At 72.1% G+C, this 55,594-nt stretch carries 58 protein-coding genes and 3 pseudogenes (1 of these 61 only partly in view); 13 read left to right on the plus strand and 48 right to left on the minus strand.

The genetic code is table 11. From position 1 onward, the window contains the following. Positions 1–295, minus strand: a 295-nt coding sequence (locus MCBG_RS35065) for an ABC transporter substrate-binding protein (protein ID WP_198033337.1), incomplete at its 3' end; no start/stop codon positions are given. Between the two features lie 33 nt (positions 296–328). Beyond that, positions 329–1,048 carry a class II aldolase/adducin family protein gene (locus MCBG_RS06975; RefSeq protein ID WP_051610994.1) on the minus strand — a complete coding sequence of 240 codons (720 nt, stop codon included), beginning with the start codon at positions 1,046–1,048 and terminating at the stop codon, positions 329–331. 476 nt (positions 1,049–1,524) lie between these two features. Here MCBG_RS06975 and MCBG_RS06980 point away from each other — a divergent pair, with 476 nt between their 5' ends. The 3 genes from MCBG_RS06980 (at position 1,525) to MCBG_RS33800 (ending at position 3,623) form a co-directional block, all read left to right on the plus strand. Beyond that, complete coding sequence (locus MCBG_RS06980; RefSeq protein WP_043324781.1) at positions 1,525–1,989, plus strand: Clp protease N-terminal domain-containing protein; 465 nt, start codon at positions 1,525–1,527, stop codon at positions 1,987–1,989. 178 nt (positions 1,990–2,167) lie between these two features. Beyond that, entirely contained in the window at positions 2,168–3,400 is a 1,233-nt protein-coding gene (locus MCBG_RS06985) for a cellulose binding domain-containing protein (RefSeq protein ID WP_043324782.1), read from the plus strand. Positions 3,401–3,446: 46 nt separating this feature from the next. Beyond that, positions 3,447–3,623: a hypothetical protein gene (locus tag MCBG_RS33800; protein WP_223201123.1), complete on the plus strand. Its 177-nt coding sequence runs from the start codon at positions 3,447–3,449 to the stop codon at positions 3,621–3,623. 41 nt (positions 3,624–3,664) lie between these two features. Here MCBG_RS33800 and MCBG_RS06990 read toward each other — a convergent pair whose 3' ends face one another. The 3 genes from MCBG_RS06990 to MCBG_RS07000 all read right to left on the minus strand — a co-directional run bounded on the left by MCBG_RS06990 (position 3,665) and on the right by MCBG_RS07000 (position 5,845). Beyond that, positions 3,665–4,402, minus strand: coding sequence for an alpha/beta fold hydrolase (locus tag MCBG_RS06990; RefSeq protein WP_043324784.1), 738 nt, complete (start codon positions 4,400–4,402; stop codon positions 3,665–3,667). Positions 4,403–4,889: 487 nt separating this feature from the next. Continuing rightward, on the minus strand, positions 4,890–5,306 hold the full coding sequence (locus MCBG_RS31065; RefSeq protein WP_051610997.1) for a hypothetical protein: 417 nt from the start codon (positions 5,304–5,306) through the stop codon (positions 4,890–4,892). 74 nt (positions 5,307–5,380) lie between these two features. Then, positions 5,381–5,845 (minus strand): hypothetical protein, encoded by a 465-nt coding sequence (locus MCBG_RS07000; protein WP_043324785.1) that lies wholly within the window; start codon positions 5,843–5,845, stop codon positions 5,381–5,383. Between the two features lie 239 nt (positions 5,846–6,084). Between MCBG_RS07000 and MCBG_RS07005 the strand changes: the two genes are divergently transcribed. After that, positions 6,085–6,942 (plus strand): hypothetical protein, encoded by an 858-nt coding sequence (locus tag MCBG_RS07005; RefSeq protein ID WP_140946067.1) that lies wholly within the window; start codon positions 6,085–6,087, stop codon positions 6,940–6,942. A 33-nt stretch (positions 6,943–6,975) separates the two neighbouring features. Here MCBG_RS07005 and MCBG_RS07010 read toward each other — a convergent pair whose 3' ends face one another. From MCBG_RS07010 to MCBG_RS07025, 4 genes are read right to left on the minus strand one after another with little or no spacing between them, the layout of a single operon-like run. After that, positions 6,976–8,445, minus strand: coding sequence for a class I adenylate-forming enzyme family protein (locus MCBG_RS07010; RefSeq protein ID WP_051610998.1), 1,470 nt, complete (start codon positions 8,443–8,445; stop codon positions 6,976–6,978). Positions 8,446–8,455: 10 nt separating this feature from the next. Further along, a complete protein-coding gene (locus MCBG_RS07015; RefSeq protein ID WP_043324788.1) occupies positions 8,456–9,304 on the minus strand; it encodes an amidohydrolase family protein in 849 nt (282 codons plus the stop codon). Positions 9,305–9,322: 18 nt separating this feature from the next. Beyond that, on the minus strand, positions 9,323–10,153 hold the full coding sequence (locus tag MCBG_RS07020) for an SDR family NAD(P)-dependent oxidoreductase (RefSeq protein WP_051610999.1): 831 nt from the start codon (positions 10,151–10,153) through the stop codon (positions 9,323–9,325). Further along, complete coding sequence (locus tag MCBG_RS07025) at positions 10,150–11,313, minus strand: acyl-CoA dehydrogenase family protein (RefSeq protein WP_198033276.1); 1,164 nt, start codon at positions 11,311–11,313, stop codon at positions 10,150–10,152. The genes MCBG_RS07020 and MCBG_RS07025 overlap by 4 nt, the downstream gene beginning before the upstream one ends. A gap of 133 nt (positions 11,314–11,446) precedes the next feature. Between MCBG_RS07025 and MCBG_RS07030 the strand changes: the two genes are divergently transcribed. Then, positions 11,447–12,115: a GntR family transcriptional regulator gene (locus tag MCBG_RS07030; protein ID WP_051611001.1), complete on the plus strand. Its 669-nt coding sequence runs from the start codon at positions 11,447–11,449 to the stop codon at positions 12,113–12,115. Between the two features lie 11 nt (positions 12,116–12,126). Here MCBG_RS07030 and MCBG_RS31070 read toward each other — a convergent pair whose 3' ends face one another. The 3 genes from MCBG_RS31070 to MCBG_RS07045 are packed head-to-tail and all read right to left on the minus strand — an operon-like array spanning position 12,127 to position 14,375. Next, positions 12,127–12,774 (minus strand): carboxymuconolactone decarboxylase family protein, encoded by a 648-nt coding sequence (locus tag MCBG_RS31070; RefSeq protein ID WP_051611003.1) that lies wholly within the window; start codon positions 12,772–12,774, stop codon positions 12,127–12,129. After that, a complete protein-coding gene (locus MCBG_RS07040) occupies positions 12,764–13,210 on the minus strand; it encodes an acyl-CoA thioesterase (protein ID WP_043324789.1) in 447 nt (148 codons plus the stop codon). The genes MCBG_RS31070 and MCBG_RS07040 overlap by 11 nt, the downstream gene beginning before the upstream one ends. After that, positions 13,203–14,375 carry an acyl-CoA dehydrogenase family protein gene (locus MCBG_RS07045; protein ID WP_043324790.1) on the minus strand — a complete coding sequence of 391 codons (1,173 nt, stop codon included), beginning with the start codon at positions 14,373–14,375 and terminating at the stop codon, positions 13,203–13,205. The genes MCBG_RS07040 and MCBG_RS07045 overlap by 8 nt, the downstream gene beginning before the upstream one ends. Before the next feature lie 56 nt (positions 14,376–14,431). Here MCBG_RS07045 and MCBG_RS31075 point away from each other — a divergent pair, with 56 nt between their 5' ends. Continuing rightward, positions 14,432–15,367 (plus strand): LLM class flavin-dependent oxidoreductase, encoded by a 936-nt coding sequence (locus tag MCBG_RS31075; RefSeq protein WP_051611005.1) that lies wholly within the window; start codon positions 14,432–14,434, stop codon positions 15,365–15,367. Positions 15,368–15,371: 4 nt separating this feature from the next. Here MCBG_RS31075 and MCBG_RS07055 read toward each other — a convergent pair whose 3' ends face one another. From MCBG_RS07055 to MCBG_RS07135, 19 genes and pseudogenes are all read right to left on the minus strand, one after another. After that, entirely contained in the window at positions 15,372–15,992 is a 621-nt protein-coding gene (locus MCBG_RS07055; RefSeq protein ID WP_043324791.1) for a maleylpyruvate isomerase family mycothiol-dependent enzyme, read from the minus strand. 10 nt (positions 15,993–16,002) lie between these two features. Beyond that, entirely contained in the window at positions 16,003–17,343 is a 1,341-nt protein-coding gene (locus MCBG_RS07060) for a hypothetical protein (RefSeq protein ID WP_043324792.1), read from the minus strand. After that, positions 17,340–19,010: an AMP-binding protein gene (locus tag MCBG_RS07065; RefSeq protein ID WP_084789432.1), complete on the minus strand. Its 1,671-nt coding sequence runs from the start codon at positions 19,008–19,010 to the stop codon at positions 17,340–17,342. Before MCBG_RS07065 ends, MCBG_RS07060 begins: the two co-directional genes overlap by 4 nt. After that, a complete protein-coding gene (locus tag MCBG_RS07070; protein ID WP_043324794.1) occupies positions 19,001–19,735 on the minus strand; it encodes an SDR family NAD(P)-dependent oxidoreductase in 735 nt (244 codons plus the stop codon). Before MCBG_RS07070 ends, MCBG_RS07065 begins: the two co-directional genes overlap by 10 nt. Then, the gene (locus MCBG_RS31550) at positions 19,735–20,469 is read right to left on the minus strand and encodes an ABC transporter ATP-binding protein (protein WP_084789434.1); all 735 of its coding nucleotides are present in this window, start codon (positions 20,467–20,469) and stop codon (positions 19,735–19,737) included. Before MCBG_RS31550 ends, MCBG_RS07070 begins: the two co-directional genes overlap by 1 nt. Continuing rightward, on the minus strand, positions 20,466–20,765 hold the full coding sequence (locus MCBG_RS34755; RefSeq protein ID WP_255358657.1) for an ABC transporter ATP-binding protein C-terminal domain-containing protein: 300 nt from the start codon (positions 20,763–20,765) through the stop codon (positions 20,466–20,468). The genes MCBG_RS31550 and MCBG_RS34755 overlap by 4 nt, the downstream gene beginning before the upstream one ends. A gap of 157 nt (positions 20,766–20,922) precedes the next feature. Further along, positions 20,923–22,365, minus strand: a pseudogene (locus MCBG_RS33810) (ATP-binding cassette domain-containing protein); the annotation flags it as partial. 4 nt (positions 22,366–22,369) lie between these two features. Next, the gene (locus MCBG_RS07080; protein ID WP_051611011.1) at positions 22,370–23,236 is read right to left on the minus strand and encodes a branched-chain amino acid ABC transporter permease; all 867 of its coding nucleotides are present in this window, start codon (positions 23,234–23,236) and stop codon (positions 22,370–22,372) included. 60 nt (positions 23,237–23,296) lie between these two features. Further along, the gene (locus MCBG_RS07085) at positions 23,297–24,496 is read right to left on the minus strand and encodes an ABC transporter substrate-binding protein (RefSeq protein ID WP_223201124.1); all 1,200 of its coding nucleotides are present in this window, start codon (positions 24,494–24,496) and stop codon (positions 23,297–23,299) included. A 228-nt stretch (positions 24,497–24,724) separates the two neighbouring features. Continuing rightward, positions 24,725–25,867, minus strand: a complete 1,143-nt coding sequence (locus tag MCBG_RS07090; protein ID WP_043324797.1) for a CaiB/BaiF CoA transferase family protein — start codon at positions 25,865–25,867, stop codon at positions 24,725–24,727. Positions 25,868–25,880: 13 nt separating this feature from the next. Further along, the gene (locus MCBG_RS07095; RefSeq protein WP_043324798.1) at positions 25,881–26,633 is read right to left on the minus strand and encodes an SDR family NAD(P)-dependent oxidoreductase; all 753 of its coding nucleotides are present in this window, start codon (positions 26,631–26,633) and stop codon (positions 25,881–25,883) included. Then, positions 26,630–27,787 carry an acyl-CoA dehydrogenase family protein gene (locus tag MCBG_RS07100; protein ID WP_198033278.1) on the minus strand — a complete coding sequence of 386 codons (1,158 nt, stop codon included), beginning with the start codon at positions 27,785–27,787 and terminating at the stop codon, positions 26,630–26,632. Before MCBG_RS07100 ends, MCBG_RS07095 begins: the two co-directional genes overlap by 4 nt. A 5-nt stretch (positions 27,788–27,792) precedes the next feature. Further along, positions 27,793–28,542 carry an SDR family NAD(P)-dependent oxidoreductase gene (locus MCBG_RS07105; RefSeq protein ID WP_043324799.1) on the minus strand — a complete coding sequence of 250 codons (750 nt, stop codon included), beginning with the start codon at positions 28,540–28,542 and terminating at the stop codon, positions 27,793–27,795. A gap of 12 nt (positions 28,543–28,554) precedes the next feature. Continuing rightward, complete coding sequence (locus MCBG_RS07110; protein WP_043324800.1) at positions 28,555–29,343, minus strand: enoyl-CoA hydratase-related protein; 789 nt, start codon at positions 29,341–29,343, stop codon at positions 28,555–28,557. Beyond that, positions 29,340–30,137 (minus strand): annotated as a pseudogene (locus MCBG_RS31080) (enoyl-CoA hydratase/isomerase family protein). Before MCBG_RS31080 ends, MCBG_RS07110 begins: the two are co-directional and overlap by 4 nt. 20 nt (positions 30,138–30,157) lie before the next feature. Then, positions 30,158–30,484, minus strand: a complete 327-nt coding sequence (locus tag MCBG_RS32940) for a gamma carbonic anhydrase family protein (protein ID WP_198033279.1) — start codon at positions 30,482–30,484, stop codon at positions 30,158–30,160. A gap of 176 nt (positions 30,485–30,660) precedes the next feature. Further along, complete coding sequence (locus tag MCBG_RS07125; protein ID WP_051611017.1) at positions 30,661–32,445, minus strand: CoA-transferase; 1,785 nt, start codon at positions 32,443–32,445, stop codon at positions 30,661–30,663. After that, complete coding sequence (locus tag MCBG_RS07130) at positions 32,442–33,635, minus strand: thiolase family protein (RefSeq protein WP_043324802.1); 1,194 nt, start codon at positions 33,633–33,635, stop codon at positions 32,442–32,444. Before MCBG_RS07130 ends, MCBG_RS07125 begins: the two co-directional genes overlap by 4 nt. After that, the gene (locus MCBG_RS07135) at positions 33,628–34,944 is read right to left on the minus strand and encodes a Zn-ribbon domain-containing OB-fold protein (RefSeq protein WP_140946070.1); all 1,317 of its coding nucleotides are present in this window, start codon (positions 34,942–34,944) and stop codon (positions 33,628–33,630) included. Before MCBG_RS07135 ends, MCBG_RS07130 begins: the two co-directional genes overlap by 8 nt. A gap of 101 nt (positions 34,945–35,045) precedes the next feature. On the opposite strand from MCBG_RS07135, the gene MCBG_RS07140 reads away from it, so the two are divergent. Further along, positions 35,046–36,104 carry a Gfo/Idh/MocA family protein gene (locus MCBG_RS07140; RefSeq protein ID WP_043324805.1) on the plus strand — a complete coding sequence of 353 codons (1,059 nt, stop codon included), beginning with the start codon at positions 35,046–35,048 and terminating at the stop codon, positions 36,102–36,104. Positions 36,105–36,206: 102 nt separating this feature from the next. After that, positions 36,207–36,896: a GntR family transcriptional regulator gene (locus MCBG_RS07145; RefSeq protein WP_051611019.1), complete on the plus strand. Its 690-nt coding sequence runs from the start codon at positions 36,207–36,209 to the stop codon at positions 36,894–36,896. Positions 36,897–36,966: 70 nt separating this feature from the next. Here MCBG_RS07145 and MCBG_RS07150 read toward each other — a convergent pair whose 3' ends face one another. Beyond that, positions 36,967–37,722, minus strand: coding sequence for an SDR family oxidoreductase (locus MCBG_RS07150; protein WP_043324807.1), 756 nt, complete (start codon positions 37,720–37,722; stop codon positions 36,967–36,969). Between MCBG_RS07150 and MCBG_RS32350 the strand changes: the two genes are divergently transcribed. The 5 genes from MCBG_RS32350 (at position 37,706) to MCBG_RS07170 (ending at position 41,241) form a co-directional block, all read left to right on the plus strand. Continuing rightward, the gene (locus MCBG_RS32350; RefSeq protein ID WP_157560774.1) at positions 37,706–37,864 is read left to right on the plus strand and encodes a hypothetical protein; all 159 of its coding nucleotides are present in this window, start codon (positions 37,706–37,708) and stop codon (positions 37,862–37,864) included. The two genes, MCBG_RS07150 and MCBG_RS32350, sit on opposite strands and share 17 nt — an antisense overlap. A gap of 227 nt (positions 37,865–38,091) precedes the next feature. After that, the gene (locus MCBG_RS31090; protein ID WP_198033280.1) at positions 38,092–39,078 is read left to right on the plus strand and encodes an EcsC family protein; all 987 of its coding nucleotides are present in this window, start codon (positions 38,092–38,094) and stop codon (positions 39,076–39,078) included. A 200-nt stretch (positions 39,079–39,278) separates the two neighbouring features. Then, the gene (locus MCBG_RS31095; RefSeq protein WP_051611023.1) at positions 39,279–39,929 is read left to right on the plus strand and encodes a DUF6308 family protein; all 651 of its coding nucleotides are present in this window, start codon (positions 39,279–39,281) and stop codon (positions 39,927–39,929) included. A 32-nt stretch (positions 39,930–39,961) separates the two neighbouring features. After that, positions 39,962–40,933: a hypothetical protein gene (locus tag MCBG_RS32355; protein WP_140946072.1), complete on the plus strand. Its 972-nt coding sequence runs from the start codon at positions 39,962–39,964 to the stop codon at positions 40,931–40,933. Further along, positions 40,891–41,241: a hypothetical protein gene (locus MCBG_RS07170; protein WP_140946073.1), complete on the plus strand. Its 351-nt coding sequence runs from the start codon at positions 40,891–40,893 to the stop codon at positions 41,239–41,241. The genes MCBG_RS32355 and MCBG_RS07170 overlap by 43 nt, the downstream gene beginning before the upstream one ends. A gap of 75 nt (positions 41,242–41,316) precedes the next feature. Here MCBG_RS07170 and MCBG_RS07175 read toward each other — a convergent pair whose 3' ends face one another. The 16 genes and pseudogenes from MCBG_RS07175 to MCBG_RS07250 form a co-directional block, all read right to left on the minus strand. Beyond that, complete coding sequence (locus tag MCBG_RS07175) at positions 41,317–42,369, minus strand: MBL fold metallo-hydrolase (RefSeq protein WP_198033281.1); 1,053 nt, start codon at positions 42,367–42,369, stop codon at positions 41,317–41,319. A gap of 39 nt (positions 42,370–42,408) precedes the next feature. Then, a complete protein-coding gene (locus MCBG_RS07180) occupies positions 42,409–43,368 on the minus strand; it encodes an electron transfer flavoprotein subunit alpha/FixB family protein (RefSeq protein WP_043324811.1) in 960 nt (319 codons plus the stop codon). Positions 43,369–43,380: 12 nt separating this feature from the next. Continuing rightward, positions 43,381–44,160, minus strand: coding sequence for an electron transfer flavoprotein subunit beta/FixA family protein (locus MCBG_RS07185; protein WP_043330273.1), 780 nt, complete (start codon positions 44,158–44,160; stop codon positions 43,381–43,383). An 8-nt stretch (positions 44,161–44,168) separates the two neighbouring features. Further along, entirely contained in the window at positions 44,169–45,047 is an 879-nt protein-coding gene (locus MCBG_RS07190) for an enoyl-CoA hydratase (protein WP_051611025.1), read from the minus strand. A gap of 48 nt (positions 45,048–45,095) precedes the next feature. Beyond that, on the minus strand, positions 45,096–46,112 hold the full coding sequence (locus MCBG_RS07195; protein ID WP_051611026.1) for an acyl-CoA dehydrogenase: 1,017 nt from the start codon (positions 46,110–46,112) through the stop codon (positions 45,096–45,098). 6 nt (positions 46,113–46,118) lie between these two features. After that, on the minus strand, positions 46,119–47,258 hold the full coding sequence (locus tag MCBG_RS07200) for an acyl-CoA dehydrogenase family protein (RefSeq protein WP_043324813.1): 1,140 nt from the start codon (positions 47,256–47,258) through the stop codon (positions 46,119–46,121). A gap of 1 nt (position 47,259) precedes the next feature. Then, positions 47,260–48,510, minus strand: coding sequence for an acyl-CoA dehydrogenase family protein (locus MCBG_RS07205; RefSeq protein ID WP_051611501.1), 1,251 nt, complete (start codon positions 48,508–48,510; stop codon positions 47,260–47,262). Between the two features lie 29 nt (positions 48,511–48,539). Further along, entirely contained in the window at positions 48,540–49,514 is a 975-nt protein-coding gene (locus tag MCBG_RS07210; protein WP_140946074.1) for an NADPH:quinone oxidoreductase family protein, read from the minus strand. A 12-nt stretch (positions 49,515–49,526) separates the two neighbouring features. Beyond that, positions 49,527–50,315 (minus strand): enoyl-CoA hydratase family protein, encoded by a 789-nt coding sequence (locus MCBG_RS07215; protein WP_043324815.1) that lies wholly within the window; start codon positions 50,313–50,315, stop codon positions 49,527–49,529. Then, on the minus strand, positions 50,312–50,821 hold the full coding sequence (locus MCBG_RS07220; RefSeq protein WP_043324816.1) for a MaoC/PaaZ C-terminal domain-containing protein: 510 nt from the start codon (positions 50,819–50,821) through the stop codon (positions 50,312–50,314). The genes MCBG_RS07215 and MCBG_RS07220 overlap by 4 nt, the downstream gene beginning before the upstream one ends. After that, positions 50,818–51,279, minus strand: coding sequence for an FAS1-like dehydratase domain-containing protein (locus MCBG_RS07225; protein ID WP_043324817.1), 462 nt, complete (start codon positions 51,277–51,279; stop codon positions 50,818–50,820). The genes MCBG_RS07220 and MCBG_RS07225 overlap by 4 nt, the downstream gene beginning before the upstream one ends. A 60-nt stretch (positions 51,280–51,339) precedes the next feature. Continuing rightward, positions 51,340–52,134, minus strand: a pseudogene (locus MCBG_RS07230) (SDR family oxidoreductase). Continuing rightward, a complete protein-coding gene (locus tag MCBG_RS07235) occupies positions 52,131–53,006 on the minus strand; it encodes an SDR family NAD(P)-dependent oxidoreductase (RefSeq protein WP_043324818.1) in 876 nt (291 codons plus the stop codon). The pseudogene MCBG_RS07230 and the gene MCBG_RS07235 overlap by 4 nt, the downstream one beginning before the upstream one ends. 2 nt (positions 53,007–53,008) lie before the next feature. Then, positions 53,009–54,106, minus strand: coding sequence for an NAD(P)H-dependent flavin oxidoreductase (locus MCBG_RS07240; protein ID WP_051611028.1), 1,098 nt, complete (start codon positions 54,104–54,106; stop codon positions 53,009–53,011). A 14-nt stretch (positions 54,107–54,120) separates the two neighbouring features. After that, positions 54,121–54,948 (minus strand): CoA-transferase subunit beta, encoded by an 828-nt coding sequence (locus MCBG_RS07245; RefSeq protein WP_205797172.1) that lies wholly within the window; start codon positions 54,946–54,948, stop codon positions 54,121–54,123. Further along, a protein-coding gene (locus tag MCBG_RS07250; RefSeq protein ID WP_043324819.1) for a CoA transferase subunit A crosses the window boundary here: on the minus strand, positions 54,945–55,594 show its 3' portion. It continues 211 nt past the right edge of the window; only the last 650 of its 861 coding nucleotides appear in the window; the start codon falls outside the window, past its right edge; its stop codon occupies positions 54,945–54,947. The genes MCBG_RS07245 and MCBG_RS07250 overlap by 4 nt, the downstream gene beginning before the upstream one ends.

Here is a 55,594-nt window from a genome sequence, read left to right on the forward strand (position 1 = left end):
TGACGTCGAGGCCCTTGGACCGGGCCACGATCAGCGTGGTGAGGTCGCCGGTGGCGAAGTCGACCTTGCCGGCCAGCACGGCCGGCACGGAGGTCAGGTCGGAGGTCTCGGTGTCGACCTCGACCTTGAGGCCGTGCTTGGCGAAGATGCCCTGCTCCTGGGCCAGGTAGATGGGCGCGAGGTGGCCCAGCGGCGACGAGGCGAGCCGGACGGTGGTGAGGCCGTCGGCGCCTCGCCGCGGCGGGCTCGTCGTTCCCGCCGCAGGCCGCGAGCGACGTGGTGAGCAGGACGGCAGCGAGGGCGCCGGCGAGCAGGCGGCTACGGGTGGTCATGCGGTCGGCTCCTCAAAGCGCAGGCGCAGGTCGAGGTCGTGGACGTGGTCGGGGAACGGCGCCGGGCCGCCGAGCGGCTCGGCGCCGATGCTGGAGACGGCCGCCTCCTCGATCGCCACGACGAGGCTCGCGGCGTGCCGGGCGGAGTCGCCGGCGACGAGCAGGCCGTGGTTGCCGAGCAGGATCGCGTACGTGCGGGGGTGCGCCGCGAACGTCTCGGCGATCGACCGCACCGCCTCCTCGGTGCCGCGCGGCGCCCACGGCGCGACCGGGATGTCGACCGGCTGGCCGTGCACCAGCAGGGCCTCGTACCGGGCCGGCAGCGACACGCCGGCGAGGGCGTAGCTGGTGGCGTACGGCGAATGGGTGTGGATGACGGCGTTGACGTCCGGCCGGGCCTGGTAGACGCCGATGTGCATCTTCAGGATCGCGGCCACCGACGGGCTGGGCGTTCCCTCGTGGACGGTCCCGTCGAGGCCGACCACGACGACGTCGTCGTTGACGGTGCGCAGCGCGGGCGCCGCGACCCGCAGGTCGTCGGCGGGCCACGGGCGCAGCAGTTCCCCGGCGTTGACGAGGAGGCGGTCGTCGTGGCCGGGGATCCGGACGCTGATGTTGCCGTGTCCGCTGGCCGACATGGCCGAGGCGGCGAAGAGCTTGTTGATGCCGGCGGTCAGGTCGACGCGGGCTTTCTGGACAGGGTCGTGCTGAGTCATGGCGTGTCGGGCCTTAAGGAGTCGGCCGTGCCCAGGAGGGCACGACGAGGCGACGTGTGCGAAGCGAGCCGGTGGGGCTCAGCGGCGACAGAGCGCGCTGGAGGTACGGCCCTGGTCGAGGGCTCGTCGGGTGGTCAGCAGCGCGGGCATAACCCTACTATAACCCTAGGGAATGTAGGCGATCAAGGGGTGCCCGGCCCGGCCCCCGCGTGACAGGATCGGTCAGGTGCCCAAGGTCAACGTTTATCTACCCGACGCCCTCGCCGACCGCGTCCGAGACGCCCGGCTGCCGGTCTCCCGGATCTGCCAGACCGCGCTGACCCAGGCGCTGGACGGCGCCGTGGGCGCGACTCACGAGACACCCACCACCCGGGCGCTGCCCGCCGGGCTCACCCTGACCCCGCCCGCCAACCACCACGTGGCGGCGATCCTGCACCAGGCGTACGCCCTCGCGTCTTTTCTCTGGTGCGGGCACGGTGGAGCCGGTCCACCTGCTGCGGGCCTTCCTCGACGAGGGCGAGAGCCTGGTGCTGAACACCGTCGAACTGCTCGGCTTCCCCGCCGCCACGATCCGCGCGGCCCTGGGCGAGACCCCCGCCGTCACGGCGACGCCCAGCGAGCCGGCCACCTCACCGGCCACCCTGGCGGTGCTGGCGGCCGCCGCCGAGCAGGCCACCGCGCACGCCTCGGCCGTCACCACCGGCAGCCACCTGCTGCTCGGGCTGCTGCGCGACGACGGCGAGGCGGGCGCCGCGCTGCGCCGCACCGGGGTGAGCGCCGTCGTCACGCCCGCCGCGCTCTCCGCCCTCTACTACGGCGTCGCGTTCGGGCGGATGCTGCCCGGACGCGACGCCGACACGACGGTCCTGCGCGTGATGATGCACGACGTCCTCGACCGCCTCGACCGGCTGCAGAAGCGGCTCGACGCGACGGACGCCTGACGCGCGGCGAAGAGGACGGTCGCCAACTGATCGCGCCGGGGCCTCGCCTCAGGTCCCCGACCAGCGCGAAGTCGCGTCCACACAGCGGACGTTACATTGACACTTTTCGTTACGCCGGTGATAGTAACCGCACACCGACACCACCAAGGGCGCCTACGCGTCAGTCGCTGGAGGACCCATGAGAAGGAGATCGAGAATCTACGCGGGACTGGCCGCCGCCGTCGTTTCGGCCGCCTCTGTGACCATGACGTTCGGCGCGGCGCCCGCGGGCGCCGCGATCGGCGGCTCCGGCCCCTACCCCGCCGACTACGAAACCTCGTCCACCCTGGCCAACCACACCATCTTCCGGCCCCAGACCCTCCCGTCCGAGCGCCTTCCCATCCTGGTCTGGGGCAACGGCGCGTGCTCGGCCAACGGCCTGTCCCAGGGCAACTTCCTCCGTGAGATCGCCTCCCACGGCTTCCTCGCCATCGCCAACGGCGCGCCGAACGGCTCCGGCTCCACCAACGCCCAGATGCTCACCCAGTCCATCGACTGGGCGGTGGCGGAGAACTCCCGGTCGGGCAGCAAGTACTTCAACCGGCTGGACACCACGAAGATCGCCGTGGCCGGCTTCTCCTGCGGCGGCGTGGAGGCGTACGCCGTCTCCAACGACCCGCGCGTCACCACGACCGGCATCTTCAGCAGCGGGCTGCTCAACGACGCCGACGACTACCAGTTGCGCCGGCTGACCAAGCCCATCGCGTACTTCATCGGCGGGCCCAGCGACATCGCCTACCCCAACGCCATGGACGACTGGGGCAAGCTGCCGTCCGGGCTGCCCGCGTTCATGGGCAACCTGAACGTCGGTCACGGCGGCACCTACGACCAGCCCAACGGCGGCGAGTTCGGCCGGGTGGCGGTGCTCTACCTGAAGTGGCGCCTGAAGGGCGACGTGGGCGCCGGGGCCAACTTCGTCGGCCCGGACTGCGGCCTGTGCCGCACCCAGTGGACGGTCCAGCAGAAGAACCTGACGCTCGACCCGCCGCCCACCACCACGCCACCCCCCACCACCCCACCCCCCACCACGCCGCCGCCCACGACTCCCCCGCCCACGACGCCGCCGCCCGGCGGAGGACCGTCCTGTTCGGCCTCATACGTGGTGCAGGACCAGTGGAACGGCGGGTTCGTCGCCACCGTCACCGTCACCGCCGGCAACACGGCGCTGACCGGCTGGCGCGTGACGCTCGCCCTGCCGGGCGGCGCGTCGATCAGCTCGTTGTGGAACGGTGTGCCCAGCGGTACCAGCGGCACCGTCACCGTGGCGAACCAGAGCTACAACGGGCAGGTCGGCGCGGGCCAGACCACCACCTTCGGATTCCAGGGCGCCGGCAACGGCAGCGGCGCCACCGTCACGTGCGCCGGGAGCTGAGACACGACTGACACGGCGGCGACGGCCGCGTCCGGCCCGGCGGGAGGTGAGTGACGTCTCGCCGGGCGCCGGACGGCCGCCGCACCGCCGTCACGGCCGGTGCGAGCCCGCCGCCGGAGTCCTTCGACGACGCGCCCTACGGCAGTTCGTGGAACACACCGGCTGCAACGTCACCCGGCGCACCTGGACCGACATGCTGGCCCAGGAACTCGTGCTGCTCTGATCAGCGCCTGCCACCGACACCGGGTTGCTGACCGGGTGACGTCACATCGACGTGGCGCGGGCGGCGGTGTCGATGAGGTCCGCGACGGCGCCGGGCTGGGAGACCGTCACCGCGTGCGACGCGGCGACCTCGACGGTCGTGGACCCGGCCCGCTCGGCCAGGAAGCGCTGCAGGTCCGGCGGGATCGCCAGGTCCTGGCCGGTGACCAGCGTCCAGGACGGAATGCTCCGCCAAGCGGCCCGGGTCACGCTGTCGGTCAGCGTGTTCGCCGCGGTCGGCCGCTGCGTGGCCGCCATCACCGCGGCGGTGTCCCGGGGAACGTCGGGGGCGAAGAAGTCCGGGTAGGTCTCCTGCTTGACGTACTGGTCCATGTCCGCGCTGCCGTCCTGGGCGGGAATCGGCACCGCCTGGATGTTGTCGGCGAGCATGCTGCCGGGGAACCGTGCGTTCAGGTCGGCCACCGACTCGCCGACGTCCGGGCTGAAGCTGGCGACGTACACCAGGGCCCGGACGTTGGCCGCGCCGTCCGCGGCCTCGGTGATGACCGCGCCGCCGTACGAGTGGGCGGCGAGCACGACCGGCCCGGGCAGGCTGTCCACGAGCGCGCGCAGGTAGGCGGCGTCCCCCCGCACGCTGCGCAGCGGATTCGCGACCGCGATGACCGGGTAGCCGCGGCGCCGGAGATCGGCGATCACCCCGTTCCAGCTGGACCCGTCCACGAATGCCCCGTGAACGAGGACGACGGTGGGCATTCCGGTCGGGTCAGGCGCAGCGTTCATCTGACATTCCTTTCGGGTGATCTGCCACGGAGAGCCAGACAGCACAGGGCGACCGGCCGGCGCCGCCGGTTCGACGTTTGCAAAACAAATATCCGGCACTGACGGAACGCCTGTCAGCGGGATTCGGAAAACGCTGCCGCGAAGACTGCGCGCCCTCCCGCCGCTATGCGAGGACTCGACTTCGCGCAACCGGTTCCCACAATTCTTCGCCTTAGAAGAAGCTGAGAGTGCGGTGCGGCGGACGGCAGTCGCCGGGACCGAACATGCTCTACTACGCCGAGGGCATCCATTCCGACGCCACAATCCAGTTCCCCGGTTTTCGGGGCTGCGCTTTTCTCAATGCGGCGACGGAATATCCGGACGAGAATCATCCGGGCCCATCAGGATGCCATCGCCCACCGCCAATGTTCCTCGTGGCACCAACTGGCCGGGCGGTGACGGGGTGCGTCGGCGGCTGAGCGCGGCGGGAAGCTGCCCGGTCGGCCGGCTACCGGGCGAGCCGGTTCCGCTCGTAGTGGCCTCTGAAGTCGAAGAAGCGCAGCCCGTCCACAGTCGCGTCGGCCGCGATCTGCTCCGCCGTCCAGACATGGTCGGAGTAGTCGTCCATCGCGACGCCGCCCCGACCGAGCAGCGTCAACGTCAGGCGAGGGACCTCCACCGTCCCGTCGACCCGGCCCGAGACGTCGACCTGCACCGCCCACCTCGGCCGGTCACCGCGGGCGCGGCTCAGGGCCCGCACCGCCGCCGGCTCCCAGTCCGCGTACAGGTGCTCGTCCTCGTCGGTCAGATCCGGGTACAGGCATCCGTCCACCAGCCACGGATGTCTCTGATCCGGCGACAGCCGGTCGAGCAGGGCGACGACGGCGGCCTGCGCCATGGCCGGGAAGACGAAGACGGTACGCACGCCACGAGCGTCGCACGCCGCAGCCGATCCGACAGCGCCCCGCCACTGCGACCTGCCGGCGTGCGGGCAGGCGTTCAGCCGTTGCTGGGACTGGAGATCCCGCGCCTCGCGAAGGACTCGGCGACCTCGTCGAAGGCCGCGACGGCCAGCTCCGGCCGCGCGGCGGCCTCGGCCAACGGCAGCTCCACCTGAGGGTCGTAGCCGGACAGACCGGTGACCGCCTCGACGACCGCGCCGAGCCGGTGCACCGCCGCGACGACGGCCCGGGCGTCACCGCCCCGGTACCAGTACGGCACGGTGACACTGACCTCGTCCGCGTAGTAGCTGACCTGGACGCCGGTCGGCTCGTGCGTCAGCTCGTAGTTGTCGGCCCCCTCGAACACGGAGACCTCACCGAGCACCTGCCGCGCCGCCGCCACGATCCCGTTCCACGCCTCGGCACGCGGACACTCGTCGCTGTCGGCCTCCGCCGCCGCCTCCAGAGCGTCCTCCCAGGACTGGTCGTCGCCTCGGGGTACGAAGATCAGGTCATAGCTCATGACGAAGGACCGTACATCCAGGCGCTTTGATTCTCCGGTGAGCAGCCGCCCACGAACTTCCGGCTGATGCGATATGGCGCAGCCGAACCGAGCCAACGCTTCTCCGGCAGGCCGCATCGCTGTTCCAGCTTCCATTGACGTCGGTCGACAAGTAACGTGAGGTATCGATCAAATCGCATTGAGTAACGTTCCGGCCGTGCCGCGACCCGGGCCTGCCGGATGAGCGAGGTGGCCCCGACATGGACGCCGACAGGCACAACCCTCGTTGCGCGAAGGCTGAAAAACATCGCTGCGTCTGCAGCGAGTGCGGCGGCTCTCAGCACGGCGTGCAGGGATGGCTCGACCTCGTCAACCAGGACGATGCAGGCCGTCGAGGGCGACGGGAGTTCTTCGAGAACAAGCTGTCCTGGACGCAGGATCGGTCACAGCGCGCGCAGAAGGACCGCGTCAACAGGGAGGTCGCCACCGACCTCGCGCGCGCCGACATCGCAGACTGGCTCGCCACCACCCCACCTCCGCACGCCGGGGGCGAGACCGAGGCTTACCCGTCCCCCGCCGAGCAGGTGACCGCGCTCGCCGAAGAGATGGCGCGCGGAGCATGGCGGGAGATCACACCGGAGCTCGATCGCGCCGCCGCAGATGCCCGGGGCGTCAGGCGCGACCTCACCCACCACGGCTGGTGTGACCTCTTCATCGCCATGGCCCGAGTCGTCGAGGCGACCCGGCGCGGCTTCGACAGCATCCCCGGTCAGGTGAAGCACATGATCCTGCGCTCGCCGTTGCAAGCCGGCCGGCCGAACGTCACCGAAGCCGTCGTCGGCCTGATCGTCGACAAGGCGTGGCGCGGGTTCCAGGTGGCGGCATTCTCCGGCGTACCGTTGCTCGACCTCATCTCCAACGAAGAAGCCTTGCGGGCCCTGCGGATCCTCGCGGTGTTCATCTGCCCCGCGCCGGCACAACACCCCGCGGTACGGCAGCATGCGCTGACACCACTCGGAGAAGACGCCACCAAGATCCTCACCGACCGGACCAGGGCCCGGCTCGCCGAGCTGTTCACCGACCCGCCACCCGACGGCGTTGCCCTGACAGGCGGATGACGGGCCGTACTCCCGGCTGCGGAACGCGACACCTCACTCCGCGCCATGGACGACCGCGCTGTCGCCGACGACACGCTGCCGGGTCAGGCGGCGGGAGAGCTTGCCGTGCCCCGACTTGGGCAGGTCGTCGAGCACCACGATCCGCTTCGGCACCTTGTAGCGCGGCAGGTGGTCGCGGCAGTGGGCGATCAGCGCGGCCGGCGGGTCGGCGGGAGCGGGCTGCCGCAGTGCCACCGCGGCGACCACCGCCTCGCCCCACCGTCCGTCGGGCGCGCCGAACACCGCCACCTCGCGCACGCTCGGGTGTTCGCCGAGCACGTGCTCGACCTCGGTCGGGAACACGTTGTAGCCGCCGGAGATGATCATGTCGTCGCGCCGGTCGACCAGATAGAGGTAGCCGTCCTCGTACCGGCCGAGGTCGCCGGTGAGGAACCAGCCGTCCCGGAGCCGCTCGGCCCAGGCATCCGGCTGACGCCAGTAGCCGGACGCCAGCCACGGCGTGCAGAGGGCGAGTTGTCCGACCTCGCCGGGCAGCACCTCGCGCAGGTCGTCGTCGACGATGCGCGTCTGCACGCCCCACGGGTGCTCCCGCCCGCACGAGGTCAGCAGATGCGCGGCGCCGGCCATCGCCCGCTCGTGGTCGGCCGTGTCCAGCACCGTCACCGGAGCCGGCACCTCCGTCGAGCCGTACACCGACGCCACGACCGGGCCGAGCCGCTCGTGTGCCCGCCGCACCAGCGACGGTGACGCCGGGGCCGACGAGTACACCACCTGCCGCAACGACGACAGGTCGCCGCCGGCGGCGCCGTCCACGAGGTCCTGGAGCACCGTCGGCACCAGCAGCATGTGGGTCACGCCGTACCGCTCGATCGCGGCGGCGACCGGACCGGGCTTGGGCGACTCGGCGATCACCACCCGTCCACCGGCGACCAGGGCGGACTCCACCAGCCGCCCGGCGGCGTGGCTCATCGGCGTGGTCACCAGGACGACCTGGTCCGGCCCCGCCTTCGTCACGGCCGCCCAGGCCCCCATCGCCCCGGCCGTGCTGTCGAAGCTGTGCACGACGCCCTTGGGCCGGCCGGACGAGCCGGACGTGAACAGGACCTGGGAGACAGCGCCCGGCGGCACGTCCACCGGGGCCTCACCGCCATGATCGCCGGGCGGGCCGGGGTCGGCTGCGTCGAGCACGGCCACCGGCTCCACAGTCTCCTCGATGTAGCGGCGTTCCCCCGCGGAGAGCACCCCCAGCACCGGCACGTACGCAGCCCCCCGCCAGGCCGCCGCCAGCACCGCCTCCAGGTAGCCGTGCGTGTTGGCCTGCCGGACGAGGACGCGGTCGCCGGGGCCGACACCGGCCCGGGCCAGCGTGGCGGCACGCCGTGCCACCCGGTCGGCCAGTTCCCGCCAGGTCAGCTCGACGTCCCGGGCCGGATCCGCGACCGCCGGCCGGTCCGGGAACAGCAGCGCGGCGCGCCGCAGGTAATGGGCGTACGGATGCAGCACGTTCCCTCCCTCAGCTCCGGTCCAGGCCGAAGACCTTCCAGGCGTTGTCGCGCAGGAACATCCGCTCGACATCGGCCGGAAGATCAAGGGTGGACACCTCGCCGACCGCGCGGTCGTAGCGAAGAGCCGGGTAGTCGGTGCCGAACAGCACCTTGTGCGGCGCCCGGCGCTTGAGGAACCGGACGAACCGGTCCGGGTAGCGGGTGGGCGCGTGGGCCGACGTGTCGACGTACACGTTGTCGTGCTTCCAGGCGAGCATGCCCATCTCCTCCTCCCACGGCCACCCGATGTGCGCGCCGACGATGGTCAGTTCGGGGAACGTGAGCGCCACCTCGTCGAGGTAGATCGGCCGGCCGGGCTCCGACGGCAGCAGCGGCCCGGTGTGTCCCACCTGGATGGTGACGGAGACGCCGAGCTCGCAGGCCTTGGCGTAGATGGGGTACCACAGCTTGCTGTTCGGCGGGTTGTCGTAGCCGTACGCGTACGGGCACACCTTCACGTTGACGAAGCCGTAGTCGCGTACCCATGTCTGCATCTCCCGCAGCGCGGCCATCGGCCGGCGCGGGTCGACGGCCAGGCTGCCGCGGAACCGCGTCGGGTACTTCTCGACGCAGGCGGCGACCTCCTCGTTGCTGATCTTCACATCGTCGGCCTCGCGGATGGCGGACAGCACGGCCATCTCGACGCCCCACCGGTCCATCTCCTCGACCTGCTCGTCGATCGACCAGCCGCCGAAGCCGGATGCGCCGAACAGCGCCATTCCGTGGGTCCGTTTGGGATCGGAGTTCCACCGGTCGGAGATCGGCGGGTGGCAGGGCATCGCCCAGGCGTCCACGATGCCGTACGGGCGTTCGCTCATCTGTGCTCCTCTCGTTGCCTACACCGCCGCGCCGAAGCGCAGCGACAGTCCTCCGTCGACGACGAGCAGGGCGCCGGTGACGTACCGGGCCTCCTCGCTCGCCAGGAACAGCGCGGCGTGGGCGACGTCCCACGCGTCACCCATGGCGCCGGTCGGGCAGCGCCGGGCCCGGCGCGCGCGCAGGACCGCCGGGTCGGCGTCCGGCTGGCCGGCGTACACGGTCGGCGTGTCCACCAGACCCACCACGACGGCGTTGCAGCGGACACCGGTGGCCGCGTGCTCGGCGGCGACAGCGCGGGTGAGGTGGTTGAGCCCGGCCTTGCTGACCCCGTACGCGGTCAGCCGGTCGCCGGTCGCGCCGAGCGAGGCGACCGACGAGATGTTGACGATCGAACCGCCGCCCTGCTCGCGCATGTGCGGAACGACGGCCCGCGTGGTGAGGTACGCGGAGGTGAGGTTGATCCGGTGGACCAGGTCCCACTGCCGCGGCTCGGTGTCCTCGACACCCGCGACGACGCCGACGCCGACGTTGTTGAGCAGCACGTCGACCCGCCCGTACCGGCGCAGGCACGCCTCGACCAGCGCGGCCACTCCGTCGGGGCGGGACACGTCGGCGGTGAACGGCTCGCACTCGCCGCCTTCGGCCCGTACGATCGCGGCCGTCTGCTCGGCCGCGTCGGCGCGCCGGTCGACGGCGAGGACACGGGCGCCGGCCCGGGCGAACAGCACGCTCGCCGCCTTCCCGTTGCCCCATCCGCCGCCGAGCGATCCGGCCCCGGTGACGACGGCGACGCGGTCGCGCAGCCGCCCGGTGACGTCGCCTCGCGCTTCGGGGGCCGGCGTGGTCATCGGGCGACGTCCGGGAAGTAGGAACGCGCGATGATCATCCGCTGGATCTGGTTGGTGCCCTCGTAGATCTGGTTGATCTTGGCGTCGCGCATGAACATCTCGACCGGGAAGTCGGTGACGTAGCCGTAGCCGCCGTGCACCTGGACGGCGTCGGTCGTGACCGCCATCGCCATGTCGCTCGCGTACGTCTTGGCGATCGAGGCCAGCCGGGCGGCGTCCGGATGGCCGTCGACGTAGGCCTGCGCCGCGTCGTAGACCAGCGACCGGGCGGCGTGCAACGGGATCGCCATGTCGGCGATGAGGAACTGCATGCCCTGGAACGCGGCGATCGGCCGCCCGAACTGCCGCCGCTCGCCGGCGTACCGGACGGCCGCGTCGAACGCGCCCTCGGCGATGCCGAGCGCGAGGGCGGCGACGACGATGCGGCCCTCGTCGAAGCCCTGCATCAGCAGGGGGAAGCCACCGTTCTCCGGCCCGAGCAGGTGGTCGGCCGGCACCCGGACGTCGGCGAAGACCATCTCGGCGGTCGCCGAGGCGTGCAGGCCCATCTTCTCCTCGAACCGCACCGCCTCGACCCCGGGCCGGTCGGCCTCGACGTAGAAGGCGGACACGCCGCGCGGCCCGGGACCGCCGGTCCGGGCGACGACGACGTAGAAGTCGGCGTGGCCGCCGTTGGTGATGAACCGCTTGCTGCCGTTGATCACCCACTCGTCGCCGTCGCGCCGCGCGGTGGTCGCCACGCCGCCGAGGTCCGACCCGGCTTCGGGTTCGGTGGCCGCGATCGCGCCGAGCCGGTCGCCGGACGCCACGTCCCGCAGCACGCCGGGGAGCCAGGCCGGCGCGTCGGGCCGGTCGGCCGCCCGCACCATCACCTTGGTCGGGAACCAGGTCGCGGTCAGCACGGTGGACGCGCTCGGGTAGACCTTGGAGATCTCCTCGAGGACGACGACCTCGGCCCGGACGTCGGTGTCGACGCCGCCGAACCGCTCGGGCACCACGAGCCCGGTGAAGCCGGCGCCGGCCAGGATCTTGCGCAGCTCCGGTGAGAACGTGCGGCCGCGCTCGAGTTCGGGTACGAGCGGCGCGATCCGCTCCGTCGCGACGTCGCGGGCGACCGCCGCGAGGTCCCGTAGCTCCGTTGGCAACATGTCGAAGAACACGTGTGGATCCCTTTCAGCTCAAGCGCCGGTATACGGGATATTGGAAGGGACGGGATGGCCGCGACTCCGGACGCGGTGCGGCAAAATGGCAGTAAGCGGCGGAAACGAACAAACCAGCCGCAGAGGAGGACCTGTGAGTCTGACGTCGGAACGGCTCGACCGCACGCCGCTCGGCCAGCGGATCGCCGACGCGCTGCGGCACGACATCCTGTTCGGGCGACTCGCGCCCGGCACCAAGCTGGCCCAGACGCAGGTGTGCGAGCGGTTCGGCACCAGCCGGATGCCGGTCCGCGACGCCCTGCGGCAGCTGACGTACGAAGGATTCCTGACCGGCGACGGCGGCGGGCACAGCGTCGTGGCGCCCCTGCGCCGGCACGACATCGAGGACAGCTTCCTCATTGAGGGCCAGCTGCACGGCATCGCCACGCGGCGGGTCGCCGAGCGGGCCGACCCGGCCCACCTGGCCGAACTGGCCGAGCGCCACGCACAGATGTGCGGCGCCGCCGAGGACGCCCAGCTGGCCGCCGATCTGAACTGGCACCTGCACCGGCGGATCAACCAGATGGCGCAGTCGCGCCGCCTGATCGTCGCGCTGCGGGCCCTGGCGGTCACGATTCCGCGCGACCTGCTCCTGGAGTTCCCGCAGTGGATCGACCGGGCCAACGACGAGCACGCGCAGATCATCGCGGCGGTCGCGGCGGGCCGCGGCGAACAGGCCGCCGGCCTGATGCGCGACCACGTGGCCGAGGCCGGCCGCGACCTCGTCCGCTACCTGGAGAAGAAGGGCGTCGACCTGACCTGATCCGGCGGCGGTCATGGCGCGGCCGCCGCTAGTTCGTCGGCGACGAGCAGGCACCCGTGCAGCCCGATGCCGCACGCCAGCGCGACGGCCTCGGCGATCTGCCCCCGTGTGGCGCCCAGGTCCAGGGCGGCCCGGATGTGCTCGCGGACGACATCCGCGTCGGCGAGGGTGACCGCCGCCGCGACGGCGACCGCGATCAGCTCCCGGTCGACGGCCGGCAGCCCCGCCGCCCCGCCCGCGTCGACCACCTCGGTGTGGGCCGAGGCGAGCGCGGCGTCGACCGGCGGCAGCCCGACCTCGCCGTCCGTGGCCGGGCCGGCGAGGTCGGCGAGGATCGGCAACGCCAGCGTCGCGGCCCGGATGCCGACCGAGCCGGCCACCGCCGCCGCGTGCATGACGTGCGCGCGCGGGGCGCCGGCGCGCAGCGCGCCGGCGACGTGCATGCGCACCCCGGCCGGATAGAGGTGACCCGGCGCCGCGCTCAGCGCCACGCAGATCAGTTCCTTGAGCGCCACCGGCAGCTCCCGGCCGCGCCACGGCACGGCCGCCAGGCGCAGGTACGCCTCCAGCACCTCGGGTGCCTCGACCGCGATCGCGTCGAAGGCCGGTGTCCACCGTCCGCCCAGGTAGCGGTCGGCCAGGATGCGGTCAGCCGGCATCGGCCACCGCCCCGCCGGACAGCGCCTCGCGCAGCCAGTCCGGCATCGGGGCCGCCCGCAGCCGGCCACCGTCGAGCCGCGACCACACGTGCACCGTGCGTACGCGCACCGCCTCGCGCCGGTCGGGCCGGCGGAATCCGGTCGAGCACAGCGTGAACGAGCTGCGCCCCACCGGCCCGGACCGCAGCTCCAGGTCGACCCGGTCGTCGAGACTGACCGGCGCGAGGTAGTCGGCGTTCGCGCTCACCGTGGCCGTCGCCTCGCCGGCCCGCAGCAGGCCGCTCAGCGGATGGCCGATCGCGTCCAGCCAGCCGGTGTAGAGCTGCTCGTGCCAGGCCAGCGGGGCCGGGTAGTAGATGACACCGGCCTGATCGACGTCGCGCATCGGCACCCGCAGCCCGAGGCGGGCGAGCAGCGGCGCGACGCCATCAGTCACGGCCCATCCCCAGTGTCCGGGCCACCCGGTTGCGCACGAGTTCCTCGGTGATCGGCGCGAGCCGGAAGGCGCGCAGGTCCCGCCACACGTGCTCGACGCCGCCCCAGCGGGTGAAGCCGATGCCGCCCATCAGTTGCACCGCTACGTCGGCGACCCGCTGCGCCGCGTCGACGCTGCGCGACTTCGCGACGTCCGCGCCGACCGTGACCGGCGCGCCGGCCGCCCACCGCCGCGCCATGGCGTACGCGTAGTGGCGGGCCGTCTCGAGGTCCATGACCGCGTCGGCGACCTGGTGCTGGAGCGCCTGGTAGCTGTCCACGCGGGTGCCGAACGCGGTGCGCCGGGCCGCGTAGGCCAGGCCGCGTCGCAGCGCGCCGTGCGCGGCGCCGACCACGATGGCCGGGATCAACAGCCGCTCCTCCACCAGCACCGTGCGCAGCGCCGCCTTGACCGCCGGACCGGTGAACGCGTGGTCGACGGCCACCCCGTCGAGGTCGACCTCGTACGTGCCGAACGAGGACGCGAAGCTGGGCGTCGGCACCCGGGACATCGACAGCCCGGGCGCGTCCGTACGCACGAGCGCGAATGCCAGTCCGCTCGTGCCGCCGGCCGGCGCCCCGGCCTCCCGGACCAGCAGGAAGAGATGGTCGGCCGAGGCCGCGGCGGTGCAGTAGCGCTTGCGTCCGCTGACCCGCCCGTCGTCCAGGGTGGTGTCCAGCGCGCCGAACAGGTCGGATCCACCGCCCGGCTCGGTGACCCCGAACGCGAAGCGCCGGCGGCCGGCGGCCAGCCCGGGCAGCAGTTCCTTGCGGGTGGGCTCGTCGGCCAGCGCGGCCAGCAGCGGCGCGGCGAAGCAGTTGGAGATGCCCCAGACCCAGGCCAGCACCCCGACCCGCTCGGCCAGCACCTCGGCGATGCGCATCTTCGCCACGATGTCGGCCGGTTCACCGCCGTACTCCTCGGCGATCCCGACCCGGTGCAGGTCGTGCTCCGCGACCCAGTCCCACAGGTCAGCGGGAAACTCGGTGCGGGCGGCCAGGTCGGCAGCTGTCTCGTCGTCGATCCGGGCGACGAGTTCCCGGGCGCGGTTCACCGCGTCGTGCTCAGGTCCGTCGAGCGGCTCGAGGACCTGCTCGGCGGGGGCCGCGGACGGTACGAGGGTCATGAGGGCCTCCGTCGGTCGATGAGACGGCTCCTAGCGGTCGACATACTGTATCCCGTATGCTGTTTTTGCTGAAGGGGGTCGTCATGGTGAACGTCGGATGCTTCCTGCCCACCTACTCCGCGAGCGGTCCGATCGAGCCCGCATCGGTGCTCGACATGGCCCGTGACGCGGAGGAGCTCGGCCTCGACCATGTCTGGGTCGGCGACCACTACCTCTGGAACGTCGGCATGCTCTCGCCCCTGCCGGCGCTCGCAGCGGTCGCCGCGGTGACCCGGCGGGTCCGCCTCGGCACCGGCGTCTACCTGCTGAACCTGCGTCATCCGGCGCTGACCGCGAAGGACGTCGCGACAGTCGACGTGCTCTCCGGCGGCCGGCTGGTGCTGGGCGCGGGCATCGGCGGCGACAACCCCGAGGAATACCGGGCCCTCGGCGTGGACCCCGGCCGGCGGGCCCGCCGCTTCGAGGAGACGGCCGCCGCCGTCCGGGGCCTGCTGGCCGGCAGCGGCGAGCCGTACCAGGGGCGCATCGTCGACCTGCCGGCGTTCACGATGGAGCCGCTGCCGGTGCAGCAACCTGTGCCGCTGTGGCTCGGCGGGCGCGCGTCCGCCGTCGTCGAGCGCGCGGCCCGGGGCGCCGAGGGCTGGTTCCCGGTGTGGGTCAGCGCCGGCCGCTTCCAGGCGGCCACGGACACCGTGGGCACGATCCGCGGCGACCTCTCCGGCTTCGCGTTCGCGCTGAATCTCTTCACCACCATCGCCGACACCCGCGAGGCGGCCCGCGACGCCGTGTCCAACCACCTCGCTACGGCGTACGGGCTGCCGTTCGACAGCTTCGAGCGGTACAGCGCCTACGGCACCGCCGACGACATCCGCGAGTACCTGGCCCCGTACGTCGAGGCCGGCATGACCGATGTCGTGTTCAACATCGCCGGGCCGGACCCGCGCGGGCAGCTGCGCCGGCTCGCGGCCGAGGTCGTGCCGGCGCTGCGCTGACCGGTCAGCCGAACACCGGAAAGATGTCCGGCGCCCGCCGGCCGGTGGCCACCTCGATGAGGGCGAGCGGCGGCGCCATGCCGGTCAGGAAACGCACCGTGTGCTCGGTCGCCCCGTCCGGCAGGTCCGGTTCGCGGCCCAGCGCCGCCGCGAGGTCGAGCAGGTGGACGGTGGCCTCCACGAGCCGGACGACGGTCGCTGCCCGCACCGTCGTGGTGCCCCGGCGGAAGTACTCGACCGTCTGGTCCGGCTCGGCCGCGGCCAGCGCCACCGCCGCGGGGCCGTCCTCGGCCAGCCGCCGCACCAGCTCCGCGGTACCGGCCGCGCGGGCGTCCGCCACCGCCGCGTCCGCGTTGCGGGCAGCGAGGTCCGCCGCGACGTGCTCGTCCGGCTTGAGGGCGCGCAGCAGGGCCACCGCGTCGCCGTGCTCCGGCGGACCCTCGGCCCGGCGCCGCCGCACCAGCGCCGCCAGCCCGCCGACACCCTGCGAGACGTGGGCGTAGAGCGCGGCCACGTCCCACCCGGCGCAGCGCGTCGGTGCCGTCCACCGTTCCTCGTCGAGATCCGCGCCCCAGGCGCCCCAGACCCGCCACAGGTCCCCGAGGACCTCCGTCTCCGTGCGCATGCGACTCCTCTCAGGTCACTGCCGCGAACAGGCCGATCGCGGCGCCGCCGGCGCCCAGCAGCGCCAGGCCGAACGGGAGATTCCAGCGCAGCCCGATGTGGACGGCACTGCGCCCACTCAGCGCCGACACCAGCAGGGTCAGGCCACTGAGCGGGGACAACACGAAGGCCGCCATCGTGCCCACCAGCGCTGCCGCCGCGACCAGTGCCGGCCACGCGCCCGTGCCCAGCGGGGCGAGCACCGTCGTCACCACGATGAGGGTGGTCAGCGGGTACAGCCCGGCCAGCCCCAGCACGGTGATGGCCAGCGCGCCACCGGCCAGCAGCGCCCACGCGGGCAGCCCGGCGGCGTCGAGCAGCCGGCCGACCGCTCCGTCGGCCGTCCACCGGCCGGCCGCCGCGACCACGAAGCCACCGGCGCCGAAGAGCAGGAACTGCTCGCGCCAGGAGCCGGCCTCCGAGCGCGCCAGGGCCACGGCGCGGGCCGGCAGGCGGGTCCCGCGTTCCCAGAGCGGCACGACGAGCAGGACCGCCGTCATCGTCGCGGCCGGATGGCTGAGCGGCGTAACCATCTCCAGCACGACGAGCACCACCACGACACAGCCGATCATCGCCGCGAACCCCGCGGCAAGCCGTCCTCGCTCCGGTCGCGGCGCGGGCAGCGCCCGGGCCCGCGGCACCGGCCCGAGCGGCACCAGCATCGCGGCGACCAGGCCCAGCGCCAGCGCGTACGGCAGGAAGCCGGTCCAGGTCAGGCCGGTGAGCGTGAGCACCACGGCCAGCGGTGGCGACAGCGGCGTCACCAGGTTGGCCGCTATGAACGCGCGACACACGACTCCGGCCGAGCCCGCCTCGTCGGCGGCGGAGTCCATCGCCCGCACCGACCGGTACGCCAGGGCGACCCCGCCGAACGACAGCGCCAGCGAGAGCAGGTAGGTCAGCGTGGCCGCGGACCAGACCGCGCGGGTCCGGCGCAGCCGCACGAGGGTGACCTCGGCGATCGCCGTGTGGTAGCCGCGACGCAGCATCGGCAGTTCCAGCAGCCGCACCACGGCGACGAACGAGAAGACGCCGCACATCGTCGCGAACGCGGCCGACACGTCCGACCAGCGGGCGCCTGCCACCAGGCAGAGCGCGGCGCCGGCGAGCATCATGGCGAGCACCGTGCGGCGTACCGGCGGGCGCAGCGTGGGCCAGGCCGTCGCGGCGACGACCACCACTCCGGCGACGAGCAGCGGCGCCGTGTAGGGCCGCGCGGCCGGCACGACCAGGGTGCCGACGCCGGCGGCTGCGCTCAGCCACAGGACGGCGTCGGGCACCCCCAGCCGCGGCGCGACGCCGGCTCGGGTCATGCCCGGCCGGACGACGCCGAATCGGCAGTGAGCCGCTGCCGCAGCACGTTCTTCTGGATCTTCCCGGTGGGGGTGGCCGGCAGGGCCTCGATCACCTCGAGCCGCTCCGGCCACTTCTGCCGGGTGACCCCCATCTCGTCGAGGAACGCGGAGATCTGCGCCAGGGTCAGCTCCGCGCCGCCCCGGGTGACCACGAAGGCGCAGGCCCGCTCGCCGAGCCGCTGGTCGGGTACGGCCACGACGGCCGCCGCCTGGACCAGCGGATGGGCGGCGAGCAGGTTCTCGACCTCCAGCGCGCTGATCTTCACGCCACCGCGGTTGACGATGTCCTTCATGCGGTCGACGTACAGCACGTAGCCGTCCTCGTCGACGGTGCAGAGGTCGCCGCTGTAGTAGCGGCCGGACTCGTCGCGGGCCTCCGCCGTGGCTTCCGGGCTGCCGTAGTAGCCGAGGAACACGTGCGGCCCGGCGGTGGAGTACTCGCCGACCTCACCCACCGGCACGGGTGTCGCGCGGTCGGCCGGGTCCACGATCGTGACGTCGATGCCGTCGAACGGACGGCCGTCGCGGCCGGTCACCTTCTCCCACGGGTCGTCCGGGAAGTTGAGCGTGTGCAGCGGCGCCTCGGACTGGCCGAAGACCCGCAGCAACAGGCAACCCAGCTCCGAGCGGGCCCGCTCGACGAGCGCCGGCGCCACCCGCGCGCCGCCGGAGACGAAGTAGCGGAACGACGACAGGTCGTACGAGGAGAGGTTGTCCTGCTCGACGAGGTCGCCGATGAACGGGGTGGCGCTCACCGTGAAGGTGGCCCGCTCCCGGCTGATCATCTCCAGCGCGCGCTGCGGATCCCACTGGTCCTGCAGCACGAGCTTGGCCCCGCACAGCAGCGAGTCGTAGACGCCGAACAGCAGGCCGGTGGCGTGCGCGATGGGACTCGGCATCCAGATCGGCGTCTCCGGGCCGAGGCCGAGCGCGCCGGCGATCATCGTGGGCGGCGACAGGTCGGTGTTGTGCGTGTGCACGACGCCCTTGGGCAGCCCGGTGGTGCCCGAGGTGAAGCTCACCTTGGACACCTGGTCCGGGTGGGGCCGCAGGTGGGCGAAGGCGCCGGGGGCCGGCGCGCGTTCGGCCAGGAACCGCTCGTACGGCACCATGCCCTCGCCGGCCTCGCCGAGCACGATGACGGTGCGCAGGTCGGGCGCCTGCGAGCGCAGCCGCTGCGCCATCGCGACGAAGTCGAACCGGCGGTGCGTGTCCGGCACGATGTACGCCCGGGCGCCGGTGGTGCGCAGCATGTACGCGACGTCGTGCTCCCGGTAGATGGACATCATGGTGAGCGCGCGCAGGCCGGCCCGCTGGATCGCGAGGTAGATCTCCACGAACTCGATCCGGTTGGGCATCTGCACGGCCACGAACTCGCCCGGCCGCAGCCCGGCGTCCACGAACGCCGCGGCGAGCCGGTCGACGCGGTCGGCGAGGGCGGCCCAGGTGATCCGGCCGTTCTCGTCGACCACCGCGGTCCGGTCCGGGCGCTGTCTGCGGTGCCGGTCGAGGAAGTCGACGATCAACTGGTCCCGCCACTGCCCGGACGCCTTGAACGCGGCGATCCGCTCGGGGGTGTACACGTCACTGGCCGAGGTGATGACACCCGGTACGGTCACAGACATCCGAAGAACCCTCCTGACACGTGGATCACCTCGCCGGTGACGTACCGGCCGTCGTCCCCCGCCAGGAACGCCACGGCCCTGGCCACGTCGACCGGATCACCGAAGTCGGCGAGCGGGATCCGCTCGCGGTAGCGCGCCTGGACGTCGGCCGGGATCCGCTCCATCACCGAGGTGCGGATGACGCCGGGCGCGACGGCGTTGACGGTGACCGCCGGGCCGAGTTCGAGCGCGCAACTGCGCGTGAACGCGACGACACCCGCCTTGGCAGCGGCGTAGTCGGCCTGGCCGGACGCCCCGTCCTTGGCCACCGAGGAGATGTTGACGATCCGGCCGTGGCCGCGCTCGCGCATGTGCCGGCCGAACAGCTGGGTGAGGTTGAACGTGCCGCGCAGGTTCAACCGCATGGCCTCGTCGAACCGGTCCAGCGGGATGTCGAGCACGTCCTCGTACATCCGGCCGCGGTAGCCGCCGACCACGTTGACCAGCACGTCGACCCGGCCGAAGGCGGCGAGCGCCGCCGCGGCCAGCGCCTCGGCCTCGGCCCGGTCGGTGACGTCGCACCGGTACGGGTGCGCCGCCCGGCCGTGCGCGGTCAACCGGTCCGCGGCCTCGGCGAGCCGGCGGCCGGAGATGTCGGCCAGTACCAGTGCGTGCCCGCGTGCGCCGAGTTCCGCCGCGATGGCGCCGCCCATCGCCCCGGCCGCGCCGGTCACCACCGCGACCATCAGACCGGTCCTTTCTCGACCGCGTCACCGAGGTAGGCGGCCCGGATCCGGTCGTCGGCGAGCAGTTCCGCCGGCGGGCCGGACGCCTCGATCACGCCGGTGTTCAGCACGTAGGCGTGGTCGGTGACGCGCAGCGCCTGGTGCGCGTTCTGCTCGGCGATCAGCACCGCGGCGCCTTCCGAACGCGCGACGTCGGCGACGATGTCGAAGACGTGCCGCATGGTGCGCGGCGCCAGCCCGGCCGACGGCTCGTCGAGCATCAGCACCGTCGGCCGGGGCATCAGCGCCCGGGCGATGGCCAGCATCTGCTGCTCGCCGCCGGACAGGCTGCCCGCGGTCTGCCCGGCGCGCTCGCGCAGCCGCGGGAAGAACTCGAACAGCTCCTCCATCCGGGCCGGGACGTCACGACGGCGCATGGTGAAGCCGCCGAGACGCAGGTTGTCCCGTACCGACATGTCCGCGAACAGCTCGCGCCCCTGGGGTACGTAGGCCAGCCGCTCGGCGACGATGCGGTGCGGCGGGAAGCCGCTGACCCGCTTTCCGCCCAGCCGTACCTCGCCGCCGCGCAGCGGCAGCAGTCCGGCCACGCCGCGGACGGTGGTGGTCTTGCCGGCGCCGTTGGGGCCGAGGACGGAGACGATCCGCCCCGCGTCCAAGCGCAGCGACAACTCGTGGACGACGACGATCTTGCCGTAGCCGAGAGTCACGCGATCGAGTTCGAGCAGCGCTGTCATGACTCCACCTCGCCCAGGTAGGCGGCCACCACCGCGGGGTCGCTCTGCGCCCGCTGCGGTGAGCCGTCGAAGATGACCCGGCCGTGGTCGAGCACCGTGACCGAGTCCGACAGGCCCATCACGAACCGCATGTTGTGCTCGATCAGCAGCACCGTGACCCCGGCGGACCGGATCCGGCGTACGTCGTCCATCAGCGCGGCCGCCTCGCCCGCGGTGAGGCCGGACGCCGGCTCGTCGAGCATGAGCAGCCGCGGCTCGGCGACCATCGCCCGGGCGATCTCCAGTCGTCGCTGCACGCCGAGCGGCAGGCTCTCGGCCGGGGTGTCCGCGTAGCGTTCCAGGCCCAGCGTCGCCCAGCGCCGCCCGCGCGGCGTCGCGGGCCCGCCGCTCCTCCGCCCGGGCGGACGGCAGGCGCAGCCCGGTCCGCCACAGTCCGCAGACGTCGCGGTGGTGCCGCCCGACGAGCACGTTCTCCAGCGCGGTCATCGAGCGGAACATCTCCACGTTCTGGAACGTGCGGGCCAGCCCGGCGCCGACCACCTGGTGCGGGCGCAGCCGGAGCATGTCGCGCCCGGCGAAGGTGACCGACCCCTCGTGCACGGGGTAGACCCGGGTCAGGACGTTGAACAAGGTGGTCTTGCCGGCGCCGTTGGGGCCGATCAGCCCCTTGATCTCGCCGTCACGTACCCGCAGGTCGACACCCTCGAGCGCGATCAGCCCGCCGAAGCGCACGGTGACGCCGTCGGCGGTCAGCATCGGCTCCCCCACCGGACCGCCGGTCTCCGCGGGCCGCTCGGCCGGCGGCGCCGGCCGGTCGCGGACCGCGGTCACCGCGCCGGCGGTGACGGCGGCGTCGGGTGGCGGCGCGCCGGAGCGGCGGCGCCGCACCCACGCGGCGGTCCGGCTCACCCCGGAGGCGAGTCCGCCCCGCAGGAAGATCAGGACCAGCAGGAGTACGACGTAGAACACGAGCAGCGAGTGCTCACGGAACGGGGTCAGGAACTCCGGCGCGAGGACGAGGAGCGTCGCGCCGAGCGGCGGGCCGACGAGCGTGCCGAGCCCACCGAAGAGCACCATGGTGAGCTGCTTGACCGACTCCCACAGGTTGAACGCGGCCGGGTCGAGGAATCCGACGGTGATGGCGAACATCGCGCCGGCCAGGCCCGCGTATGCGGCGCTCACCCCGAAGGCGAGCGTCTTGTACCGGGCCACGTCGACGCCGAACACGGACGCGGCGATCTCCTTGTCCCGGATGGCCCGCCACGCCCGCCCGACCCGGGAACGCACCACGTTGCGGACGAAGAGCAGGCTGAGCAGCGCGGCGACGAGGACGAGGTAGTACAGGTTGCGGTCGGCGAGCGGGAACACCCCGACCACTGCGGGCGGTACGGCGATGCCGCGTGGCCCGTTGGTGACCGATTCCCAGTTGAAGATGACGCTCTGCACGATGAGCTGGAACGCCAGCGTGGCCAGGGCCAGGTAGTGCCCCGCGATGCGCAGCGCCGGCAGGCCGACCACGTAGCCGAGCAGGGTGGCGAGCAGGACGCCGGCCAGCGCGGCGAGCGGGAACGGCAGCTCCCACCGTCCCATCAGGACGGCCGTGGTGTAGGCGCCGACCCCCATGAACGCCGCGTGCGAGATGGAGATCTGCCCGGAGAAGCCCATCACGACGTTGAGGCCGACCACGGCGATGACGTAGACGAGGACCACTGTGGCCAGATAGGTCCGGAACGGTGGTAGCAGCAGCGGGAGCGCCAGCAGGACGATTCCGACGAGGAGCCATGCCGCGGCCCGGGCTGCGCGTGGCAGACGGCCGTCGCCGGCCGTCTGCGGCGCCGGCGCCGGGACGGTGGCCGCCGGGGCCTTCTCGGTGCTGCCTACGGTCTGGTTGCTCATCCGCTCAGACCCTCCGGACCACGCGGCGGCCGAGCAGGCCGGCCGGCCGCACCCACATGACGACGAGCAGCAGGCCGTAGACGACCACGTCGACGGCTGCCTGGTTGAGGTAGACCTGGGTGAAGGTCTCGATCGCGGCCACCGCGACGCCGCCCATCACCGCGCCTTCGAGGCTGTCCAGGCCGCCGAGCGCCGCCGCGACGAATCCCTTGACCAGCAGCAGGCCGATCTCCGGTGAGACGTCTGTCGACGGGGCGATCAGGACGGCGGCGACAGCGCTCACCGCGCCGGCGAGGGCCCAGGTGACCATCAGGGCCCGGCTCAGGTTGATGCCGACGATCTGGGCGCCGACCCGGTTCTGCGCGACCGCCTCCAGCGCGCGCCCGTACGTGGTGTAGCGGAAGAACAGCAGCAGCGCGGTCACCACGACGACCGTCGCGCCGAGCACCCACAGGTTCTGCGGTGTGATGCGTACGCCGAGGACCTCGACCGGGTCGCGGGACAGCACCGGCGGGAACGGGAAGTGGTTGGACTGGTAGCGCAGGACGGCGAGCTCGCGCAGCAGCCCGCCGACCGCGAGGCTCGCGACGACGAACGTCCACGGTGAGGCGCTCATGATCCGGCGGAACACCGCGCGGTCGATGACCAGCCCCATCAGCGCGCCGCCCAGCGGCGCCAGAATCAGCACCAGGTAGAGGGGCAGGCCGGCGGTCAGCAGGGCGAGCGCGATGTACGCGCCGGCGAGCACCCAGTCGCCGGCCCCGAAGTTGACCAGGTCGGAGGACTTGAAGACCAGTACGAGACCCAGCGCCACGAGCGCATAGATCGCGCCGAGCGTGAGCGAGTTGACAAGCAGTTGGATGACTGTCACATCAGTACCTCGCTTGCGCCGCGGGCCCGGCCGGTGCGGCCGGGCCCGGGAGGGGTTGAGTCAGGAGCCGGAGACCTTGCCGGCGATCTGGGCGAGGCCGGCGTCGTCCACCGGTACCGCCTTGCCGCCCTGGATCCGCATCCAGACCAGGTCGACGAAGCACTCGTGGCGTTCGTTGGCGCAGCTGACGTTGGGGCTGATCGGCGTCGGCCTGGCGTCCTTGACGGCGGCGAGCGCCTCGATGAACTTCTCCGCCGTGAGGTCCTTGCCGGCCTCCTCCAGCGCGCTCTTGAGCAGATAGGCAGCGGTGTAGGAGAAGTTGTCGGCGTGGTTGGGCCGTCCGGTCGGCGCCGACGGGTACTCGGCCTTGTACTTCTGCAGGAACTCGCCCTGCGCGCCGGTGGTGTCGGTGAGGAACTGCGGCTCGTACCAGTTGAACAGCCAGTCCTCGGCGGCTGCCTCGTTGCCCGTCCAGACGGTGGCGTTGGCCTGGCCCGCGTCGCCGACGAACTGGGCCTTCAGCCCCAGCTCGCGAGCCTGCCGCAGGATGATCTTCGCGGCCGGGAACAGGCCACAGTTGACGACGACCTGCGGGTTGGCGTTACGGATCGCCACGAGCTGGCCGGTGAAGTCGTTGCCGGCGGCCGGGTACGTCTCGTTGGCGACCACCTGCAGGCCGCTCTTGCCCTGCAGCTCGGTCGCGACCTGGGCGCACAGCGTGCGGCCCCACTCGCCGTCCTCGTGCAGGATCGCGACCCGGGTGGCCTTGAGGTTGTCCGCGACCATGTCGGCGATGCTGGGCGCGACCCACTTGGTGGAGACGGCCTCGCCGTGGAACATGTTGTCGACCTCGGGGGTCTTGCGGGCGGCCTCGCTGCCGGAGAAGCCGTTGTAGACCGGCAGTCCGCTCTGCCGCAGCTGGTCGGCGACCGCGAGGAAGGTCGTGCTGCCCGTGCCGGCGTACACCATGAACGGCTTGTCCTGCTGGATGATGCGCCGCGCGACCTGCTGGGCCTGCGCGACCTGGAACGCGTCGTCGTGGAACTCGAACCGGATCTTCCGGCCGTGCACACCGCCCGCGGCGTTGATCTCCTTGACCGCGAGGGCGAAGCCGTCGCGGTTGCCGAGGCCGACCCAGCTGGCCGGACCGGTGATGGGGCCGAATCCCTGGATGTAGATCTCCGTGTCGGTGACGCCCTGTGTGCTGACCTGCGTGCCGCCGCCCTCACTCGAGGTGGTTGTGCAACCCGCAAGCGCCAACGCCAACAGGGCGATCGCCGTAACCGACTTTCGCACCATGAGCTGCCTCCAAACTGTGGCCGCGACGGCGGACGACGCGGAAGGCGTCGGGTGAAGCCGTCGCTCGCCAGGCCGGCTCCGAAGGTCACCGGGCGGAAGAGCACCAGCTCATCGCCCTGTCGGCCGGACTCGTCGCCTCAACCGGGCTGCCTCAGGAGCATAGGAAAAACGGTATCCAGTGTCCAGTATTCAGTTTTCCTCGACCGCGCCGATCGACCGAAGACGTGCCACGTCATCCGCCGTTCGGCCCAGCTCGACCAACACCTCGGCGGTGTGCTCGCCGACCCGCGGCGCCGGCCGTCCGGCCGAGAGCGGGGTACGGGACAGCCGCGGAGCCGGCGCCGGCTGCCACCGGCCCGCCGCCTCCTCGAACACCCCCCGGGCGACGTTGTGCGGATGGTGCGGCGCCTCGGCCAGCCGCAGCACCGGGCTGACGCAGGCGTCCCGCCCCGCGAACCGCCGCGCCCACTCGTCCCGGGTGGACGTCGCGAACCGCGCGGTCAGCGCGGACCGCAACGCCGGCCACCGGGTCCGGTCGTGCTGCGGCCACTCGGCCGGGTCCAGGCCGACGCCGTGCAGCATCTCCACGTAGAAGCGCGGCTCCAGCGCGCCCACCGCCACGTATCCGCCGTCAGCGGTCTGGTACGTGTCGTAGAACGGGCACCCGCCGTCGCTGAGGTTGGCCTCCCGCTCGTCCGTCCACTCGCCCATTGCGGCCAGGCCGTACACGAACGAGCCGAGCGACGCCGCTCCGTCCAGCACGGAGGCGTCGACCACCTGACCCAGCCCGGTCCGCCCCCGGTCCAGCAGCGCGGCCAGCACGCCGATCGCCAGGAAGGCCCCGCCGCCACCGAAGTCACCGACGTAGCCGGGCAGCGGTGGAGGCGGGGCGTCCGCCCGCCCCATCCCGTGCAGCAGGCCGGCGACGGCGAGGAAGTTGAGGTCGTGACCGGCCGCGGTCGACAGTGGCCCGTCCTGGCCCCAGCCGGTCATCCGCGCGTAGACCAGGCGCGGGTTGCGGGTCAGGCACACCTGCGGCCCGAAGCCGAGCCGCTCGGCCACACCCGGCCGGAAACCCTCGACCAGGACGTCGGCGCCGTCGGCGAGGTCGAGCAGGATCTGCAGGCCCGCGTCGTGCTTGAGGTTCACCGCCACCGACCGCCGGCCCCGCCAGCAGCCGGCCATGAGCCGGCCCAGATCCGCCGGATCCGACGTGGCCCGGTCGACCCGGACGACGTCGGCGCCGAGGTCGGCCAGGAGCATCACGCCGTACGGCGCGGGTCCCAGTCCGGCCAGCTCCACCACGCGGACACCCGTCAACGGTCCCGCCATCTCGCGTACCTCCTCAGCGTGCGGACATACCGCCGTCCAGGTAGACGACCTGCCCGGTCATGTAGCGGCTGGCGTCGGACGCCAGGTGGACCACAGTCGGTCCGATCTCCGCCGGGACGCCGAACCGGCGGGCCGGCACCCGCGCCAGCACGCGCTCGGCCACCCCCTCCTCCGCCAGCCGGTCCCGGTTGATGCCGGTCGGGAAGTAGCCGAGGGCGAGGCAGTTGACGCGGATGCCGTACCGGGCCCACTCCACCGCCCAGCCGCGGGTGAGCTGGAAGACGGCGGCCTTGCTGGCGCCGTAGTGCGACAGTCCGGACGTTCCCGAGCGGCCCATCACCGACCCGATGTTGACCACCGCGCCGCCGCCCCGGTCGCGCATGTGCGCCGCGACCGCCCGGGCCGGCAGGAACGTGCCGATCACGTTCGTCTCCAGGACCCGGCGGAACTCCGCGACGTCGAGCTCCAGCGCCCTGTGCTCCGACGCGACGCCGGCGTTGTTGACCAGCACGTCGATGCGCCCGTACCGGTCCACCGCCGACCGGGTGAGGGCGTCCACCTGCGCCTCGTCGGTCACGTCGCAGACCACCGGCAGGGCCGAGGCGCCCACCGACTCGACCAGTGCGCACGTCTCGTCGAGCGCCGCGCGGTCGCGGCCGGCGGCCACCACGGCGGCGCCCGCCCCGGCCAGTGCCAGGGCGGCCTGCCGACCGAGCCCGCGGCTGGCGCCGGTGACGACCGCGACCCGCCCCGACAGCGGCGTCATGCCGACCGCTTCGCGAGCTGCCGGGCCAGCACCAGCCGGTTGACGTCGTTGGTGCCGTCGTAGATCTGCGTGATCTTCGCGTCGCGCATGCACCGCTCGGCCTCGAACTCGCGCATGTAGCCGTAGCCGCCCATCAGCTGCACGGCGTCGCCGGCGACCCGCATCGCGACGTCGGAGCAGTAGACCTTCGCCGCGGCGGCCTCGACCGCCCGATTCCCGTCCGGCGCCGCGTCGACGAACCGGGCGAGCCGCTGCACGAGCAGCCGGGCGGTGACCACGGCGATGTACATGTCGGCGAGCCGCAACTGCACGGCCTGGAACTCCCGCACCGGCCGGCCGAACTGACGCCGCTGCCGGGTGAACTCGTCGGCGATGTCGTACGCGCGCTGCGCGATGCCCACCGCCTGGGCCGCGGTGCTGATCCGCGCGTCGGACAGCACGTGCACGGCCGTGTGGAAGCCGATCCCCTCGGGCCCGAGCCGGGCCGTCGCCGGCACACGCACCTCGTCGAACGCCAGCTCCACCGTGTTCGACGCACGGATGCCCATCTTCGCCAGTGGCCGGCCGGGCCGCACTCCCGGCGAGCGCGCCTCGACGACGAAGACGCTGATCCCGTCGCGTCCCGGCGACGTACGGGCGAACAGCGTGATCAGGTCGGCGACGCCGCCGCTGGTGATGAACATCTTCCGGCCGGAGACGACGTACCCGTCGCCGTCGCGGACCGCCCGCGTCGCGAGCGCCGGAACGTCGGTGCCAGCCTCCGGCTCGGTGATGGCGATCGCGCCGAGCGCCCGCCCGGCGGCGAGGCCGGGCAGCCACCGGCGCTTCTGCTCGTCGTCGCCGACGGCCAGGATCGGCAGCATCGCGTGGGTCTGCGTGATGAACGCGGTGGTGGTGGCCGCGCAGGCCCGCGCCAGTTCCTCGGTGGTCAGCGCGTACTGGCGCATGCCGGCGCCCTGGCCGCCGTACCGTTCCGGGATCAGCAGCCCGAACAGCCCGGCCTCGCCGAGCAGCCGCATCGACGAGTGCGGGTACTCCTCCGCCTCGTCGATCCGCCGGGCCTCCCCGGCGATCCGCTCCCGCGCCAGCCGCCGGACCAGGTCGCGCAGTGCCCGGTCCTCGGCCGACAGCTCGATGTCGTCCATCGTGGACATGGCCGCTACGACGTCATGGTGAGGCCGCCGCTGACGCTCACCGTCTGGCCGGTGATGTACGAGGCGGCGTCCGAGGCCAGGAAGACCAACGCGTTGGCCTGCTCGACGGGCTCGCCCATGCGCTTGAGCGGCACCGCCCGCACCATCTTCTCGATCACCCGCTGGTCGGTCTGGGCCCGGATGAGCGGGGTGTCGGTGGGCCCGGGCGAGATCGCGTTGATCCGCAGCTGGTGCCGGGCGACCTCCCGGGCCAGCGACTTGACGAAGCCGATCACGCCGGCCTTGGCCGCCGCGTACACCGTCTCCCCCATGGTGCCGACCTTCCCGGCGTCGGAGCTGGTCAGCACGATCGACCCGGAGCGCCGCTCGATCATGTGGTCGAGCACCGCCCGGCACAGGAAGATCGACCCCATCAGGTTGATGTCGATGATCCGGCGCCAGTACGCCTCGTCCTCGTCCACCAGGAACGTCGTGTCCGACCACCCGACCGTGCTGACCAGGATGTCGATGCGCCCGTACTCGGCCAGCACGTCGCGTACCAGGTCCTCGGTCTGGTCCCGGCGGGTGATGTCGACAGCGAACGCGGAGGACTTGGCGCCCGCCTCGACCAGCCGGGCCGCCGTGTCCTGCGCCCCGGCGAGATTGATGTCGGCGACCGCCACCGTGGCGCCGTTTGCGTGGAACACCTCGGCGGCCGATGCCCCGATGCCGCTGCCGGCGCCCACCACGAGCGCCACCTTGCCGTCACACCGCACCTGCGTCTCCCCTCACTTGCGGAACTTGCCGAACTGCGGCGGGCGCTTCTCCAGGAAGGCGCGGGTGCCCTCGTGGAACTCCTCGGTGCCGTGGATGAACGAGATCATCTGGTTGCCGTGCAGCACCGACGGCCACAGCTGGTCGGACTCGTAGTTGAGCGAGATCTTCGCGACCCGCAGCGCCTGCGGGCTGAGCGTCAGCATCCGGTCGCACCACGCGCGTACCGTGGTGTCGAGTTCCTCGACCGGCACGACCTTGTTGATCAAGCCCATGTCGAGCGCCTCGCGCGCGGTGTACTGCTCGCAGAGGAAGATGATCTCGCGGGCCTTCTTCTCGCCCACCATCCGCGGCAGCAGTTGCGTGCCCCACCACACCGGCACCGAGCCCATCTTCGGCCCGGACTGCCCGAAGCGGGAGTCCTCGGAGGCGACAGTGAGGTCGCACAGCATCTGCAACTCGTTGCCGCCGCCGACGGCGAAGCCGCGCACCCGCGCGATGATCGGCTTGCCGCAGCCGCGCATGACCAGCGACAGGATCGTCGTACGGCGGGCCATCTGGATGGCGCCGGACTCGTCGGACGCCTCTTCCCAGTGGATGTCCCCGCCGGCGCAGAACGCCTTGTCCCCGGCGCCGGTCAGCACGATCACGCCCACCTCACGGTCGGCCTCCGCGGCCCGGAACGCGTCGATCAGCTCGTCGAGCGTCTCCGACCGGAAGGCGTTACGGCGCTCCGGCCGGTTGATGGTGATGGTCGCGACGTTGTCGGCGACCTCGTACAGGATGTCGCTGTAGCTGCTCATGCCTCTCCCTGGTTGCTGGGGAATCTCGGGGCCACACGTCGGTAGAAGGCGTCCAGGCCGGCCCGCGCGTCGGCGGAGGCCATGTGGGCCAGCGCGATCGGTCGTTCGGCGGCGAGGGCCGCGCCCACATCGAGTCCGGCGCCGGCGGCCAGCGCGCGTTTGATCGCCGCGCTGGCGAGCGGACTGCGGGTGGCCAGGAGGGCGGCCATCTCGCTCGCCCGGGCGACGACCTGGTCGGCCGGTACCGCCTCGTTGGCCAGGCCTGCCGCCACGGCGTCGGCCGCCGGGATCTCCTCACCGGACAGCAGCAGCCACCGGGCCCGCCGGTCACCGATCAGCCGGGGCAGGCGCTGGGCGCTGCCCCCGCCGGGGAAGAGCCCGTAGCGGGCGTGCTGGTCGCCGAGCCGGGCGTCGTCGGCGACGACCGCGACGTCGCACACCTGGAACAGCTCGAAGCCGCCGGCGAAGGCGATTCCGTGCACCGCCGCGACGGTGGGCCGGCTGCACGCCGCGACCGCGTCGAACAGCTTCGTGCCAATCCTGCATGAAGGCGGCGAACGCCGCCGCGGTCACTCGACGATGTCGCCGAGGGCGTGCATGTCGGCACCGGCGCTGAACACCCGGCCGTTGCCGCGCACGACGACCGCCCGCACTCCCGGGTCGGCCTCGATCGTGGCGATGTGCTCGCGCAGCAGCCGCAACGTGGCCGGGTCGATCGCGTTCAGCCGGTCGGGACGGTTGAGCACCAGGTGGGCGACTCCGTCCGCGCGTTCCAGTAGCACTTCCTCGGGCATCAGTTCCTCCTCCGCGAGGGCTAGGTGTCGATCCGCCGCAACTCGCGTCGGAAGCGGGCCGCGTTCTCGACGTAGGCGCGCACCGCGTGTGCCTGCCAGTCCTCCTGGCCGGCGGGCAGGTCGCGCAGGCGGGCCGGTACGCCGACCGCGAGCCGTTCGGGCGGCACCTCGGCGCCCTCCCGGACGAGCGCGCCGGCGGCCACCACGCTGCCGGCGCCGATCCGCACCCGGTTGAGCACGATCGAGCCCGAGCCGATCAGGCACCGGTCGGCGACCGCGCAGCCCTCCAGGTGCGCCAGGTGCCCGACGACGCAGTCGGCCCCGATCTCCGTGGGGTGGTCCGCCACGCTGTGCAGGAACCGTTCCGTCCTGGACGGAGGTCCGGGCGCCGACCCGGATCACGCCGTAGTCGCCGCGCAGCACCGCGCCCGGCCACACGCTCGACTCCGGTCCCAGCTCCACCGAGCCGATCACGACGGCGTCCGGGTGCACGTACGCCGACGGGTCGATCCGCGGCGTCCGGTCACCGAGCGCGTACAGAGGCATCGCCGTCCGCCTTTCCGTGCAGCCGGCCGAGGAACGTCCGGGCCGGGTCGTACCGGCGCAACGCGGACAGCTCCGCGGACGTCGGATCCGGCTCGCGGGCGACGCCGCGGGCGATGTCGAGGTCCCAGCCGCAGCCGGCGCGCAGCCGCTCGACCGCGTCGGCGTCGGACTCGCCGGACCGCGCGACGAACGCCGTCGCCACGAACCGTCCGTCCACCCGCTCCAGCACCCCGGCGGTGGAGACGACGGTACGGACACCGTGACCGGGCGACGTCACGTACGGCACCCGCCGGACCAGGCGGTGGCTGCCGTGCGCCACTGTCACCAGCACCTCCTCGGCCGAGGTCGCGATGTCGTTGGCGCCGCCGGAGCCCACGATGTAGCTGCCGTCCTCGGCGTACGTCGAATTGGTGTTGCCGTCGGCGTCGACCTGCCCGGCGCCGATCACGCCCAGCGACCGGGTGGCCGGCCCGCCGACGAACGCGCCGAGCACGGTGGCGACGTCGGTGAGCAGTGCGCACGTGGGCAGGTTGCGGTGCGCGAAGATGAACGGCTCGCCGGGGCGGGGGCGGTACCCGAACATGCCGATCTCGGCCATCAGCTCCACGTCGGCGCCGACGGCCTGCAGGCCGGTGACCGCCAGCCACGAGGCCAGGTTGGCCTGGCCGACGCCGGCCAGGACCGCGTCGAAGTCCTGCTTGCGGACCCGCCCGGCGATCCGGCGGGCGGCCGTGACGACCATCGCCTCCGCGTCGGTCCACCGGTCCGGCGGGTCGGCCGCGGCGGTCAGCGTCGAGCGCCAGCCGTCCTCCTCGGCCTGGGCCCGCAGCGCGGCTATCCGGTTCGGCCCGAGTTTGGCCAGGTAGGCGTCGTGGTCGGCGGTGCCGAGCAGCCACTCGTCGATCCACCGGCGGAACTCGGCCGGGTCGTTGGACGCCCGCACCACCTCGGCCATGAACTCCTCGTCCGGCACGTAGCCGGCGACGCCGTCGAGGCCGGGGTTGAACAGCCCGTACGGGTGCGAGCCCAGGGGCACCTCGCAGACCGCGAGGACTGCGTGCGCCGGTACGCGCACGAGGGCCGCGTGCTCGCGGATCGTCTCGGTGTCGACGATGCGCTCGACGGAGGCGATCGCGCCGCGCCGCGCCGCGAGCGCGCCCCACGCCCCCTCGCCGTACGGCGCGGAGAGCACCACGTTGCCGGCCCGGTCGGCGGCCACGCCGTGCAGCAGCACCACGTCGGGCCGGAGAGCGGCGACGACACCGGACGGCGGCCCGCCGAACGGGTCGGCCACCTCGGCGAATCCGCGGCCGTGCAGCGCGGCGCCGAGGTCGCTGCCGGCGAGCGACCGGACGGGCAGGTGCGGCACGCCCAGCGCGGCGGCCATGAGGCGGGCCGTCAGCGACCACAGCGACCAGCTCTCCACCTCGATCCGGCCCTCGCGCACCGCCCGCTGGAACGCCCGGTTCGGGCGGGGAGCGGGGAGGTTCTCGCCGGCGAACGAGGCCACCAGACGGTCGAGCACGCCGAGTTCGACGAGCGCGTGCTGGCTGCTGACCAGACCGGCGGTGACCAGCGTCAACCCGGCGGGCCGGCCGGCGAAACGGCGGACCATCTGGTGCAGCGCCGCGTTGGGGCGGGCGTCGGCGTACGCGACGTGCACGACGTCGCCCGGGCGCACGTGCGTCTCGACCGCGGCCGCGAGCGTGCTGACCTTGTCCGGCGACCGTCCGTTCGGACCCGCGCCGGTCGCCGCCGTCACGCCGCCGCCCGCGCGGGACCGGCGTCGGTGACCACGGCGACGCAGGCCAGCGATCCCGGACCGCCGAGCGCGTGGGCCAGACCCGTGCGGGCGCCGGGCACCTGCCGAACGCCCGCGCGGCCCCACACCTGGTCGCACACGTCGACGACCATCCGTACGCCGGTTGCGCCGATCGGGTGCCCGCAGGCCTTGAGGCCGCCGCTGGTGTTGACCGGCAGCGCGCCGCCCGGCCCGGTGGCGCCGCTCAGCACCAGGTCACGCCCCTCCCCCTTGCCGCACAGTCCGAGGTCCTCGTAGTTGACCACTTCGGTGATCGTGAAGCAGTCGTGCAGTTCGACGACGTCGATCTCGTCGAACGGCCGGGTGACGCCCGCCTGCTCGTACGCGCTCGCGGCAGCCGACCGGGTGGATTCGAACCCCAGCAGGTCCGAGCGGGAGCTCGTGTTGGCGGTGAAGTACCCGAGGTCGTTGGACATCGCGATGCCGCTGATCGCGGCCGCCCGTCGACCGCGGGAGTCGGATTCGCGCACCAGGACCAGCGCCGCCGCGCCGTCGGTGGTCGGGCAGGCGTCGAGCAGGCCGATCGGGCCCGACAGCGGCGGCGCCGCCTCCACCTGTTCCGCCGAGACGGCCCGGCGGAAGTGGGCCCGGGGGTTGAGCTCACCGTATGCGTGGTTCTTCATCGCGACCGCCGTCATCGCCGGTCGCGGGTCCCCGTAGACGGCCCGGTACCGCTCGGCGACCAGCCCGAAGATGCCCGGCGCCGTCCGGCCCTTGCTGAGCACCGGATGACCGCGGTTGACGTGCTGCATGACGAGGCTGCCGCGGGGGCCCACGTCGCGCATCTTCTCGGCGCCGACGACCAGCGCGACGTCGCACGTGTGTGCGCGCAGGGCGGCCACGGCCTGCCGGATGGCGTCCAGTCCGGACGCGCAGTACGCGGCGACCCGGGTGACCGGCCGTCCGTGCATGCCGATCGGCTCGGCCAGCGACGTGCCGGCGTTGCCCTCGTCGGAGTAGGTGTAGGCGAACGCGGTGCCGAGCCAGGCCGCGTCGACGTCGGCGAGCGTGATGCCGGCGTCGGCGGTGACCGCACGCACCACGTCCCGGACGAGGTCGGCGTAGCCGCGGTCGAAGAACTCGCCGAACTTCGTGCTCGCCGCGCCGATGGCGACGACGTCTTCACCCATCGAGATCGACCTTCCAGAAGTAGTGCGGCAGGCCGGATGCGGTGTGCAGCCGGCGGAGCACGAGCCGGACCCGGTCGCCGACGGCGAGCCGGCGTGGCACGTCGCGAACCGCCTGCCCGAAGAAACGGCCGCCGCCGTCGAGGTCCACCACGACCATCTGCACCGGGTCGGACGAGTCGAAGAGGTGGTCGACCGAGTGGGTCGCCACGACGCCCGTGCGCCGCAACGGCTGGTCGGCGACCTCGAACGACCCGCACAGCTCGCAGACGCCGGCTCGCGGGAACCCGATGCTGCCGCAGTCGGAGCACCGATAGCCGGTGGGTCCGAGCAGGGCCGGCATCTCCCGCCAGAGCTCGGCCGGCGACGTCCACGGCCCGGGTGCTTCGGTGGCGCGACCGTGCCAGGCGGCGAGGCCGTACGCCTTCGTGCCGCGCGCCGCGCTCGCGGCCGGCTCCGCGGGTTCCTCCGCGGCGTCGGTGCCCGCGGTGAGGACCGCGCCGCCGCCGCCCCAGCCGAGGTCGAGGACGGCCACCGCGCCGTCTGGTCCGGCGGCGCGCAGCCGGTCGAGCGCGGTGAGCAGCGCGTACGCGGCCGAGGCGCCGGGGCCTCCCGTGCCGCCGCCGGCCTGCCACACCGAGGGCACCTCCCACCGCTTGGCCCAGCGCGCGCCGCGCAGCCGGGTGCCGCACGTGACGACGACACCGGCGAGGTCGGCGGTGGTCCGTCCGGCGGTCTTGAGCAAGTCGGCGAGCAGCGCGTCGCCCTCGACCGCGACGAGCGCCTCCTCGACGAACCGCGCGTCCTGCTGGTCCGGTGCCGGACCGGTACGCCACCTGTCGAAGGTCAGCGTGTGACGGGCGGCGACCGCGGCCACCCGGGCCACCCGTGGCGGGCCGAAGCGGACGGCGGCCGCGGCGGAGGCCGTCGCCGGCGCGCCGGCCCCGGCCGGGCGGCGGTGGTCGACCAGCAGGCCCAGGCCGGGCTGCGCCAGCCGGGCGGCGAGCGCCAGCAGGTCCGGCGCCCCCGCGTCGGGCGCGAGCGGAATCACTGCCGCCGGCTCCCCGAGCACGCCGGTCGCCCGGGCGTGCGCCACGAGCGCCCGCGTCTCGATGTCACTGTCGGGCACGCGAAGCAGTACCGGGCCCTCCGCCTCGACGCGGGGCAGGCCGGTCAGCGACTCCCACATGAGAGTGAACGCGTCCTCGTCCGGGCCGGGCACCGAGACGTCAGGCGAGCTCGCTGTCTCGCGCGTCAGGTAGTCGTCGAGCCGGTATGCCGGCACGTATCCGGAGACATCGGCAATCCCCACCTCATGCACGCTCGGCCCCTGTCCGTCGTGATCGGTCGTGGGCAGACTGTATACCGAATCCCGGATACGGGCAACGGGAAATGGCGCTAGGGTGTCGTCCCATGACAGACGTTCTCGGTGTGGGCCTGGTGGGTCTCAGCGCGAAGGGCGGCTGGGCCGCACGGGCCCACCTGCCGGCGCTCGCCGCGGTGCCCGGCTACGAGCTGCGGGCGCTCGCGGCCAGCGACGCCACCGCGGCGGGCGAGGCCGCGCGACGGTACGGCGTCCCCCGGGCGTACGCCACCGTCGAGGACCTGGCGGCCGACGAAGGTGTCGACCTGATCGTCGTCGCCGTGCGGGCCGACCGGCACCGGACCTGCCTGCTGCCGGCGCTCGCGGCCGGCAAACCCGTGCTCTGCGAATGGCCGCTGGGCACCGGCCTCGCCGAAGCCGAGGAACTCGCCGCCGCCGCGCGCGGGACGCGCACCGCCGTCGGTCTCCAGGCCCGGTCGGCGGCGCCGATCCGGTACCTGCGCGACCTGATCGCCGACGGCTACGTCGGCCGGGTGCTGTCGACCACGATGACCGGCGCCGGCGGGCTGTGGGGACCGACCTACGGCTCGTACGCCGCCTACACCCTCGACCCCGCGTACGGAGCGACGCTGCTGTCCGTGCCGTTCGGACACGCCGTCGACGCCCTGTGCGCCGTCCTCGGTGAGCTGCGGCCGGTACGCGCGCTGACCGCCAACCGGCTACCCCGGGTACGCCACGCCCGCACCGGCGAGATCGCCGAGAAACGCACCGACGACCAGGTCGTGGCGGTCGGGCTCGTCGACGACGACGCCGTGGCGACCGTCCACTACCGGGGCGGACCGGCACGCGGCGACGGACTCCGCTGGGAGATCACCGGGACCTCGGGCGAACTGCTCGTGACCTGCCCCGGGCACCTGCAACACGGCCCCGTCCGCATCCGCGGCGGGCGGGACGACGACCGCGAGCTCACCGACCTGCCCGTCCCGGCCCGCTACGACCGCTCATCCGGCCTGGCCGCGCCGGCCGGTCCGGTCGCTGAGGCGTACGCCCTGCTGGCGGCCGGCGACGGCGCCGTACCGGACTTCGAGCACGCGGTCCGCCGGCACCGCATGCTCACCGACATCGCCGAATCCGGTCGAGCCGGATAGGCCGTGTCGGGCCATACTCGCCCCATTGGGCATGGCAAATTCGTGAATCCTCCCCGGCACCGGATACCGTGCACACGTTCACCACGTGAGAGAGGCGGACAGGTGGGCATCGACAGCAGCGCCAGCGCCCGAGCGGTGATCCAGCGAGATCCGTTGGGCACCCAGATCGCGGCCGCCCTCCGGCAGGACATCTTCTTCGGTCGGCTGCTGCCCGGCACACGACTGTCGCAACAGGAACTCTGCGAGCACTTCGGCACGAGCCGCATGCCCGTGCGTGACGCCCTGCGCGAGCTGGTCTACGACGGCCTGCTCGAACTCGACGGCGGCCGCCACACAGTCGTCGCGCCGCTGAACAAGGCCGACCTGCGCGACTCGTTCCTCATCGAGGGCATGCTCAACGGGCTCGCCGCGCGGCGGGCGATCGAGTTCGCCACCGAGGCGGACTACGCGGTCCTCGAAGACCTGCACCGGCGCATGGAGAGCTACCACGAGAACTCCGAACGCACCAACCTCGCCGACCTCAACTGGCAGTTCCACCGGCACATCAACAAGCTTTCCGGGTCCCGCAAACTGATGGCCGCGATCAGGGTGGTTTCGCTGAACGTGCCGCGCGACTACCTGCTCGAAGTGCCGCAGTGGAGGAAGCGTTCGAACGCCGACCACGAGGGAATTCTCGCGGCGATGCGGGCAGGCGACGGGGAACGGGTCGAGCACATGATGACCGACCATCTGGTCAGCTCGGCCGAAGGGCTCATCGAATACCTGACGTCCAAAGGCGTGCGTCTCACGTAGTACTCGGCGGCCGCAACGCGCCTCGATCCGTCGGACGACAGCGGCATCGCGTATCGGCCCTCGCGCCGAGTCACTGACCGTGGCTCGCCCGCGTTCGCCACTCGTCCAGGCGCGTACCGGCGATGCGGGCGCCGTCGGCGGGAACCAGCGAGCGTTCGGCCACCGCGGCACCGAAATAGCGGGCGCCGGGATCACCCACCACCGAACGAGTATCCCGCTGAGCGTCGAGGACGGATCGTCCCAGTTCGTCGAGGCGGAACTGCTCCGGGCCGCCGACCTCGACCACGGCGTACGTCGGCGCGCCGACCACGACCTCGGCCACCGCGGCGGCGACGTCGTCCGCTGCCATCGGCTGGATGAGCACCGGCGCGAGGTGCACGGTGTCGCCGTCCGTGGCGGCGTCGACGATGCCCTGAAGGAACTCGAAGAACTGGGTGGCGTGCACCAGCGAGTACGGGAGCCCGGACGCCGCGATGAGCTGCTCCTGGGCGACCTTCGCCCGCATGTATCCGCTGTCCGGAAGCCGTTCGGAACCCACTACGGACAGCGCCACGTAGTGACCCACCCCGGCGTCCGCGGCGGCGGCGAGAAGGTTGCGCGTGGACGTCTCGAAGAACTCCAACGCGGCGCTGCCCTCCAGCGACGGCGAGTTCGACACGTCGACGACGGCGCCGGCGCCGGTCAGCGCCTCCGCCACTCCTTCGCCGGTCAGCGTGTTCACGCCGGTCTTCGGCGACGCCGCCACCGCTTCGTGGCCCTGGGCATCGAGGATCTTCACGAGCTTGGAGCCGATGAGCCCACTGCCACCGATGACGACGATCTTCATGATCGAGCCCCTCCCTGGTCGGCACTGGCTGATTGGCGCTGCCACCAGTAGGACGGAAACCCTGCGCGGACGCAGGAAATTCGCCGAGAACAGCTCGACGGAGATCGTCCCGGCCGCCCTGGGTATCGACGTCGCCGGGTGATGCGACCCGTCGCCCGCCCGCGCAACCCGATGCTCGGTGGCCCGCAGCAGGTCAGCGCTGTCCTCGACGCCCCGCCGCGTCCGGCCGGTCCGCACGACGGCCAGCCTTCATCTCCAGCAAGGCCATCCAGGACATCCGATCGGCTGATCGGCCCGCCTTCCCCGGAATAGTTGAATGGACCGGGCGCGTTTCCGGAAGTTCTGGCAGGGGGGCAGATGCGGCACGTGATGTCCGACTACGAGACCAAAGCCTGGTCCAGTCTGCTCGACACCGAGCGAAAGCGCCGGAACAGCGCGAAAGGACGTGCGACAGACAAGGTTTCAGCAGTCGTCAAGCGGGCCGGCGAACACATCAAGAAAGTCCCCGGCGCGGAGCTGGCCCTGGAACTCGGTGACGAGACCATCGTCAAGGCAGTCGAAGGCTTGTTCAAATCTGCCTTCCTACCCGCGATGCAGTCGCCATCGCTGGACAAGCGGATCGCGGAGTTGCGCGGCAAGCACCAGGACATGGACATTGCGTCGCTGTTCACCTCACTCGACCTCAAGGAGCTCGACAAAGGCCGCCCCACGTTCGCCATCCCGTTCATCGGCATGGCCGGGTCCGCTGCCACCTCTCTCACGATCACCGGGCTCACGGTCGGCGAGAACGTCAGCGACGGTCCGTCCGCGGAGGTGGTCCTCGGGGCGGTGGTGGCAGATGTGGGCGCCACACTTGTTCTCCTCGGCCGCGCCGTGGGAGAGGTCGCCGTCCACTACGGGTATGACCCACGCGAGCCCGAAGAGGAGTTGTTCCTCATGGGCGTCCTGAACTACAGCATGGCATCGACGGCCACGAGCAAGACGGCTGCACTCGCGAGCCTGTCCCGCCTCACCCAGAGCATGATGCGCCGGGCAACCTGGAACGAATTGCGCAAAGATTCCCTCGTTCAGGTGCTCATGCGAGTTTTCAGCGCGCTCGGACTGAAGCTCACCAAAGCACAGTTGGCCAGATTCGTGCCGATCGCCGGCGCCCTGCTCACCGCGGGGCTCAGCTTCAACCTGCTCCATTCGACCATCGGCGACGCGACGCGCCTCTACCGTGCCCGTTACCTGGCCGAGAAGCACGGGCTTTCGCTGAACGAATGGCTCACCGCCCGGGAGCGGGAGGCCGGTGTCACAGATGACGCGACGGTGGTCGAGGTCGATGGCGCGATCCGTGAGATCACGGCCTTCTGACCAGTGCTGACGGACAAATTTCCATCGGCGAGAGCCGGGGCCAAAACGGAACCGCCACCCGACGCGGAACGCTCCTCTCGGTGGCCGCCTGCGAGGTTGTCACGGTTTGTCGGACGGAGGGCTGGGATCTGATGGAGACTTCGTCGAGAAATCAGGAAGCAGGCACCACAGTGGTCCCGATCGAGGTAGCCGGGCGACCGGTGAACGACCCACTCGGCGTCTTCGTCGACTACTGCGAGCGGCATGCCCGCACGATCCGCGCCTACGACTGGCTGGCCGGCACACACCCCGTACTGACGCCGGAGCTCATCAAGGTAACTCGCGCACCGTACATGGGCAGCAGGATCAGCCGGGAGCAGGAGCGCCACCTACTCCGGTTGAGCGAGACCGCACCCTGGGACGACGTCCCGCCCGACGCCCATCTCCGCGACGCCGACCCCATGCTCGATGACGGTCACTACGACAGTGCGCTCCGTTTGTACCAACACTTTTTCCAGGATCGTCCGCCAGGGGTCGGGCACGCGAAGGTAAGCAAGGCCCTGCACCTGGTGCGGCCTCGCCTGTTCCTCATTCTCGACAGCGCGTTGCTGCGGCGGTACCGGCGCGTCGCCGAAATCGCGGCGCTTGAACTGCAGCACGCAGGCAGCCGGCACGCACCACCGCGGCGGGCCTACTGGGCGGCATACCGCACAGATCTGCTGCGGGCCACCGAAGGCTTGGCCTTGTTGCGGCGCGCCGCTCGCGTCCATGCCAATCCATTGGTCGCTGAGGCGGCTGTTCGCCTGTCGGACGTACGCCTGCTGGACATCCTCGCCTGGATGCCGGATCGAGATGTTTCAGCAGCCTCGTGACGGTCGACCCCGCGACGCGGGCCGTGGGTGGCATGGGACGCCAGGACCGCTTCGGGACCGATACGGTCGACGATATGACCTCTGTGGATGCCAGCAAGGGACTGCCCATGCTCGGCAAGCTCGAACTACTGGACGTGCGGCAGGTCTGGAAGCACGAGGCACACACTTTTACGCCTTGGTTGCTGGCGAACGCGGACGTGCTCGGCGAACTGCTCGGCATGGACTTGGTGCTGTCGTCAGCGGAACACCCGGTGGGCGGATTCTCGCTGGACCTGATCGGCGTCGATGAGACGACGAACGAGACAGTGATCATCGAGAACCAGCTGACGAAGACGGACCACGGCCACCTGGGTCAGTTGCTGACCTGCGCCGGCGGGACGGACCCGGTCAACGTGGTGTGGATCGCGACCGAGTTTCGCGAGGAGCATCGGGCCGCGTTGGACTGGCTCAACGGCCGTACGGACGGGAACACGCGGTTCTTCGGTATCGAGATCAGCGCGGTTCGCATCGGCGAGTCGGTGCCGGCACCTCTCATGCGCCTGGTCGCGCAGCCGAACAACTGGGGCAAGAAGGTCAAAGCAATCGCTAAGGGCGACACCGCGGCAAGCGACCGAGCGATGGCCTACCAGGAGTTTTGGAAGCCTTCAGCTACGCCGCGGGCGCCGCGCTCGGTGTGGCACTGGGCTGCTGCGCTACTCCGCCGCAGCCGTGGATCGCCGGGACCTCCCCCGTCTCAGCCCTCCAGAAGCTGGTCCAGCCCGCCGACACTCACACGCTCGGCAGCCTGGGTGCCTGCCCCACACTGTGGTCGGTCTGCGGCTACAGCGTCGCTGCGCTGGCGGCGAGCGCCTGGCTGCTCCGCGCCCGTGACGCCTGACCCGGTGGGTTCAGCAGGCGTACAACCACACCGGCCCTCCTGCCCCTCACAGTCCGGCTGCGACAGCCGCTACAGTGCGCTTCCATGGCCGATCGCGTGTCCGTCGACGATCTGGGAATCTGGGTGACGCTCCCCAACGGGACGATCGGACTTCCCTGGGTGGATGTAACCGACGTCGCCGTGTACGCCTCCGTGCTACCTCCTGACGATCAGCGCATCGTATGGATGGATGCCACGCATGTCTCGGGCGAATTCGTGGAGATCAATAATTTGACCGAGGGGTTCCACGAGGCCGTGACCGCTGTCATCTCCCGGTCGGGTCACGATCCCCTGGACCTGTCCCGCTTGCAGCCGTCGGACCCCCCGGTCGAGATCTATCGCGCGCACGCTTACTCAAGAGCCATCACCCCGGAGGTCCCTGGTCGTAAGCAATGACAAACTGCGACTGGTGCCAGGTGACGACCGGGCTTCGGCTGCCACGGCCGGCTTCGACCGGAAGAGCCCGTGTGGTCACGCCGGGGCGTAGCGGCGCACTCCGTCGACGTCGGCAGCCTTCAGCCGCCCCTGCGCCACCAGCAGGTCGAGGTGGGCGGCCGTCTCGGTGACGGCGAGCATCTGGTTGAACAGGTCCAGGTCGGCGAAGGCACGCTCCCGCCTGGTCCAGGTCAGTTGACCCGCCGCCTCGTAAGCCGTCGTCGCGTCACGCACGACCTCGCACGCCTGGTCGAGTCGCTTCGCGTGATGGTGCAGGAGTTCGTCGACGCGCGCGTGGACACTCGGGCCGACCGGGCCGTGCGCCGGCAGCATCCGCTGGTCGGGCAGAGACCGGACCAACCGCAACGAATCCAGGTAGTCCCCGAGTGGCAGCGCCGCGGCCGCCGCCTCGAAGCCGATGGACGGTGTGATGTGCGGAAGGACGTGGTCGCCGGTGAACATCAGCTCCGCGTCGCGATCGAGGAAGACGACGTGCCCACGGGTGTGTCCAGGGGTCGCCACCACCCGCAGCGTCCTGGTCGGCAGGACGACGTCGGTCCCCCCGGCCAACCAGTCGTCCGGCGCCGCCCAGTCCGTCGGATCATGCCGCGCCGACTCGGCCCGCGCGCGCAGCGCTTCGACGATCTCGCCCGCACCGCATCGCATCAGCGCCTGCCAGTGTTCGGACATCGGCCGGTGGCCCGGAGTCGACAGCTCGCGGATAGAGGGTTCCTCGCCCTCGCCGAGGCTCACCGTGGTGCCGAACTCGCGCCGTACGGCCACCGCCATCGCGTAGTGGTCGCGGTGCACGTGCGTCACGAGGAACCGACGTACGTCCGCAAGGCCCGCGCCCAGTGCAGCCAGGGCCGCGTCCAATGCCTGTCGGGCCGCCGTGATGGCCCAGCCCGAGTCGACCAGCACGAGGCCGTCGTCACCGGCCAGGGCGTACACGTTCACCGATCGCAGACCGTCCTGCGGTAGCGGCAGCGGAATGCGGTACACCCCTGCGGCCACCTCGAACACGCCCGGACGCGTCCAGTCCGACGTCACGTCATCGGGCTCGACCCGCATCGCTGCTGCCCCCACCATTCGCCGTCCTCCATCCAGAGCATGACCGACACGACTGTGTCACTTGCGCTTGCGGATCTCCTCGGCGGCCTGGGGGACGACCTTGAACAGGTCGCCGACCACGCCGTAGTCGGCGAGTTCGAAGATCGGCGCTTCGGCGTCCTTGTTGACCGCGACGATGGTCTTCGAGGTCTGCATGCCGGCCCGGTGCTGGATCGCCCCGGAGATACCGAGGGCGACATACAGCTGCGGAGAGACGGTCTTGCCGGTCTGGCCGACCTGGAACTGGTGCGGGTAGTAGCCGGAGTCGACCGCCGCGCGGGACGCGCCGACCGCGCCGCCGAGCAGGTCGGCGATCTCCTCGACCAGCTTGAAGTTGTCCGCGTTACCGACACCCCGCCCGCCGGACACGACGACCGACGCTTCGGTCAGCTCGGGGCGGGAGCCCTTCTGCTCGGCGACCCGCTCGACGACCTTGGCGAGCTTGTCCGCGTCGGTGACCGACACGGTGAGCTGCTCCACCGCCGGGGTGGCGGCGGCCGGGACCGGGTTGAGCGAGTTCGGCCGGACGGTGACCAGCGGCAGGCCCTTGGTGACCTTCGCCTTGACGATCGTGGAGCCGGCGAACGCCACCTGGGTGGCGGTGCCGTCGGCGGCCAGGCCGACCGCGTCGGTCAGGATGCCGTTGTCCAGCTTCACCGCCAGCCGGGCGGCGATCTCCTTGCCCTCCTGCGACGACGCCAGCAGCACCGCCGCCGGCTGCACCCGCGCGACGAGGTCGGCGACCACAGTCGCCTTGGGGGCCACCAGGTAGCCGTCGATCTCCTCACCCTCGGCCGCGTAGATCTTCTCCGCGCCGTACTCGCCGAGCTTGGCGCTCAGCGCCTCGGCGGCGCCGGCGCCACCGAGGACGACGGCGCTCGGGGTGCCCAGCTCGCGGGCGAGGGTGAGCATCTCGAGGGTGACCTTCTTGACGCCGAACTCCCGGGTGGCTTCGACGACGACGAGAACCTCAGACATGTCAGTGACCTCTCACACGAACTTCTCGGTGGCGAGGAACTCGACCAGCTTCACGCCGCCGTCGCCCTCGTCGGTGATCTTCTCGCCGCCGGAGCGCGGCGGGCGCTTGGAGTGCTCCACCACCGCGCTGGTGGCGCCGTCGAAGCCCACCTCGGCCGCGGCCACGCCCAGGTCGCCCAGGGAGAGCGTCTGCACCGGCTTCTTCTTGGCCGCCATGATGCCCTTGAACGACGGGTACCGCGGCTCGTTGATCGTGTCCCAGACGGAGACCACAGCCGGGGTCGAGGCGGTCACCACCTCGTAGCCCTCCTCGGTCTGCCGCTCCACCGTCAGGGCCGACCCGTCCACGGTCAGCTTCCGCGCGCCGGTCAGCGCGGCCACACCCAGCCGCTCGGCGATCATGTGCGGCATCACCTGCACCCGGCCGTCGGTCGACTCCGCACCGCACAGAACCAGATCGGCGCCCAACTGCCCGAGCGCCGCGGCGAGGACCTTCGAGGTGGCCACCGCGCAGGAACCGTGCAGGGCGTCGTCCACCACATGCACGGCCTTGTCCGGGCCCATCGACAGCGCCTTACGGATCGACTCGGTCGCCCGGTCCGGACCCATCGTCAGGATGGTGACCTCACCACCATGCGCTTCCTTGATCTTCAACGCCTCTTCGATGGCGTACTCGTCCATCTCATTGATCACGTTGTTCGCCGAACCGCGGTCGACGGTGTTGTCGTCAGAACGCAGGCTGCGGTCCGCGCCCGAATCAGGCACCTGCTTGACGAGTACGACGATATTCATCGCTTCGATCACCCTTCCTGTCTCGCGGCGTCACGCATGCTCCGGGCGTCCTGGCCACCGAGGGAGTCACTGCCCACCTCGGCATTGTGCGCGTGCGCAACGTGGTGCAGCCCGAACACCGAATCCATTCCGTCCCGCAGGCCCATGAGGTCCTCGGCCTGGTTGACCGCCTTCTTGGTCAGCGCGAGACCCAGACGCGGCATCTGCGCGATCCGTGCGGCGAGCCCCATGACCTCCGCCTCGAGCTCGTCTCTGGCGACCACCCGGTTGACCATGCCCAGCTCGGCGGCGCGCGCCGCCGGCATCCGGTCGCCGGTGAAGAGGAACTCCTTGGCGAAGCGCGGACCCATCACCCACGGGTGGGCGAAGTACTCGACGCCGGGGATCCCCATGCGGACGACCGGATCGGCGAAGAACGCGTCGTCCGAGGCGACGATCAGGTCGCACGACCAGGCGAGCATGAGGCCCCCGGCGATGCACGCTCCCTGCACCATCGCGATCATCGGCTTGGGCAGCTCACGCCAGCGACGGCACATCCCGAGGTACACCTCGGACTCCCGGGCGAACCGGCTGTCGGCCCCGGCCTTGCCCACATGGTCCCACCACAGTCCGGCCCGCCGGTCGAACGACGAGTCGATGTCCCGGCCCGGCGTACCGATGTCGTGGCCGGCCGAGAAGTGCTTCCCCGCGCCCGCCAGGACGATGACCTTCACCTCGTCGTCCGCGGCCGCGCGGTAGAACGCGTCGTCGAGCGCGTAGGTCATCGCCGAGTTCTGCGCGTTGCGGTACTCCGGCCGGTTCATCGTCACGACGGCCACCGGCCCCCGCGTCTCGTACCGGACGACCTCCGCCGCCGCCTGCGGGTCCACGCCGCTGGTCTCGCTCATCTGGATCTCCTTCTCACGGGTCGGGTGTACGTCGTGCGGGGCCGGCGGTCAGGACGCGGGGCGCACGCCGGTCAGGCCGACACCGAGGTCGTCCAGCAGAGCCGCCCGGTGCCAGGCGGCGCTGCCCCACGACGACTCCAGAGCCCACGACCGCTTGAGGAACAGGTGCAGGTCGTACTCGGTTGTGTAACCGATCGCGCCGTGGCACTGCAGGGCGGCCCGGCCCACGACGTGCGCCGCCTCGGACGCCAGCGCCTTGGCCGTCGCCAGGGCGCGCAGCCGGCCCGGAAGGCCCGCGGCCAGCTCGAACCCGGCCGTCGCCACCACCGGTACGGCGAACTCCAGGTGCAGCAGCGCCGTGGCGAGGTGGTGCTTGACCGCCTGGAAGCTGCCGATCGGCACCCCGAACTGCTCCCTGGTGCGGACGTGCTCGACAGTGAGGTCGAGCATCCGCCGGGACAGCCCGATGAGCTCGGCCGAGGTCGCCAGCACCCCGCGCTCCCAGGCCAGCCGCACCACCTGCGGGTCGTCCACCGCCGCCACGAGCCGCGCGCCTGCGTACCCGGTCAGGTCCAGCGCGACGTCCACCGACGGCGACGTCGAGACCGCCGCGTCGGACACGTCGAGAATCTCGATGCGCCCCGTCCCACCGAAGCCGCCACGCAGCACCAGGTCGACACCGGAACCGAACGCGACATGCCCGGTCTCCGCAGGGTCGACGCCGACCGTGAGGCTCCCGTCGACGAGCTTCGCCAGCAGGTCCGGAGCGCCCGCGGCGAGCACCGCCGGGGCGACCGCGAGGGTCGCCGTGAGCGGCAGCGGCGCGGCGGCGTACCCGATCTGCGCGAAGACCGACACGAGGTGGTTCTCGTCCACGCCCAGCCCTCCGTCGTCCTCGGCCACCAGCAGCCCCGCAACGCCGAGACCGGCCAGGCTCTCGGCCAGTGCGGCCACCTGCGCCGATCCGGCTCCGGCGCGTACCGTCTGCGGCGGGCACCGGTCGGTGAGCACCTGACGGACGACCGCCTCCAGCTCCCGCTGCTCGTCACTCGGAGCGAAACGCACGCCTGATCACCTCCTCGGCAGGCCGAGCAGGCGCTCGGCGATGATGTTGCGCTGGATCTCGTTGGTGCCCGCGTAGATCGGGCCCGACAGCGAGAACTGGTAGCCGCGGGTCCACGGGCCGTCCACGAGCGCGTCCGGGCCGAGCAGTTCCAGCGCCGTCTCGTGCAACGCGATGTCCAGCTCGGACCAGAAGACCTTGTTGAGGCTCGAACGTGCGCCGGACGGACGACCCTCGACGATGTCGGTGACCTGAGCCAGCGTGAACTGCTGGTAGGCGTGCGCCTGCATCCACGAGCGCGCCACCCGGTCGCGGAGCAGGTCGGTCGCCGCCTCGCCCCGCTCGCCCGCGAGCGCCACGAGCGCGGCTGCCGCCTTGAGGAAACGCCCCGGTGAGCGCAGCGTCAGTCCCCGCTCCGAGCCGGTCGTCGACATCGCGACCGACCAGCCCTGGTCGACGCCGCCGAGGACCGCCGAGTCCGGTACGAACGCGTCCTCGAAGAACACGTCGGCGAAGCCCTCGTCACCGTCGAGCCGGTCGAACCCGCGCACCGTCACGCCCGGGGTGTCCAGCGGCACGAGGAAGTACGTCAGTCCGCGGTGCCGCTGCGCCTGCGGGTCGGTACGGAACAGCCCGAACAGGTGGGTGCAGAACGCGCCCCGGGTCGACCAGGTCTTCTGCCCGCTCAGGCGCCACCCGCCGGCCTGCTCATCGCGTACCGCCCGGGACGTGATCCCGGCCAGGTCGCTGCCCGCGCCCGGCTCGGACCAGCCCTGGGCCCACAGGTCCTGCGCCGCCGCCATCCGCGGCAGCAGCTCGTCCTGCTGCTGCTTGGTGCCGAACTCGAAGATCGTCGGGGCCAGCAGGAAGATGCCGTTCTGCGTCACCCGCTGCGGCGCGCCGGCCCGGTAGTACTCCTCCTCGAAGATGAGCCACTGCCAGATCGAGGCCTCGCGGCCGCCGTACTCCTGCGGCCACGACACGACCGACCACCGGTCCGCGTGCAGTGCCCGCTCCCACTCCAGGTGGGCGGCGAAGCCCGCCGCGGTGTCCCCGGAGGGCAGCGGCTGCCGCGGCACGTTCGCGGCGAGCCAGTCGCGGGCCTCCGCACGGAACTGCTCGTCCTGTGCCGACCAGGTCAGATCCATCTCAGTCCCGTCCCGTCCCGGCGGAAACCGTCGCCGGCGTGTCGCGGTAGCGGCGTAGTTGCGTACGCGCCACCGTGCGCAGGTGCACCTCGTCCGGGCCGTCGGCGATGCCGAGGATGCGGGCGCTCGCCCACATCCGGGCGATCGGGAAGTCGTCGGTGACCCCGCCGCCGCCGTGCGCCTGGATCGAACGGTCCAGCACGTTGCGGGCGACCCGGGGCGCGACGACCTTGATCGCGGCGATCTCGGTCGCGGCGCCCTGGATCCCGACCTGGTCGATGAGCCACGCCGCCTTGAGCACGAGCAGGCGCGCCTGCTCGATCTCCATGCGGGACTCGGCGATCCAGTTCCGCACCACGCCCTGGTCGGAGATCGGGCCGCCGAACGCCTCGCGGGCCGTCGTCCGGCGCACCATCAGCTCGAGGCCCCGCTCGGCCATGCCGACGCAGCGCATCGCGTGGTGGATGCGGCCCGGGCCGAGGCGGGCCTGGGCGATGGCGAAACCCTCGCCCTCGGCGCCGAGCAGGTTCGTCACCGGCACCCGCACGTCGTCGAACCGGATCTCACAGTGGCCGTGCTGGTCGTGGTAACCGAAGATCGGCAGCGACCGCAGAATCGTCACCCCGGGGGTGTCGACCGGTACGAGGATCATGGACTGCTGCCGGTAGACGGCCGCCTCCGGGTCCGTCTTGCCCATCAGCACGAGGACGGCGCAGCGCGGGTCCGCGGCGCCGGTCGTCCACCACTTGCGTCCGTTGATGACGTACTCGTCGCCGTCACGCACGATCGAGGTGGCGATGTTGCGCGCGTCGGAGGAGGCCACGTCCGGCTCGGTCATCGAGAAGCCGGAGCGCATCGTGCCGTCGAGCAACGGGGTGAGCCACCGCTGCTTCTGCTCGGGCGTGCCGAACATGTGCAGCAGCTCCATGTTGCCGGTGTCCGGCGCGGCACAGTTCATCGCCTCGGGGGCCAGGTAGGGCGAGCGTCCGGTCTCCTCGGCCAGGTAGGCGTACTCGACGTTGGTGAGGCCGGACAGGTCGGGCAGGAAGAGGTTCCACAGCCCCAGCGTGCGCGCCGTCGCCTTCAGCTCCTCGACGACCGGCGGCAGGACGTGGGACACCCCGCCGTTCTCGCGGGCCGCGGCGGCGAGCTGGGCGGCGTACACCTTCTCGGCGGGGTAGACGTGCTCGGTCATGAACGTGCGCAACGTCGCGAGCAGTTCGCTCGCGCGCGGGCCGGGGCCGAGGTCCATCCGGGTCAGGTCGGTCGCGTCAGCCACCGTCACTCCTTGCCTGTGCTCGTGCGGAGGGCGATCTTGCCGCGAGCGCCACGGTTCAGCACCGTGCCGAGCGCGCGGGCGGCCTCCTCCAGCGGGAAGACCTGGCTGACGTGCGGCCTCAGCCGGCCGGCGGCGATCCACTCCAGCACCGTCGTCATGTTGGCGGCGTTCGCCGCCGGGTCGCGCCTTGCCCAGGCGCCCCAGAGGACCCCCAGCACCGCGCCCTCGGTGAGCAGCAGCCGGTTCAGCTTGACCTGCGGGATCGTGCCCGCCGCGTAGCCGACGGTGAGGAACCTCCCGGCCCACGCGAGGGCGCGCAGCGCCGCGGTGGCGGCGTCGCCACCGACGGGGTCGTAGACGACGTCGGCGCCGGCGTCGCCGGTCAGCGCGCGCACCGTCGCGGTCAGGTCGTCGTAGCCGATGGCGTGGTCGGCGCCGTGCGTCAGGCACAGCTCACGCTTGTCCTCGCTCGACGCGGCCGCGATCACCGTCGCGCCGAGGGCCTTGCCGATCTGCACGGCGGTGAGGCCGACGCCGCCGGAGGCGCCGAGCACGAGCAGCGTCTCGCCGGCGGCGAGGCGGGCCCGGTCGACGAGGCCGTGGTAGGACGTGCCGTAGACCACGGGGATCGTGCTCGCCTCGACGAGGTCGACGCCGTCGGGCAACGGGTGGACCATGCGCGCGTCGACGAGCACCTGGGTGGCGTAGCCGCCGATGCCGCAGAAGCCGACGACGCGGGTGCCGACGGGTGGGCCGGTCACCCCGTCGCCGAGCGCCGCGACCGTGCCGGCGACCTCGCAGCCGGGCACGAACGGCAGTTCCGGCTTGGTCTGGTAGGTGCCGGCGACGATGAGGCCGTCGGGAAAGTTCACCCCGGCGCCGGCGACGTCGACGAGCACCTGCCCCGGTCCGGGCTGCGGCTGCGGCCCGTCGGTGACCGTGAGCACCTCGGGACCGCCGAGCTCGCGCACCACCATCGACCGCACGGCTCAGCCCTCGCTGCCCGGGCGCGCCGCCTTGTCGGTGCCGGCGAACTCGTCGCGGATCCGGTCGGCGACCCCGGTGAGGTTGAGCTCGAAGGTGAAGCCCTGCTCGAAGCGATAGCTGCGGTTGACGTCCCACAGGTCGATGCCGTTGAGCGAGGCCTTGGCGGCGCGGATCACCGTGGGGTCCTTCTCGGCGATGCTGGTCGCGACGGCGAGCGCCGTCGCGCGCAACCGTTCCCGGGGTACGACGCTGTGCACCGAGCCGTACGCGTGCAGCTCCTGGGCGGTGGCGGTGGCCGAGGTGTAGACCATGGCGCGCATCCGGTGCTGGGGCACCATCCGGGACAGGTGGGTGGCCGCGCCGAGGGCGCCGCGGTCCACCTCGGGCAGGCCGAAGGTGGCGTCGTCGGAGGCGACGATGACGTCGGAGTTGCCGACCAGGCCGATGCCGCCACCGAGGCAGAAGCCGTGGACGGCGGTGACGACCGGGACGGGGCACTCGTAGACGGCCTTGAACGCGGCGTAGCAGCCGCGGTTGGCGCCGAGCAGCGCGGTGAAGCCGTCGGTGTGCTGCATCTCCTTGATGTCGACGCCGGCGTTGAAGCCGCGGCCCTCGGCGCGCAGCAGCACGACCCGCACCGACTCGTCGGCGCCGGCGGCGTCGAGGGCGGCGGCGAGCGCGAACCAGCCGGCCACCGGCAGCGCGTTGACCGGCGGGTTGTCCACGACGATCTCGGCGATCCCGTCGGCGTGCACGGTCGTCGTCACCGACGGGTGGCTCGTGGGGTTCATCCCTGCTCCTCGGTGGTCTCGGGCCGCTCGCCGGCCTCGACGGCGACGTCGAGGGGCAGGACGAATGTCGCCCACGCGGTGACGGCCTTGTCGCCGCTCTGCCGCCGGCAGGTCAGCTCGACGTCGACGCGGCCCTCACGGCCGTCCTCGCTTTCGAGCACGTAGGTGCGCAGCGGAACGCCGTCGAGGGTGAGGACGTCGCCGGGCCACACCTGGGCCAGGAACCGGATGCGGAAGTCGCGCACGTTGGGGCCGCCGAGCCAGTCGGTGGCGTAGGTGCCGAGCAGGCTGGCCTGCCACATGCCCACCGAGAAAGGGCTCGGGAACCCGGCCGCCTTGGCGAAGACCTCGTCGTGGTGGATCGGGTTCATGTCGCCCGAGGCACCCTGGTAGCGGACGAAGTCGGTGCGGGTCACCGGGCCGTACGTGCGCGCCGGAGGGGTCGCCGGGACGGGCAGGGCGACCTCGGTCGTACGGGGCCCGGCGGTGGCCGTCGTGTCGCTCATGCGGACGCTCCGTCCCCGGTGACCGGCGGGCGGGCCGTCTCGACACCGGTGAGCTTGGCGCGGGCGACGAGACGCCCGGTCTCGTCGTGGAAGTCGGTGTACATCACGGCGAACGTCATCTCCCCGCCGCGACGCCCCACCTTGGTGTAGATCTCGCCGATGCGCGACTGGCAGGTGAGCCGGGTGCCGGCGCGGGGCGGCTCGCCGAAGAAGGTGTACTGCTGCTCGGCGTGCAGGCCGCGCTGCTGGTCGAGCTCGACCGCGGACCACGGGTTGGAGTCCTCGCCCTGCCAGAAGAACGTCGTGGTGAGGAACGTCGGCTGCACGACCGGGTTCTCCTCCCGCAGGTAGTCCGCGTCAGCCGCTCCGGTGGCCAGCGCGAACTCGCGGATCTTGCCGCGTTCGACGTCGAGCCGGAAGGGGGCGCCGGTCACGCCCTGCGCGTCGGGGTTGGCCACGACGTGCTCCTTTCGTTGGTCCGCTGCGAGCCGACACGGTCGCCGGTGCGCAGCGGGTGGTCACGGGTGCTGGCTCGAGACGGACACGACCTCGCCGGTCATGTACGACGAGTAGTCACTGGCGAGGAAGACGATCACGTTGGCGATCTCCCACGGCGTCGCGGCCCGGCCGAACGCCTCCTGGGCCGAGAGCTGGGCGAGCAGCTCGTCGCTGGTCACCTTGGCCAGATGGGCGTGCATCGCGATGCTCGGGGACACCGCGTTGACCCGGATGCCGTGCTCGGCGACGTCGAGGGCCGCGCAGCGGGTCAGCGCCATGACTCCGGCCTTGGCCGCGGCGTAGTGCGCCTGCCCCTTCTGGGCGCGCCAGCCGATGACGGAGGCGTTGTTGACGATGACCCCCCTGCCGGCCGGGATCATGTGCCGCAGCACCGACCGGGTCGCCTTGAACGTCGAGGTCAGGGTCACCGACAGGACGGAGTCCCACTGTTCGTCGGTCATGTCCTGCACCGCCGCGGTGCCGCCGAGGCCGGCGTTGTTGACGAGCACGTCGATGCCGCCGAACTCGGCGGCGACGGTGTCCATGAGGTGGTCGAGCTGGGCCTGGTCGGTGACGTCGCAGGGCACCGCGAGCGGCCGGGTCCCGGTGAGGCGCTCGATCTCGTCGGCCGACGCGGCGAGACGGCGCTCATGGCGGTCGCTGACGGCGACACTGCGCGCCTTCCTCCGCGGCGCGGCGCGCCGTGGCGAAGCCGATGCCGGTGCCGGCCGCGGCGGTGACGAGCACCGAACGCCCGGAGAGCAGCCCGTGGGCCGGGCCGGCCCAGTCGGCGACGTCGGTGTGACCGGTGTCAGACACGGGCGGCCATCTCCTTCGCGATCTCCTCGACGGTCCAGCGGGCACCCTTGTCGATCGTCCAGTCGTAACTCCACGGCGCGCAGCGGCGGATCTCGCCGCCCTTGGCGTAGTACACCTCGCCGGTCACCGGCACGTCGGCGGTGAGCATCCAGGCGACGAGCGGGGAGACGTTGCCCGGGTGGTAGACGTCGAACACGGCGGGGTCGGCCGGGGCGGCGACCATCTCGCCGACGCCGGGCAGGTCCTGGGTCATCCGGGTACGCGCGACCGGGACGATCGCGTTGACGCGTACGCCGTAGCGGCTGATCTCCTGGGCGAGGATGACGGTGAGGGCGGCGATGCCGGCCTTGCCCGCGCCGTAGTTCGTCTGCCCGACGGCGCCGATGATGCCCGAGGTCGACGAGACGTTGACGATCGAGGCGACCGGCTGGTTGCCGGCCTTGGACTCGGTGCGCCAGTGGTCGGCGAACACCCGGCACGGCGCGAACGTCGCGCGGAGCTGGCCACGGATGACCGCGTCCCAGTCGTCCTCGCTCATGTTGACGAACATCCGGTCCCGCAGGATGCCGGCGTTGTTGACGAGGCCGTCGACGCGTCCGTAGGTGTCGCGGGCGAGCGCGAGCAGCTCGCGGGCGCCCTCGGTGGTGGCGACGTCCGCGGTGCTGGCCACGGCCCGCCCGCCGGCGTTCGTGATCTCGGCGGCGACGGCCTCGACGACAGAGGGGTCGCTGCCGGTGCCGTCGGCGGCGGCGCCGGTGTCGGCGACGACGACCGAGGCGCCTTCGGCGGCGGCGAGCAGGGCGTGCTCACGGCCGAGGCCGCGGCCGGCACCGGTGACGACGACGACGCGTCCCTGCAGTGCTCCCATGACTACTCCTCCTTGTGCCCGGCCGGGGTCGACGCGACCGGCGCGGGCACGCCGAGCCGGTCGAGGGTCCGGGTGGCCTCGTCGATGATGCGGTCGATGAGCTCGGCGACGCTCGGGACGTCGTCGATCAGTCCGACGACCTGGCCGGTGGCCATGACGCCGAGGTCGGTCCTGCCCTCCAGCAGGGCCGACCGGTAGAGCATCGGAGCGTTTGCCGCCATGACGACCTGGCTCCACGTCAGGTCGTGGGCCTTGCGCATGGCCAGGCCCTCGCGGACCATGTCGCCCCACGGCGTGCCGGACAGCTTCTGGAAGGCGAAGGCGTTGCGTACGGCCCGAAGCAGCCGGCCGGCGGCGGAGGTGCGCTCCAGCTCGTCGATCGTGCCGGCGCGCAGCACGCGCTGCGGCACGCCGTCGACCTGCAGGGTCAGCACGGTGTCGTTGACCGTCTTGGACAGGTAGACGTCCTTCACCGACGGCTGGACCGGCGAGTCGCTGGTGAGCAGGAAGCGGGTGCCCATGGCGACGCCCTCGGCGCCGTAGGCGAGCGCGGCGACGAGGCCACGGCCGTCGAAGAAGCCGCCGGCCCCGATGACCGGGATGTCGACGGCGTCGACGACCTGGGGCAGCAGCAGGCTGGTGGGCACCCCGCCGGTGTGGCCGCCGCCCTCACCACCCTGCACGATGACGGCGTCGGCGCCCCACGCGGCGACCTTCTCGGCGTGGCGGCGCGCGCCGATCGACGGTACGACGACGAGGCCGGCGTCCTTGCACCTGGCGATGAGTTCCTGCTTGGGGGCCAGCGCGAAGGACGCGACCTTGACGCCGGCCGAGATGAGCAGGTCGATGCGCTTGACGACGTCCGGCTGGTCGGCACGGATGTTGACGCCGAACGGCGCGTCCGTGCCGGCCTGGATCTGCTCGACGGCCTCCACGAGCTCGTCGTAGGAGAGCAGGCCGGCCGCGAGGATGCCCAGTCCACCGGCGTTGGCCGTCGCGGTGGTCAGGCGCACGTCGGAGACGTAGCCCATGCCGGTCTGGACGATCGGGTACCGCACCCCGAACAGGTCGGTCGCCCGGGTACGCAGCGTCGGGTGCATCCCGCGGCCCTGACTCATGCCGGGATCTCGCGGTCGCGCAGCGAGCGGGGGTCGATGACCTCGCGGATGAGGCGCAGCTCCTCGGCGCTCGGCTCGCGGGTGGCCGGGACCTCGCCCTCGACGTGCACGGCACAGCCGGTGGCGGCGTGGAACTCGTCGAGCGTGACGCCGGGGTGCAGGCTGAGCAGCCGCATCGTGCCGTCGGGGCCACCGAAGTCGAGGACCGCGAGGTTGGTGACGACGCGCCGCAGCTCGTGGTGCGCGATCGCGGCCGGGCCGGCGGCCCGGGCGCTGTCGGTGCCGACGCCGGAGATCATGTCGACGGTCCGGACGAAGCTGCGCGTGGAGTGGTTGGGCACCCAGTAGCTGGTCGGGTGGTAGATGCTGTTGCCGGGGGCGCCGCGTACGCCGAGCAGTTGGACCTTGGGCCGGGTGTAGTCGCCGATGGCCGAGATGTTGGTGTTGCCGTGTCCGTCGATCTGGACCGGGATCATCATGACGTGCCGCTTGCCGTGCCAGACGAGGTCGAAGATGGTGCGGAACGGGCTCCAGCCCTCGATGACGACGCCCTCGGTGGCGTGCGGGTCCGCGCCGATCTCCCAGGAGCCGGAGACGAAGTGGGCCTCGCCGTCGGTGAGCAGCAGGTCGGGGGCGACGGTGAGCCGGGCGAGGCGGACGCCGATGGCCGGGATCGTGCCGAAGGCGCTGGCGATGGACTCACCGTCGCCGGCGAACGTGTCCGCCACGGCGACCGCGCAGTACTCGGCGCGGGTCACCGGCGCGTCGGCGGTGGTGGCGCTGCCCGTGGGCTGGTCCACGGACTCGGTGGCGGCGCTGCTCATGCGACCTCCTCGGCTCGGGCGGCGACGGCCGCCTGGTAGTCATCTTCGGTACCGGACAGGTACCGCTGCTCGAACTTGGCCCAGGCCTGCGGGTCGCCGGCGGCCTTGACGTACTCGCGCTGGAAGGCCTCGTCGCGCTCGTAGTCGGGGGCGCAGGAGGTGAAGTGCGCGCCGTTCGGGGTCTCGACGACACCGGCGACGAGCTGGCGATTGATCTTGATGGTCGCCGAGTGCCCGGCGGCGCTCAGCTCAGCCGTGGGCACGATCCGCTCGCAGGACATGAAGGCCTGGTCGGCGGCGAGGCAGTAGAGGTCGTCGAAGTACGGGTCGGGCCCGAGGAACTGGCCGTTGCCCTGGGCGTCGGCGCGGTTCATGTGCACGAGGGCCGCGTCGAGGCGCAGCGGCGGCATCGCCACGAGCCGCTCGGTGCCGTACGGGTCCTGGACGAGCTTGAGGTCGGGGTTGTGCTTCAGGACGTCCGACCCGAGCCCGGCGCGGGTCGGCAGGAAGGGCAGGCGGATGCCGGCGGCGTACAGCCCCCACTGGAGCATGCCCTCGTCGTACTCGGCGATCTCGACGGCGCCGTTCTGCCGCGCGGCGCGGAAGTGCGGGTCGAGGGCGATGCTGTCGAGGGAGACGAAACCGA

Origin of the sequence: Micromonospora sp. M42, from assembly GCF_000568915.1 — a bacterium.
Taxonomy (GTDB): Bacteria; Actinomycetota; Actinomycetes; order Mycobacteriales; family Micromonosporaceae; genus Micromonospora; species Micromonospora chalcea.

Coding starts and splice junctions, on each gene's coding strand:
- MCBG_RS06975 (WP_051610994.1), bottom strand. CDS start 1,048: ATGACTCAGCACGACCCTGTCCAGAAAGCCCGCGTCGACCTGACCGCC.
- MCBG_RS07000 (WP_043324785.1), bottom strand. CDS start 5,845: ATGAGCTATGACCTGATCTTCGTACCCCGAGGCGACGACCAGTCCTGG.
- MCBG_RS07055 (WP_043324791.1), bottom strand. CDS start 15,992: ATGCGCACGGAGACGGAGGTCCTCGGGGACCTGTGGCGGGTCTGGGGC.
- MCBG_RS07150 (WP_043324807.1), bottom strand. CDS start 37,722: ATGAAGATCGTCGTCATCGGTGGCAGTGGGCTCATCGGCTCCAAGCTC.
- MCBG_RS07005 (WP_140946067.1), top strand. CDS start 6,085: ATGGACGCCGACAGGCACAACCCTCGTTGCGCGAAGGCTGAAAAACAT.
- MCBG_RS31550 (WP_084789434.1), bottom strand. CDS start 20,469: ATGACAGCGCTGCTCGAACTCGATCGCGTGACTCTCGGCTACGGCAAG.
- MCBG_RS07200 (WP_043324813.1), bottom strand. CDS start 47,258: ATGGATCTGACCTGGTCGGCACAGGACGAGCAGTTCCGTGCGGAGGCC.
- MCBG_RS07190 (WP_051611025.1), bottom strand. CDS start 45,047: ATGAGCGAGACCAGCGGCGTGGACCCGCAGGCGGCGGCGGAGGTCGTC.
- MCBG_RS07210 (WP_140946074.1), bottom strand. CDS start 49,514: ATGGTGGTGCGCGAGCTCGGCGGTCCCGAGGTGCTCACGGTCACCGAC.
- MCBG_RS07045 (WP_043324790.1), bottom strand. CDS start 14,375: ATGACCCTCGTACCGTCCGCGGCCCCCGCCGAGCAGGTCCTCGAGCCG.
- MCBG_RS06990 (WP_043324784.1), bottom strand. CDS start 4,402: ATGAACGCTGCGCCTGACCCGACCGGAATGCCCACCGTCGTCCTCGTT.
- MCBG_RS31090 (WP_198033280.1), top strand. CDS start 38,092: ATGTCCGACTACGAGACCAAAGCCTGGTCCAGTCTGCTCGACACCGAG.
- MCBG_RS07140 (WP_043324805.1), top strand. CDS start 35,046: ATGACAGACGTTCTCGGTGTGGGCCTGGTGGGTCTCAGCGCGAAGGGC.
- MCBG_RS07020 (WP_051610999.1), bottom strand. CDS start 10,153: ATGACCACGCCGGCCCCCGAAGCGCGAGGCGACGTCACCGGGCGGCTG.
- MCBG_RS07185 (WP_043330273.1), bottom strand. CDS start 44,160: ATGAATATCGTCGTACTCGTCAAGCAGGTGCCTGATTCGGGCGCGGAC.
- MCBG_RS07180 (WP_043324811.1), bottom strand. CDS start 43,368: ATGTCTGAGGTTCTCGTCGTCGTCGAAGCCACCCGGGAGTTCGGCGTC.
- MCBG_RS31070 (WP_051611003.1), bottom strand. CDS start 12,774: ATGCCGGCTGACCGCATCCTGGCCGACCGCTACCTGGGCGGACGGTGG.
- MCBG_RS07065 (WP_084789432.1), bottom strand. CDS start 19,010: ATGTCTGTGACCGTACCGGGTGTCATCACCTCGGCCAGTGACGTGTAC.
- MCBG_RS07235 (WP_043324818.1), bottom strand. CDS start 53,006: ATGGGAGCACTGCAGGGACGCGTCGTCGTCGTCACCGGTGCCGGCCGC.
- MCBG_RS31075 (WP_051611005.1), top strand. CDS start 14,432: ATGCTGTTTTTGCTGAAGGGGGTCGTCATGGTGAACGTCGGATGCTTC.
- MCBG_RS07095 (WP_043324798.1), bottom strand. CDS start 26,633: ATGACGCCGCTGTCGGGGCGGGTCGCGGTCGTCACCGGCGCCAGCCGC.
- MCBG_RS32350 (WP_157560774.1), top strand. CDS start 37,706: ATGACGACGATCTTCATGATCGAGCCCCTCCCTGGTCGGCACTGGCTG.
- MCBG_RS07240 (WP_051611028.1), bottom strand. CDS start 54,106: ATGCACCCGACGCTGCGTACCCGGGCGACCGACCTGTTCGGGGTGCGG.
- MCBG_RS32355 (WP_140946072.1), top strand. CDS start 39,962: ATGGGACGCCAGGACCGCTTCGGGACCGATACGGTCGACGATATGACC.
- MCBG_RS07100 (WP_198033278.1), bottom strand. CDS start 27,787: ATGTCCACGATGGACGACATCGAGCTGTCGGCCGAGGACCGGGCACTG.
- MCBG_RS07245 (WP_205797172.1), bottom strand. CDS start 54,948: ATGAGCAGCGCCGCCACCGAGTCCGTGGACCAGCCCACGGGCAGCGCC.
- MCBG_RS07015 (WP_043324788.1), bottom strand. CDS start 9,304: ATGAGCGAACGCCCGTACGGCATCGTGGACGCCTGGGCGATGCCCTGC.
- MCBG_RS07215 (WP_043324815.1), bottom strand. CDS start 50,315: ATGAACCCCACGAGCCACCCGTCGGTGACGACGACCGTGCACGCCGAC.
- MCBG_RS07220 (WP_043324816.1), bottom strand. CDS start 50,821: ATGAGCGACACGACGGCCACCGCCGGGCCCCGTACGACCGAGGTCGCC.
- MCBG_RS07060 (WP_043324792.1), bottom strand. CDS start 17,343: ATGACCCGAGCCGGCGTCGCGCCGCGGCTGGGGGTGCCCGACGCCGTC.
- MCBG_RS07110 (WP_043324800.1), bottom strand. CDS start 29,343: ATGAGCAGCTACAGCGACATCCTGTACGAGGTCGCCGACAACGTCGCG.
- MCBG_RS07070 (WP_043324794.1), bottom strand. CDS start 19,735: ATGGTCGCGGTGGTGACCGGCGCGGCCGGGGCGATGGGCGGCGCCATC.
- MCBG_RS07170 (WP_140946073.1), top strand. CDS start 40,891: ATGGCCGATCGCGTGTCCGTCGACGATCTGGGAATCTGGGTGACGCTC.
- MCBG_RS07205 (WP_051611501.1), bottom strand. CDS start 48,510: ATGGACCTCGGCCCCGGCCCGCGCGCGAGCGAACTGCTCGCGACGTTG.
- MCBG_RS07175 (WP_198033281.1), bottom strand. CDS start 42,369: ATGGTGGGGGCAGCAGCGATGCGGGTCGAGCCCGATGACGTGACGTCG.
- MCBG_RS06985 (WP_043324782.1), top strand. CDS start 2,168: ATGAGAAGGAGATCGAGAATCTACGCGGGACTGGCCGCCGCCGTCGTT.
- MCBG_RS07130 (WP_043324802.1), bottom strand. CDS start 33,635: ATGGGTGAAGACGTCGTCGCCATCGGCGCGGCGAGCACGAAGTTCGGC.
- MCBG_RS07090 (WP_043324797.1), bottom strand. CDS start 25,867: ATGGCGGGACCGTTGACGGGTGTCCGCGTGGTGGAGCTGGCCGGACTG.